Consider the following 57,671-nt stretch of genomic DNA (forward strand, 5'->3'; position numbering starts at 1 on the left):
TAAAATGTTGGTGATTATTATGGATATAGCATTTATAAATGGTGAGCTTTATATTAGGCCAATCTGGGGAGTTGTAGTTTTACTCTTCTCCGTAGTTTATGCATATGGCAACACTAAACTTATCACTATGAGACAGAAGGAGGAAAAAAGAAAAGTAATATTATACTCAATAGTAAAGGCGCTATTGAAAGCATTTGACGTATTTTTTTAAACAACATCAAGGAATAAGATGAAAAAATAGATAGTCATAAATTCAAATACTGCAGACCGAATCAAGTTCCGAGTGGTTAATATAGAGAGTCATGAAAGCGGAGTTCCTGACACCATTGACGCATATGTGACTGAACTTAGTAGTGAAGAGCTCCAAGTTCTCACCCCCCAGCTTTAGCGGATTTTAAGTTGGTAAAACGAGATGCAAACACTGATTATGATATACACGAAAGTTTAGCAGAAAGCGCGTGGGACATGTTTAACGACCCCGCAATACAACATCAAATTGCAGAAAACCATGAATGGAATATGGGGCTTATAGAAAGAACGGGCGCCACGGTTGGAGCCTTTGCTAGCATTGCTGGTAAAGTACTTGGTGTAAAAATAGTAATTACCATAAGATTTAATGATCTAACTTCAGCAAGATTTGAAGTTGTTGGCTTAGAGGGTAGTTACACTTGTAGTTCTGAATGTATTGGGCTCGAATTTAAAGTAGTCACTCGCACATCCATGATCGGCACCCAATCTCGACGTCCTTGTCGAGCTGTTCAACTGGGCGAAGCTGTGCTTCTAAAAAAACCAGTTTCACCCATGCCATTTGCCCCTAGAATAAGCCATTTGTTGCTGAAACTTTAAATGCGGAAACAGCAGTGGCGGAGCCACCAAAGAAAATCGGCAGAGCCGATGCTTTTTTCTTTTGATTTACCCTCGACTCAAGGCTCGCCAACTATTGCTTCAATTTAGTAGGGCAATCCCCATGCGGAAGCCTCGCGGGACAGGCGATTGAGCGATGCGCCGTCTGGAACGGCTCAGCGCGACCTGCTAAATTGGAGTAATAGTTGGATGAAGAGCATTGCCCTCGAGCGGCATTTTTTATGAAATACATCCTTGTATTTCACCCTACGGGCCATCTTTCATATGTTCAAAATGTTTCCCTAACATTTTGTGCTTACTTTTTGCTGCTGTTGGCAAAAAGTAAGTCGTGCAGCATGGATGCTGTGTGAAAAAAGCTATGGATGGCGGTAAGCGGCAGCGCATGCTTTAGTTGCTCGAACGTTTTATTACTATGTGAAATGCAAAAAACTGCCAATCGGCCGCCGCGCGAAGGTGCTTCCCGCTAGGGCATTAAGCGTCAATCAACCCCTTGATAAACCATCCCAACATGCATGATCCCTCCATCATCATACACCTCCCCAAACTCAGCAAACCCTAACCGTCGATAAAACTCACTGGCGTCAATCTGTGAAGACAACGTAATTTTCCCTAAAGAATATTCATCCTGAATATCCTTTAGCATAGTGACAATCAAAGACTTACCAAGCCCCAATCCCCTCACCTGTCTAGCCAAGACCACTCGTTCAATCTTCACTTCATCAAGCTGCGGGATTTTTCGATATCGGGCATAGGCGATTAATTTATCTTGGGGATCAACATCCAAATAATGTATTGCAGTTTGATCATAATCATCAAGGTCAGAATAAATACTATTTTGTTCGACAATAAACACCTGCTGACGCAGTGTCGCCAAGGCATAAAGTTCATCTTTACTCAGTTCTTCAAACGTTTTGCGATACATACAACCACTTGATATTAGGTGTGAGTTAGTCTTCCAGTGCCAGCGTATGATAACATAAATATAACAACGTACTTATTCCTCCCCTCACTTCAAAGGAAACTTCGATGGAACCCTACACATACGTATCTCTTGGCCTGTATTTTTTGGTCATGCTTGGCATTGGTTTATATTCGTTCAAGCAATCTAGTACTGACGTTGAAGGATATATGTTGGGTGGTAGAAGTTTAAGTCCTAAAGTCACAGCTTTATCTGCAGGCGCATCAGATATGAGTGGCTGGATGTTAATGGGATTGCCTGGCGCTATGTATGTGTCTGGTATTTCCAGTGCATGGATTGCTGTGGGTCTCGTCATTGGTGCTTACCTGAATTATTTATGGGTTGCGCCCCGGCTTAGGGTATATACCGAGTTGGCAAAAAACGCTCTCACTATTCCTGATTATTTTGCAAACCGCTTCAATGACACTAGTCATAGCTTAAGGTTAATTTCATCTGTTGTAATTGTCATTTTTTTCACCTTGTATACTTCATCTGGCGTAGTAGCCGGAGGCAAATTATTTGAGTCTTCATTTGGTTTAAGTTATGAAATGGGCTTGTATGTGACTGCCGGTGTTGTTGTTGCCTATACCTTACTCGGCGGATTTATGGCCGTGAGTATTACCGACTTTGTACAGGGCTGTATTATGTTTGTGTCCTTGGTATTGGTGCCAGTTGTAGTACTTTTTGATTTGGGCGGGTTCAGCGGTGCTGCATCGCAACTAGCGACATATGATGCTGATTTTTTGAATCTATTTATAGACGCCTCCACTGGGGAGGCAATGTCGGTGATAGGCATAATATCTTTATTGTCTTGGGGATTGGGCTATTTTGGTCAGCCACATATCATTGTCCGCTTTATGGCGATCCGCTCTGTAACAGACATCAAAACGGCACGAAAAATAGGTATTAGTTGGATGGTGGTATCTATTATTGGATCACTGGCAACAGGCATATTGGGTCTTGCTTATGTCACCAAAACCCAAGGTGATATGCAAGATCCAGAGACCATATTCATTTACCTATCGCAAATACTATTTCATCCATTAATAAGTGGCTTCTTATTAGGAGCCATTCTGGCTGCAATTATGAGTACCATTTCTTCACAATTATTGGTCACATCAAGCTCGTTAACCGGCGATTTCTATCAAGCCTTCTTTCGCAAAAACGCGAGCCAAAAAGAGTTAATTACCGCAGGTAGAGTGTCTGTAGCACTAGTTGCCTTAGTTTCTATCTACCTAGCTTATGACCGAGACAGCACCATATTAAATCTAGTCAGCAATGCGTGGGCTGGTTTCGGGGCTGCCTTTGGCCCAGTTGTATTGATTAGTCTATTTTGGAAAAAAATGACACGTCTATCGGCAATTTTAGGTATGTTGTCTGGTGCGATTACTGTTTTAATTTGGATTTATGCTCCGCTAACGATCAATGGACAAGCCTTAAGCGATTGGCTGTACGAAATAGTGCCTGGATTTATCGTATGTAGTTTGACTATTATCACGTTTAGCTTATTAGGTAAGCAAGATGATCAACTGGTAACGGATACTTTCGATAAAGTGCAGCACACCCTAGATCAACTGGATTAAACATTGAAGCTATCACAGCCACTATCTGCTGAGTCAAAACCAGTATTAAATAGTGCTGTGATAGTTCAAATAAGTATATAAATTCAAGTTTAATTTTGTTATTGTTCTATCCTTAGATTTTTTTAATATAAACAACCAATTTTACGTGAGAAATCCATGTCTAACTCGATCCCTACTGTGACCCATTTGAAGCAACTTGAAGCGGAAAGTATTCATATTTTCCGGGAAGTGGCGGCTGAATTCGACAATCCAGTGATGTTGTATTCTGTGGGTAAAGATTCTTCAGTGTTATTACATCTAGCACGTAAAGCCTTTGCCCCAGGCAAAATACCCTTTCCATTACTGCATGTGGATACCACGTGGAAATTTCACGAAATGATTACATTTCGTGACGAAATAGCCAAAAAACATGATCTCAACCTACTGGTGCATATCAATCCAGAAGGCGTGAAGATGAATGTAGGTCCATTCAGTCATGGTAGCTCTAAGCATACCGATATCATGAAAACTCAATCCTTAAAACAAGCATTGAATCACTATAAGTTCGATGCTGCTTTTGGTGGTGCCAGACGTGATGAAGAAAAATCTCGGGCCAAAGAGCGTGTGTATTCTTTTCGCGACGAGAATCACAGATGGGATCCTAAAAACCAACGCCCAGAATTATGGAACATTTATAACGCACAAATTAACAAAGGCGAAAGCATTCGTGTTTTTCCAATGTCCAACTGGACTGAGCTAGATATCTGGCAATATATCTACATGGAAAACATCGAAATTCCTTCATTGTATTTGGCAAAACCTCGCCCAGTTGTCAAACGCGATGGTGTCTACTTTATGGTTGATGATGACCGTATGCCAATGGAAGAAGGCGAAACTCCTGAAATGCGTTCAGTGCGTTTTAGAACCTTAGGGTGTTATCCATTAACGGGCGCAGTTGAATCAACAGCCGCGACCTTGCCTGAAGTGATTCAAGAGATGTTATTGACCAAAACTTCAGAGCGCCAAGGCAGAGTCATTGACCATGATTCTTCAGGTTCAATGGAAAAGAAAAAAATGGAAGGATATTTCTAATGACGACTAACATAGTGTGGCATCAGCATGATGTTGATAAGGCTCGCAGAGCACAAGCTAAGAAACAGAAATCTTGCGTGTTATGGCTAACTGGTTTGAGCGGTTCAGGTAAATCTACGATCGCTAATTTATTAGAAAAAAAGTTGGCAGAACATGGGAAACATACCTACTTACTTGATGGCGATAACGTGCGTCACGGTTTATGTGGTGATTTGACCTTCAGTGATAAAGACAGAGTAGAAAATATCAGACGCATTGGTGAGGTATCTAAGTTGTTTGTGGATGCAGGTATCATAGTACTGACTGCCTTTATCTCGCCTTTTAAAACTGAAAGAGATTTTTGTCGTCGTTTATTAGCCGATGGCGAATTTGTCGAAATATTTGTTGATACGCCTATAGAGGAATGTGAAAAACGTGATCCTAAAGGGCTTTATCAAAAAGCCAGACAAGGTGACATTAAAGACTTTACTGGTATCGATTCCCCCTACGAAACACCAGAAAACCCAGAAATCACTTTAGCATTTTCTGGACAAACAGCCGAACAATCTGCCGAGCAACTTTTTGATTTACTCAAACAAAAAGGAATTGTTGCTTAATGTTAAACCAACAACTTATTCAAAATATTATTGATATCAGTCATCTAGCGGGTGACAAAATCATGGATATCTATCAACAAGATTTTGCTATCTATGAAAAGTCAGATGAAAGCCCGTTAACTGAGGCTGACTTAGCCGCACACAACTGTATTGTTGAAGGCTTAAGTAAAGTATCAGATTTACCTATTCTGTCTGAAGAATCTGCAGATATTTCATGGCAAGAACGTAACACTTGGGATACCTATTGGCTAGTTGATCCACTTGATGGGACCAAAGAATTCATTAAGAAAAATGGTGAATTTACAGTCAATATCGCGCTAATTAAAGACGGTGTACCAATTTTTGGGGTGGTGTATGCTCCGGTTTTGGAACACACCTATGTCGGTGTGTTAGGCCAAGGTGCTTATAAGATAACGGCTGGTGTAAAAGCAGATATCCATCCCAAAACTTGGACTAAAGGTGAAACATGGAAGATAGTCGGAAGCCGTTCACATCAAAGCCCCGAGATACAAGCCTTACTTGATTCTTTAGAAGGCGACACTGAGTTGGTTGCCATGGGCAGTTCTCTTAAATTATGTCTAGTCGCAGAAGGGGCTGCGCATCTTTATCCGCGCTTAGGTCCTACTTGTGAGTGGGATACCGGAGCTGCACAGGCTGTTGTTGAAGCAGCTGGCGGTAAGGTCACCATAATTGAAGATGCAACAGATGCACTAAAAGCAGATGCAGTCGCGCTTAGATACAATCAAAAAGATTCCGTTTTAAATCCTTATTTCTTGGTGAGTTGCTAATTATGAATAGTGAAAATACATTATTACAGTCCGATATCTTGGGCTATCTAGATCAACATGAAAAGAAAGACATGCTACGTTTTTTAACTTGCGGCAGTGTGGATGATGGTAAAAGTACCTTAATAGGTCGTTTGTTACACGACTCAAAAATGATTTTTGAAGATCAACTTGCCGCTATCACCAAAGACAGTAAAAAAATGGGTACCACTGGTGATAAAGTTGATTTAGCGCTACTAGTTGATGGTTTACAATCTGAACGAGAGCAAGGCATTACCATAGATGTGGCTTACCGCTATTACTCCACCGATAAACGTAAATTTATCATTGCTGATACCCCAGGGCATGAGCAGTATACCCGCAACATGGTGACAGGTGCATCTAATTGCGATGTGGCGATTATCCTAATTGATGCTCGCTCAGGGGTGAAAACTCAAACCCGTCGTCATTCTTTCTTAGTGTCTTTGTTAGGCCTCAAACACGTTATCGTGGCTGTCAACAAAATGGATTTGAAAGACTACAGCGAAACTGTTTATGAAGAAATCAAAGCAGACTATCTAGAGTTTTCTAAACGGTTAGAAATACCAGATATCCAGTTTATTCCACTGTCAGCTTTAGATGGTGATAATGTGGTTAACGCTAGCGAAAACACACCATGGTACCAGGGTGATACTTTGATGACCATGTTGGAAAAAGTCGAAATTAATGACGATATCAATGCTGACGATTTTCGCTTTCCGGTGCAATACGTCAACCGCCCGAATCTAAATTTCCGTGGTTTTGCAGGCACAGTGGTGTCTGGTCAGATAAAGCCCGGCGATAGTATTACTGCCCTGCCTTCAGGTAAGCAGTCTAAAGTTAAGGCTCTGGTTAATTTTGAAGGTGAACAAGATAGGGTCTATGCACCTCTTACCACGACTATCACATTAGAAGATGAAATTGATATTTCTCGTGGCGACATGATAGTCAAAAGCGATAATTTACCGCTGCACAGCAACACTTATAGAACAAATTTAGTGTGGATGGATGAAGAGCCTATGATGCCTAATAAGCAATATGGTTTTAAGTTTGCGACAAAATTTGTACCCGGCAGTGTCACCGAAGTGGAATATCAAATTGATGTAAACTCTATGGAACACAAGAATACAGTGCGTCTAGGGTTAAATGAAATTGCCGTAGGTAAAATCAAACTCACTCAGCCTGTTGCATGTGACCCTTACACCAAAAATCGCTCTACAGGTGCTTTTATCATTATTGATAGAGTCACCAATGGCACAGTGGGTGCAGGTATGATCATCGAAGTAGCTGAAGACACTAGTGCAGGCCATTTTTCTGAATTTGAATTAGAATTTAATGACTTGGTCAGGAAACATTTTCCACATTGGAATGCGACTGATATCAGTAAACTATAGTCCTAGGGCCTGTTGACATATGAAATGACAACAGGCCCTTAACCTAATAAGAATAAGACAATATGGATATTAATCAGTATCTGGTATTAGCCATTTTTGCCGGTACTATATTGGCGCTTGTTACCACTAACGAGCGCCCATCTTTAATCTTTGCAGCTTCACTTTTAGCCTTGATTGCTAGCCAACAGCTGGTGATAGGTGATGTGATTAACAACTTCACCAATCAAGGCTTAGTGACTCTCGTTTTACTGCTATTAGTTAGTTCAGCAGTAGATAAAACATCCTTAATCAAACGTTTAGCTAGAACCTTAGTCACAGCAAGTTTTAACGCCAGTTACTGGCGGCTATTTGGTTTAACGTTTTTTTCCTCTGCACTTCTAAATAACACTGCCGTAGTGGCAAGTTTGATTGGTCCGGTGAAACAAAACCAATATCACCATGCCTCTCAACTACTGATCCCCTTGTCGTATTCAGCAATTTTAGGTGGCACCGTCACCCTAATTGGCACGTCCACTAACTTAATTGTGGATAGTTTTTTAATTGAACATGGTCACCCAGGTTTCAATTTTTGGGATTTCACACTTTACGGTTTAGTAGCAGGGTTGAGTTGCGGTTTATTGATGTTTTTGATGACCCCATTACTGCCAGAAATCGCCAATAAAAGCTCCCAATATAATAGTTATTTTATGGAAGCAGACGTAGAACAAGACTGTGAGTTAATTGGCAAAAGTGTTGAGGAAAATCATCTACGAAATTTGCCTGAATTATTTTTGATTGAAATAGCAAGAGACGGAAAACTGATCACCCCAGTTACGCCTGATGTGGTTATTCAGTCTGGCGACAAATTAATATTTTCCGGTAATATTCAACATGTTGGTAACTTAGACCATATCAAAGGCTTAAAGCTCTTTGCGGAGTCCAATGGTCTAGAGCGTAAAAACCTCACAGAAGTGATCATTTCCAATCGGGCACAAATTATCGGTCAAACCTTAAAAGCGCTAGGCTTTAGAGCACTGTTTGATGCTGCAGTAGTAGCCATAAGACGAGACGGAGAAACCTTGTCTGGCAAGCTGGGTGAAATAAAGCTTCAATCGGGTGATTTTTTATTACTGGCTACTGGCCCAGACTTTATGCAAAGGCATAACCTCACCAAAAACTTTTTTATTCTGTCTGAAAAAAAGATGGAAACAAAGTTAAGTCCCATTCAGGATTGGATTACACTTGGTGGCTTTTTATTCACCGTAGCCTTGGCAGCGACGTCAGTATTAAATTTGGCCACAGGTTTACTGTTCTTTATCGCCATACTGGTCATCGGTGGTGTAACCACCAACAACGAAATCAAGCGCAATATCCCACTTAATTTAATAGTCGTCATTGTTGGCGCACTGAGTCTTGCCACCGCCCTTGAAAAATCAGGTGTGATACAACAGATTATGCAGTTAATTGGCCCATGGGCCAGCAGCGTCAGCCCTATATGGGCGCTAGTAATGGTATATGTATTAACCCTAATACTCACCGAACTTGTTACCAACAACGCAGCCGCCGCACTGATGTTTCCCTTAGCCTATGGACTGGTTCAAACCCTAGAGGTGCCAATTATGCCTTTTGCACTGGCAGTCGCTTTTGCTGCCAGCGCTAGCTTTATATCACCCTATGGCTACCAAACCAATCTATTGGTATTTAGCGCCAGTAACTATAAATTTAAACACTTTATTAAATTTGGATTGCCAATATCCATTTGTTATTCAAGCATAGTGTTAACCTTACTCAGTTATACATATGCTCTTTAACTAGTTTTTTCCCAAGGAGCAGTAGCTAAAAACGTCCACCCCAGCAAAATATATATTAGCCTATTCGGCAATTTAAATATAAAACTCTGGGATGGCTTGGATCACTTTTTTGACGGTGCAAGTATTGGCGGCAGCAAGTAATCAAATGGTTCTGGATATGACTCATCTCCACCTGTCGATACACTCTGATCACTTATGAGCTGATGATTGCCAAAATTTGCTTGAAATTTCTGCCCTTCAAGCAGAGTGATCTCTACATTCATATCAAAAACCTTTGTTGTTAATCGAATCAAAGAGTGTATTGCAGATAATGCTGAAACCGCAAGAGTCATTCGTCATGGATTATGCGCAGATCAAGTTAAGGTGGGATAACGTAAATAATGATGGCGACTGTGTATCTAGATTCTTATTTGTGCTTCGCAAGGTTTACTACTTAGTTTACTATGCGCCCCAAGAAATTTTAGCTAACAATACTAGGCAGATATGACCGCCAACGCACTCTATACAGACCTTTCAGGCTTTTATGATTTAATGTGTGTCGATATCGACTACCAAACACAAAGCAATTGCATTCGCAGACTACATCAGCTTTTTGGTAACGACGGTAATACCCATCTTGATTTAGCCTGTGGAACGGGCCCACATGTCCGTCATTTCATAGATTATGGCTATCACGGTAATGGTCTTGATATAAATCAACCTATGTTAGATTTAGCTAAAAAGCGATGTCCCGAAGCCTCTTTTTTTATGCAAAGCATGAGTGAATTCTGTGTGGATGAACCATTAGATTTAATCACTTGTTTCTTGTATTCCATACATTACAACGATGGTATTGAAAGACTAAAAAGTTGCATCGCAAGTGTACATCGAGCATTAAAAGCGGATGGTATTTTTTGTTTTAACGTAGTCGACAAACAAAAAATCAACAATAAACTATTTGTCAAACATACCGCTAAACAAGCAGACGATTTGTTCACCTTCAGCTCTGGCTGGTATTACTCAGGTCATGGCGAAAAGCAGTCTTTGAAACTCAGTATTGAAAAAACAAATACTCAAAAAACCCAGCTATGGAATGACGAACATGGGATGGTTGCTTTTAGTTTTGATGAGTTGATAGACATATTGAAACCTTACTTCGAAGTCCATATTTTCGAACATGACTATGAAAAGCTGCTCCCCTATGACAAGCGCTCAGGGAACGCCATTTTCACCTGTTTAAAAATTTGAAGTAACCAAGCACATACTCACACTGTCCACTAGTCAGCTAATGTGCTGAATACATAAAGATTTCAAGCCACTACGCACTGTAACGGCGTGATTTCAAAGGCGCTAATAACAAGTAGAAAACCCATGCGAACCAAGATACAAAAATTACCGCTAGGATCCATGCAATTTTTTCACCGCCACTAGTGCGATCAGAAACGCCAATAGAGATAATGGGAATTATCCAAAAGAAAAAAAACACTAAACCACATAAAAAACTAAACATTTTTAATACTCCATTTATACCAACGTTGGTTAATCTAGTTGGAATAACTAGTTTGAATAATTATACAGAGCAAAGACTGTTCCAGAATTAAAGAGTAATAATTTCAATAGGATAGTGTTTATAGCTTAGTTTGATGTCAGGGCTTTTCGCCAAATAATCACAGTTTTCACCACACTATCACTAGTGTGCCACGTAATCCTACTAGTACACCAATGATGCTACCCGACGCAAGGTTTACTGCCATGACCATAGTATTGCTGTTCATCTATAAACCTCACCGGGTATTTACCCAAGTAATGATTTTACAGCCATGTTTAACAACCGTGTTTTACAACCGTGCCTATAACATCGCTATACCGGTTGATTTAGCCAGGAAACAATTGGTGTTTGCAATTAGAGCATTCATGTTTTTTACCTGCTGAATCAACTATTACTTCACCTTCTAACGCAACTAACCTAGCAATATCAGGCTTCATATCTTGCCATTCTTGTAGGTGTTTATCCATTTTGTCATTAGACTCAGATTTTTGTAAAGCGAGAATATTCGGTAACAGATCGTTCTGTGTTTCTTCTGGTAGTTTGCTCGTTGATCTTTGTTGAGAAGCCAGCATGTCAGTTTTATTGGTCTTTGGAAGTTCATCATTCTGCAATCCAAGCCAGCTTAAATCGGGCATCATGTTTGCATCATACTGCATGCATTTAAGCCAAATATAAGAGTCGATAAAGTGACTGTTTTTAATATGAAGTGACGGGTCATAATCATTACACCTTTGTCTAAAGACGTTTTCTAACCTTTGGTTAGTCTGTAAAATTTAGCGACCTAAGCATAGATAACTTTAATCATAGGGATTTTCTTAGTGTTTGCGGCTATAGGTAAAAGTAGATCATAGGAAAGAGATTTCGTTTGAAAAAACCCATATAGCTGCCACCCAGGATGGCGCAAATCGCAGCCCATACCTGTAAATTTAAAAAGCACTTAAACCGCCGTTTAAAAGCCTCCTCCACACAACGAAGTATGTAGAATCTTATTCGAATTCAATTGTGAACTTGTAGTGTGTTGCAACTAGCTAACAACGAACAGGGCTATGCTTTTAACCAGCAAAAGATGGGAATTATGACGTAAGCCTGTATTATCCAGTTTTTCAGTCATAAACTTAAAATAACAATGAGTAGTGTGAATAATGTGGTTGAATGAAAAAAATGTAATCGAATCTGCGATATACGTATATCGAAATTCATTAAAACGCGCTTGCCCCAAGCATATTGTGATTGACGGCCTATTCAACCAAACCAATCTCGATGAGGTAATCAAGGTTTTGCAACAACCCTGTGCTTGGCAAACTCAAAAACATACCTATAATGCATTATATGTCGATAACGCCCAGTGGCAAAAAGCCAACCACGAACAACGCTTTGTAAAGCGAGATGTGTGGCAACGTGATGCCATAAGCGCAAAGACCACAGTAACCAATAACCTCCATTCAAACATAGCCCATGAATTTTTATCCTATTTGCGTGGGAACGAATTTATGTCTTTATTATCACGCATTTTTAAAGTGTCACTCACCGATATGAATGTGGCTGAGCCTGAAATAAATACTAACTTTTTTCGCTTAGGCCCTAACGACTTCGTTGCCGAGCATGCTGATGATTCCCCCGGAAGAGAAGTCTGTATGTTGTTGTATTTAAACAAAGACTGGAACCCAAACGATGGTGGAGAGCTGGTATTTATAGGTAAAAATGATGGGCCTATTCATATCTCGCCGCTACACAACCGCTGTGTACTATTTGATCCCTCCTCAACAGGCTCAGAACACTGGGTGAAACCATTAATCTCTGAATATGCTGATAAGTATCGCTATAACGTGACGAGTTGGTATTGGTCTGAATAGTACTCTTTTATATTTAGTAAGTTAGATAACCATTTTAATTTCAAAACTTAGCTATCCCTCTGTTTAACTACTTTTAGAAGCAGCTAGCACTTATAGATGCCCAAAGCCCAATTAACTTCCTTTAGCAAAGTGGCAAGCTCACCTATAAAAGGTTAATTTTATAACTTACAAGAGAAAGCTTAGGTGCATAATTAGTCAGCTTAACCTTTAAAATAGTTTGTTCAGATAGTTGTTTCAATCAGTCAACACATCAAATAAGTTCGAACTTTATATAATTCAACGCTCCATTTTCACTGCTCATTTATCCGCTAACTTGTCGTATCCGAATCAAGCAACATATTAACGGACAACTCATCAGACAACCATTGCATCCAATCATCTACAAAAGGGGAGTCGAATAACAATAAATGTTTCGATTCCACATAGCGAATTTCGGCATCATCATTCAAGATAGCAGACCAGACCTGATGACCGCCCTGACCTTTGGTAAACAGTAAACCAGCGCGTCCCTGATAAGGTTTTGGTGTATAACGTTGCAATTTCATGCGAGCAGCAAACCAGAATGCAGGCCAACGCTTTCTAGCCAAAAAAGCCTCAGAAATAGGATTATGCTTTCTAGGTAACAAATGGAATAAAGTGTATATAAACCATTGCACTATTCCTTTTTTGTTTAAAGGCTTGAGTATTAACTCAATCCAACCTCTAAAGCCATGTTCCTGCCGCAGTGGATTAATTGCATTAAGATAATGTAGGAGCTCCCAGTAAAATTCTCGCCATCGCTTCTGACTGGAGGCTGGTAAGTCTTTATCTAGTCTGGTGGCCGTGCCTACGACATTATTCGGCTTATAAGGATCGAGTAGAAATAGATACTCAATCTGATCTCCTTGCGCCGTCAACTGCTGTGAAATTTCTAGCGCTATAATTGCACCGAATGAAAAACCGGCGATTCTATAAGGTCCTTGAGACTGTTTCTCTTTAATGCCTTCAATAAAATAGCGGGCCATTGCTTCTATCGAATTTTTACGAATTAAAGCTCCATCTTCTGTCCAATAAGTAATCATATAGAGAGAGCATGGCAAGCGCCACTTTCCTGCAAGTGATAAGTCCCCTCCACAAAAAAATAAAGGAGTTGAACCTGGTCTTTCCACCAAAGGAAATATGAAGTTCTTCTTGCCTTGAACTTGTTTATTCTTAAGGATGTCATCTATTCTCTTAGAGAAATCTCTAAGCAAAGGCACCTCAAGAACCAGTTGCATCGGCAGACGACAACCTACCTCAGCCTCAACTTCAAGTGTCATAGTAACCGCAGCTAATGAATCCCCCCCCATAGCAAAAAAATGAGCATCGCCAGAAATGTACTCTACCCCCAACATACGTTGCCATATTCCAGCAACTATAGATTCTGTTGAGCAATTGAGTGCAACTTGTTTCGCTGGAACTTTTGCTGTTTGACTATCTGTCTGAGCCACTTCAGTCACTTCAGACATACGGATAGCGGTACGGTCAATTTTTCCGTTTCTGTCAATTGGCAATGATGATACAAATATAAATTTCGATGGGATTATTGACTGCCGTAGTTTTCCTTCCAAATCTTGGTACAAATCTGTTGACTGGCAGGTTATATTAGGTTGTAACACTATTGCAGCCATTATTGCTTTTGTGCCTGATGGCGTTTCATACCAAGTAGCTGCTACGTCTTTTACTCTATTATCTAGATGAATAGCTTCTTCGACTTCTCGGGGCTCTACTCGCATACCGCGAATTTTCATCTGGTCGTCCAGCCGACCATAATAATGCAAAACTCCAGCGTTATCTTTTGATACCAGGTCACCGGTACGATAAAAACGCTGGCCTTGTATATGAATAAAACGCTCATGAGTTAACTTGGGTTGATTATGATAACCTCGAGCAAGGCCAATACCGCTAATCAGTAACTCACCTTTTTCATTGTTTTCTACACTCTGATTATCAGAGTCAATTATCAAGGTGCCATATCCTCGGATAGCACTACCTATGGGAACTGAAATGCCAGACCAACTAGTAGTCCGCAGCTCTCCTGTCAATAGGTATGCTGTCGCCCAGACTGTAGCTTCGGTCGGTCCATATAAATTCCACGCTTGTTCAGCATATCTAATAAGCTTTTGAGCAATATGAGGATTGAGAGCTTCACCGGTACTAATAGCGACTCTTAGACGAGGGAAATTTGGTACTTCATTCAGTAGCATAGACCAAACAGAAGGACCTGTTTGTACAATCGTCACCTCTTTGTCATGCACTAAATCAGCCATGCCTTGAGGATCCAAAAGTATACTTTTATCAGATAAAACAAGACTGCCGCCAATGATTAAAGGTAAAAATATTTCGACCACTGAAATATCAAAACAGATAGTTGTGCTGGCTAAGTAACGGTCTTGTGATGTTACAGATAATAAATCTTGAGCTTGGAGTAACAAATTAGTGACAGAACAATGCTCTATTTGAACAGCCTTTGGCTCCCCACTACTACCTGATGTAAACAAAAAATAAGCAAGATTTGATACTCTAGAAGAGGTTGGTATTTGTGTCGATGTATTTGTCAACGTTGCATCTGATAGTGGCAAAATATCCCGCACATCCTCGAATGTGTAATGACTTACATCGAACTCGCTTTCTGTCGCATAGGCTAAAACCGTAGACCACAGAGTAGTGTCGCCAACAATTCTAGTGCAGGCTACTTGTTCCAGAATGCGTAACACTCGTTTGGCTGGTTCTAAAGGATCTAGGGGCACATAAGCCGCCCCCACATTCCAAATACCTAATAGAGTACCAATAAGGTTGGAATTTCTGTGCATTAACACTGCAACAGGTGCTTCTGGCGCAATTTTTGTTTCAATCAAAAATTGACTGATGCCACATGCAAAGTCGACCAACTGCTGATAAGTGGCATCACCATCCTCGGCAATTATGGCAACTTTATTTGGATGTAAAACACTTTGGCGAACAATTAATTCACTCGTAGTAACATCAGACATTTAATTTACAACTTCAGATTTAGAACAATGACGAGAGGCCAATACAACCGAAAAATTCGGTGCTGGCTCCCAGTGGTAACCTCCTCGCACACTAGTACCTTGATTAACAGGTGTAACTCGATAACCACTAGCCAATGCTTGTAAAAAATAACCACCAAGAGACATAGCAATTCCGGCAAATGGACATTGATGGTTATCAAGCCCAAAAGGCGAATATTCGTCTGATGTAGGCCGAGAAGAAAGAAACCTCAATGGATCAAATTTAAATGGTTGCGAGAACACACTACTATTTTTGTGGATTTCCCAAAGACAAATCCGTGCACGCCAACCTTTAGGTATTAAAAACCCCTCAAATTCGATATCGTCTTTCACTTCACGCATCAATCGTTCACTTTGATCCATACGTAATGTCTCTTGAACAAACGCCTGTGTTAGCGCCCCAGACTCATCTACATCATTCGACTCTACTGATTTTGCAATACGACTCAAGTAACTTGGGGTATCAGCCGCGAATTTTGATATCCACCTGAATAGACCTTTCATATCGTAGCGGCCCATCTCTACCATATAGATAATATTACCCAAACTGGTATCGTCTAAAGTATCTTGCTTAACCATGTTATAGAAAATGCAATTAGGAACAGTCGCCTCACTATTAATAGTAACAGCTTGTGCCATCTTCAGAAGTTCATCTCGTAACGCATTGAAAGCACTAACCTGAGGTTCACCAATATTCCACACTAATCCGTGAGGTCCCAGCTGTTTAAACAAGCACATTAACCTACCATAATGCTCAATATCAGGTTTCACTCCGAAAAACACCCGCAATAACAACCCAGTAGCTATATCACTAAGTGCAGACATATAGGCGTGAGAGGTGTGACTTTCTTCCCTATTCTCTTCTGCAAAAGATTGTAAGCGTACAGCAGAAATAGCCACTAGAACGTCAGTCATATCACCGATAACCAGCGTGCTTACAGCTTCTTTTAACGCTTTGCGATACGCTTTATGTGTATTGCCTTCCATTTGACGCATGAACCCTTTAGGGAACAACGCAGAGACATCAAGGGTTACAGGACGCAGGTTGGCCGCATTTTCCTTCAGAAACCGACGGCCTAATGGTAAACCCACTATACATACCATTGGCCCTTCAACATCTGAGGCACTAAAAATGGAACCATGAATATGGGCAAGTTTTAATAGAGCATTGCGGTCATAACGTTCTGTTTCAGTTAATAAAACAGGTTTCCCAGGAGGTGGGAGGTTTGTGTTATCTTTGCTTAACCACAAGGTCAACACTTTAACTGCTTTGTTTATCAACCCCAGCATGTAGTCAACCTTCGTTCAAATTTACTGCTTTCGAAATGCAACGAAAGCTTAGACGATTTATCAAATTTTTATAAAAGTAAATCAATGGTCATTCCGTACTTCTTTCCATTTGTGTAGTTCTTCTTATACTCACTTCTCACATTCAATATCTTATTGCACAATAACTGGATTGAAGTAAAACTACACTTAGCTTAATTATGTGATCCATCACTCCTTAAAAAAACATGTCTCTGTAAATAGCCTGCTACAACTTAATCTAGACACACAAAGTATCCAATCGAAGCCTAATAAACAAGCTTAAAGTGATTGGGTATATTCTGCTCAATTGGTTTTTAAGTGAGGAATTCGTTACGTTAGGGGATTGAAGTGAGGCTTTTATCCGCAGATTTATGATGTGTGTCCATTTAGATAGCTGTATGTAAGACTAGCGTGGATTTATAATCTCAGCGACTCTCTCTTTAAAGCTTAGATCTGAATAAAACTGAGTCACCAAGTTTGAAGTATCGATCCCAGTGCGTTGCATTAACGGCCTTGTTGTAAATTGAGAAGGTTATTGTAAAAAGAATGTGAGTGAAAAAGAGTGATAAAGGATGGATAAAATCAGAGTTAACTTTAACTCTGATTCTTAAGTGTTAAGGCTCTAGTGACCTTACTCTGAGCGTTCGGTGATTTCTAATAAGTGATAACCAAATTGCGTTTTTATCGGGCCATGAACGACATTTAAAGCTTCATTAAAAACAACTTGATCAAATTCAGGCACCATCTGTCCTTGACCAAAATTGCCTAAATCTCCGCCCTGAGCACCAGAAGGGCATTGAGATTGTTTGGCAACATCCTCGAAACTCGCACCATTTATAATGTCTTGCTTCAACTCTGAACATTTCTCTTCAGTCTCGACCAAAATATGACGTGCACTCGCTTTAGGCATAGGGTGTTTTTCCTGTTAATAAGATATAAAAATATAAATCGCTGAATATAATCGGTAACCGATATTTTACGTGAATAGAGCAATATTCTCAATAGGGTGAAAGAGCCCTTAAAGTAGCGAGTTTAAAGGTACGTCAGGCAAATTTAGGCCTATAAAGCACTTTGGTAACAGGGCTGAAGTTAGGTTTCTATTTATCAACTAACTAATACGCGAACACGGGCAAGCGCATCATCGATCACTTCTTGTGGAGCTTTTTCAATGAACGTGATCCCACGACTGTCGTAATCAATCGTTTTGACTTGTTGACACAATACAACTCCTTGGGTCTTGGTACTTTTACCCAATGTCACTTCAAAACCATGGCCTCTTATAGCAGATGTGATGGGCGCGACTAGAGCAAGGTGAATTTGCTTATTGAACGGTTCGGGTGATAGCACTAACGCAGGCCGTCTATGTGCTTGTTCATGCCCCGCTGACGGGTCGAAATCAGTGAAAACAATATCGCCTCGTTTTGGAATATAATGTTTAGTCATTATATTAATTCTTTCCCAACAGGCGCAGAGTTCAACCACTGAATAGCATCTTCATCCAAAGCCATAGCGCTAGGCTCACACTTAACTAAAAGCTCATCGAGTGAATATTCAGGTTTATTCATCTTCTCTATGACCAAGCGGCCATCAACAACGTTAGCCTGCAATATCTCACCTGAATCAACCCCCAATTCTTTAATCAAAGGCGCAGGGAATACAGCCCCTTTAGAATTACCAATTTTTCGAATACAAATTTCCATCACAAACCCTTTTGTTCTAACAATGTTTAAACCATATCACAACAACCTTAGGTGTCAACATTGTTGCCACATCTGTAGCAACTTATGACAATAGTAAGCATTAGGTTAGACCAAGACTTAGTTGAAAAAGCTACAATTATGGCCAAAGCCCTTAACCGTAAAACACCAAAACAAATTGAACATTGGCCAAAATTGGTGAAATGATGGAAGATAATCCAGATCTACCATATGAATTTGTAAAACAAGCCATTATTGCAAAAGCAGAAAAAGAAGCGGGTAAATTAGAGGTTTACGAATTTGGCTAATAGCATCCAAGTATTACAGACCTCTATAGATTTAAAAAAGCGACTATTACGATCCGTGAATTAATGGGAAACCCTAAACTAGGAGAGCAAAAGAAAGGTAATCTTTCTTTCATGAGAGTCTACAAATTCAAAATGGCAAAACAACTAACGCTACTAGGCTACAGTTATGAAGATGGAGCATTAGTTCTTGAGTTAATCACTTTTGGCGCTCACGAAAATTTTAACAGAGATGTCAAAACGCTATTTTGAGTTACAACACCACTTTTACCGGTTTGTCAGGTGCAACGCATGGTTAGCATTTGGTTGACCAAAGATACATGCTCGACTTCTTGTTTAGTATCTTCAATTCAAAACACTCAGAACAACTTCGTTGAGCAATTCCATAACAGACGTGAAATGGTAACAAATGCTCTTCTCTGGGATGACAATAACGGGCAGAAGGCGCTTTAGCCGATTGAGAGAACCTCGCCCTCTTTTCCTTTTCACTGAAACCTGAATTAGAACATGTCTCCAAAAGCCAAGCCTCAAACGCTTCATTCTTTACTTTAGACTCGTTGGCATCTGATTCAAAAAAAGCCTTCATGTTATGAAATGAAAATCCCAAACCAATTACAAGTAAATCTTTATAATCCAAATTTTGAAGCACCTGCCCTATACTTAAGTGCTAATCGGGATCAAGACTGTTAACAAGGGACAGCTGAACGCATGGAATATCCGCATTTGGGTACATTATTTTTAATGGCACAAAAAGGCCATGATCGAAACCCCGTTGCTCATTGAGATTAGCGTCAATTCCTGCGCTTTCGAGCAGGTTATAAATCTGCTCCGCTAGCTGAGGATCCCCAACACAAGGGTATTCAATTTCGTACGATTCTTGTGGAAATCCGTAATAATCGTAAATTAAACTTGGCTTATCGCCGGAAGTAATAGTCGGTAAGGTTTCCTCCCAATGTGCACTAACCACAATGATAGCCGATGGCTTAATTATTTTAGTAGCAATGTCTTGTAGACAATTCACCATCTCTTTGTGACCTTCATCGCCAAGCAGTGTCATTGGCCCACCACCATGAGATATGAATAGTATATTTGGACTATGTTTCACTGAGACATACCTTTTGAGTTAATATTAACTCCAAGCTAAGTGGAAAATACAATTTGGTTAAATGTGCGAGACACGAGCGCGAGCCAACTGTAGTTTTTCCGCTTAGGCGCCTTATTATATTTAATGTACGCTAAAAAGTGTAGGTTACGCCTAGATTAGTGCTTTTCCAACTAGACGAATCATCAATGCCAATGCTCAGTTCAGGCAATACCTGATAATCAATAAACAAAGTAAATGCTTCTGTTATTTGATAATTCAAACCAGTACCGTAGGTAAAGCCATTTTCAGAGTGTTTAATAATATGTGGACAACGCCTCGGCACATAATACTAGTTTTGCTTTCTCCGGCAGAGTTAAATTCTCCAACATTTATATTAGAGCCAGCCATATTCTTCAAAGATGAGATGTTATCAACAGATACAGCATAGCGATTAACTGAGTACGTTTATCAACCTGAAACACCTAAAAGAACTAGTGTAACTATGCCTAATTTTTTAACATATTAATATTTCCTTTTTTTGTTTTTAATATCCGACTTACTTCGAATGAGTCATAACGCCCAAAGCGCCGGAAAACACGAATGCTTTAGCGCAGCTAGTGAGTGGTTTTCGGATGATTTGGTTTTTATGTTTTGACAACTTAAATAACATCAATTTTTTTGAAGACTTTATGAACTGAATAACCAATAAGTGTTAAAGGGATTGCCACTATCCAGAGTAATAATGAAGCCAATACGATTGGAGATTGATCACCTGCCGCACCAATAATCAGGCCGAGACCTACACCAAACAAAAGCATTAATATTGGCATCAACACCAAATAGACTTTAATTTCGGCTTTTGACTCGTTGAGATAATATTTTGCAATCATACTCTGCATTTCTTTAACTCCTTTAAAAACATAATAAATATCACTAACACGCAAAAGCCCGTACTTAAACACGAGCTTTTACCGTATATATATTTAACCCTATTTTAGACATAGAGGGGAAGTTATTACAACACATAGGATTTTTCAAAAAATAGAAACTATCCATAGGGGAAATACGTTAATTACCCGTAATTTTGCATCTATACAGGTATGAGCATATTACTGAATATAAATACAAGTGGAATAATAATTAGAATTGAGCCGAGAAAATAACTTGGACACTAATGATAAGCGATGAATTAAACTAAAATTAACCATAATAATCTCCCACCTGGGCATTTTCTACTGTTATGGTGCACTCCCCCTTAGATGTACTTACTTGAAGGAATTAAAATAAAATGGATATCAAGGGAACCTGTATCTCATCAACGATAGATGAACACGGCCCAATATATGTTTACCAAAATAGGACCTGCCGGATCCTTAGCTTTGATGGAAAAATTTATCAAAGTAGCATGAAACTCAATGACATTAATGGATTACATCTCGGTTACACCCAAGCCATGATGGCAGCTTTACTTTTTATCCCACGGGTAAACACAGCAACCATCATGGGACTTGGTGCCGGCTCAATGGTTAAGAAGCTGCTCAGTAGTTTCTCTGAGTTGAATATGCACGCAATTGAATACCGCGAAGCTGTTGCTAAAGTTTCCAAAGAATATTTTTACTTACCCGACACTGAGCGCCTCTTCATTCATATAGACGATGCAGCTAACTATATAAAAAAAACCAAGATAAAAAGCGACATTATCTTTTCAGACCTATACAACTCACAAGGAATGGAGCCCAAACAGGTCGAATCATCCTACTTGCGTGATTGTAAAAATGCACTCAACAAACAGGGTATCCTCGTACTCAATATCTGGAATTCGGTAATGAACTCATCAGCAGAGCTAAATGAATTACTCCAACTCGAATTTGAAAACCAAGTACTGAGTTTCAAAGTCGAAAGTGGAAATATCATAATACTCGCATTTAAAGGCGCCATGCCCTTGATAAATAAAGCCGAACTAATGACTAAAAGTGAATGGTTGCAAGATAAAATGAACATTCCAATGAAATGTTATGCCAAATTAATCGAGGAGGCCCAAAATTTATGAGCACTCAACATTCCAGACTCTGAGTTTAATAGCAGTTCGAAATATTTAGGAGAATATGATCGACGTCAAATACGTTAGATTTTACAGAAACTTGTGAGTACGGTTAAAAATATGGCTAAAGAGTGCGGCTAAAAATTAGGGCGCTGCGTCAAAAAAAGCCATGAGGACACCGCGCGGGATGGAAATAAGAGCAGCGCATACTTGTCAAATAAAGAAAACTAAACCGCCGTTTTACTAGACCCCTCCACTGCCCCATTTATCTCAGCCATTTCCTCAACAGTCAAATCCCGCCACTGGCCAACCTTCAACCCCGCCAACCGCACAGACATAATTCGAGTACGTTTAAGCTTCACCACTTCATACCCCAAATATTCACACATCCGGCGAATTTGCCGATTTAACCCTTGAGTCAAAACAATGCGAAACACCATTTTGCTTTGCATGGTCACCTGGCAAGGTTTGGTCACTGTATCTAAGATAGGAATACCGTTGGCCATTTTTTGAATGAAATGCTCTGTTAAAGGCCGGTTAACCGTCACCACATATTCTTTATCATGGGCATTTTCAGCCCGTAGAATTTTGTTGACGATATCGCCGTCACTGGTCAAAAATATCAAACCTTCAGAGGGTTTATCTAAGCGGCCTATAGGGAAAATTCTTTGTTTATGACCGATAGCATCCACAATATTACCTTTGATATGTAACTCAGTGGTACAAGTAATCCCCTCAGGCTTGTGATACGCAATATACACGCGGTCAGCTTTATTGGTGGCACTGGCTTGAATAAGTTGACCATCCACTGTCACCACATCACTTGGCGCCACTTTAGTGCCTAATTCGGGGATACTGTCGTTTATTCTGACTCTTTGTTGTTCAATTAATTTATCAGCTTCACGCCTAGAGCTAAAACCTGAATCGCTGATAAATTTATTCAGTCGTATTAATGTGGGTGTATTTTCCATATATCAACCCACAAACAAAGGTTCAACTCGCTTAAGTAAAGTGATGTCACTTTTACTTAAGGAGCCTGCTCTAATCCAATCTTTGAGCAATGACAACATATCTAGACTCTCTCCGGACTGTAACTTCTGAGCCATCAATTGCATTTGAATGGATTGCCGTTTTTTAGCATCTTTTGGAGGTGAGTCCTGTTGTGCCACTATTTCCATTTTAATGGTTAAATCATGTCGATCAGTATTCTCACTCAGCTCACGAAAACATTGTTGCCACTGCTTGCTTAACGTCGCCACCCCTTCTGGTATTTCGCTATCCGTTTGCCACATTTTTAATGCACTAAACAAATCTTGATATGCTTGGCCTTTAGCAGATTTAACCAACTCTGTTAATTTTAGCTGTTGCTGCTCAACAAGGGTTTGGACACGCTGTTCCAACACCCGACGTTCAGGCATCGGCAAAGTGGCTATCGTATCAATAACAGTGTGTTTATCCTGTAAAGCACTTTGCACACCGGCCTTATCACCCGCACTACCGAGCAATGTTTCAAGCTGGGTAACTTGCCCTTTGACTAACGCTACTTGCTCTTTAAGTTGTGATTTTTCTTGTTGATTCGCCTCAGCTTTTTTGGCGAATATACTGTCATTCACCTTTCTAAAAGCAGGCCATAATTCAGCTTCGGCCTTTTTGCCTGCATGTTCGATGGTTTTCCAAGTCTGTTGCAGTTTCTTCGCTTGCTCTATGGCTTCATTCACCGGCTCAAGCTCTAACAGCTTCTCAGCTTTGATTAACAATGCCTGCTTTTGCTCAGCGTTGTCTTGATAGAAAGCCGACACTTTATTTCTGAGTGGGTTTAGTAGCTGTTGATAATTATCGTACAAGGCGTTGCGCTGCTTAAAGTCGACCTCACCGATGTTCTTCCATTTTTGCTGCACACTTCTTAAGCTTTTAGTCAGTTCGGCAACGCCGCCATCGTTCTCACCTAAGGCTTTAATCTCCGCCAAAACTTGTTGTTTAGCCAACATGTTTTGCTCACGTTGCTGTTGCTGTTTATCATAAAACTCACGGCATGGCGCAAAGGCTTTTTCAATCGCGCTTTCAAAGGCTTCATTTAACGCTTGGTCAGACTCGGTATCTGTTTTGCCTAAGCTATTCCATTGATAACGAAAAGATTTAATAGCTGAAGACTGAGCATCAATATCTAAGGGATGCTCGATTAAAGCCTGCACTTCATTTAGAAGCGCTGGTTTGCGAGGAGCGGCAATGTAATCTTGCCAGTCTTTTAAGTTTTCAATTTGCTCTTTAACCGAACTGAAGGTCCGCTCAAGTTGCCCTTGTTGTTTCTCAGGTAAAACATTGAACCAGTTTTGTACCTTTTGATACAACACCATTGCCACTTTAAACTTACCTTGGTTAATTAGGCTTTCAATGGCTCTTAATTTATTTCTACAACGAGAAACTTCGCCATCCAATTGGTTTTTTAAGGCTTTTATTGCCTGTTGCCACAGTTTAAAACGTTCATTCCACTGCTGGGTCAAGCTAACAGGAATATGTGCCTGATAGCTAGCAACTGTATTCCGCCATTCTTGTCTTTGTTCTCTCAGGTATTCTTCTGCGGCTTCAATTTGGCTGGCATCATCTGGTAATGACAAAGCTGCAAACGTTTCTAACAAGTCCATCCCCAACTTAATAGCTTGTTGAAACTGCGGAAGGTGCGTTAAGGTATTTAAGCTAGACAATAATTGATTGTTTAGTTGTTCTAAACATCTGTGAGCCACTTGATTAGAAGCTGGTATCTGACTCGTTAGTTCTTGTAGCTTCTCAATGTATGCATTCACTTTTTGAACAAAGGTTTCCACTTCAGATGGACTAATTTCACTGATCCGTGTTGTCAGTTGTTTAGACAGTTCAGCTAAGCTTTGCTCAACTTCAACCAACAGTGTATGCATGCGTTGACTTAATTCCAACTCATCTTGCTGTGCTTGCCACTGGGGTATTAACAATGCAACAGTGCGTTCAACCCGGGTGGTGATGTCTGCATGTTTTTGTTCAATTTCAGCACGTTTTAACTCTGACAAACAATCAAAGCGTTCAGCTATTTGGGTGTACTGCTGAGTTAGCCCCGTTTGCTGCCGTTGAATGAGTAATAAATCGTTGCGATCTTTTAAAGCAAGCATACGAGACAATACCATTTTCACTTGCTGTTCAACTTCAAGCGGCGCTTGCTCTGCCGTCAACCAACCTTGAAGTGTTTCATTGGCGAATTCTTTTAAGACAATGGAAGATGTCTTTTTCTGTATTTTAATGAGTAACTTACGGGACTGTACACCATCGGTTAGGGTGTGCAATATTGCAGTTTGCAGGCCTTCATTTTGAGTATTAAACAATAACTTTTCTTGCAGTTGCGGCTTTTCTGCTTTTTGCAGTAACTTCATAGCAAGTTCAGTGTCTTGTTGTATCCATTGCTGCCCAAGTAACTTTTCGATTAAACCTATGTCACGGGTTTCAAGAATAAAATTGCGTTTTTCTTGCTCTGTTAACGCTTCGTTTTGCCCATCTAACAAGATGTTTTCAACAAACTGTTGGGATTTTTTCTGGACTCTATCGTTTGTGGCAATCTCTGACATTTTGTACCAAAGCACAAAACTATCAAGCTTATTTAAGGCAGCCAGACTGACACCCACATCGGAGTCATTAAAAGCCAGTTCGTGCAACACTGTTTTATGCTGTGGATCTTGTTTATTCAGATTTTCTATTGCTTGAAGGCGTACCTGAGGATCAGGATTTTGATGTTTGGAACGAAAAAGGTGCTTAAAGATCATCCTGTTTAAACCGCGCTATTGTTTGAATGTTATTAGAATTTTGTTTGAGTTCTTGCTGTAGAGATTCGCGACTTCGATGCACAATTTCACCATCAGGGCCAATTGTCATGTGTTGATCGGACTTAAGGACTTTAGCCTGATAATACATCACAGCTTGCATAGAAGTGTCCCGTTGCTGTTCAGTCAATGGCGAACCATCCAACCATTTACCTGTTTCTACTGCTTGCAGCAATTTTTCATAAACAGGCTCAGTCATCGAAGTTAATAACGCAGTATTATCCATTGTTTAATCAGACCTTTTTAATATTATTAACCGAACACGATTAACTATGTACCAAACAAAGCCAAGAACCGAAAGGCCTATAGCAATATTATATTGCAACCCATCGGGTGTAGCCCCTCCCCAATACATAAAACCAAAACCCGACACAAATAACAACATCGCTATCATGGATTGCATTTGGATATTCTGACTTTTCAGATACTTATTTAGGTTTTGCTTGCGTGCGATGTCTTCAGCGTTGGCAGTACCTAGCTTAAAATCACAATGCTGACAGGTTTGTGCTTTATCCGATATTTTTTTACTACAAGAAGGGCAATCTATTAATGCCATACCTTTTTCTCCAAACTTACATAAACAGAATTCGAGTTAAAACAGAAAAGCGCGACAACTAGCCGCGCTTCAAATAACCTTAAAAAACTATTTATGCTCTTTATTAAACTTGACCCAATACTCAGCAACCGATTCTTTCATTTCTTTGCGCAATAAGAAAATACCAAACAAGTTAGGTAAGGTCATCACCACTATAGCCACCGCAGAGAGTGTCCACACAAGTGTGGTATCCGAGACTGCAGCCCATACAAACCCTGCCACATACACCACTCGGTAAGGCATGACTGAACGCGGCCCTAACAAATATGTCATGGCTCTATCACCATAATAGGACCATGCAATAGCAGTAGAAAACGCAAACAATAACAATCCCACTGACACAATATATTTACCAGATTCACCTAAGAAACCTTTAGTGAAAGCCAAAGCAGTTAAACTAGCAGAGTGAATTAACGACTCACCTGTTACGTTGATATTATCTTTGAGCAGGTTGCCATCAACTACCTTTAATGTACCCGTATAATTGTCTTCTGGATCACCTAGGGAGAAAACCACATTATCCGCAAATGAACGGGCATTAAAAATCGTAAAACCTTGACTCACAGCCTTACCATTAACAACTTGTATCTCACCATTGAATTCAGTGACACCATGGCCTTCTATACCATTGATATAAGCATAAAGAGTTTGTTTATCTGCTGGATCAGATTCCTCATAATTGCCCGCCAATATGTACATATCGGTACGATCGAAGGTGTTAAGGTGTTTATCTTTCCAAACACCAGAAGAAAGGATAACCAACCCCGTTATCGTACAAATAATAATAGTATCGATAAACGGCTCAAGAATAGACACCATGCCCTCGGCTACTGGCTCATCAGTTTTTGCAGCAGCGTGAGCTATGGGTGCAGAACCCTGTCCAGCTTCATTGGAAAATAGACCTCGGTTGACACCTCGGTTAAAGGCATAAGCGATAGTTGCACCTAAAAATCCCCCCGTAGCAGCTGAGCCAGTAAACACATCTGAAAACACAGAAACAAAAGCGGGTCCAACGTTTTCCAAGTTAGCAAAAATGACGGTAAAGGCACCAATAATATAAATTAAGGCCATAATTGGCACTATCTTTGAAGTAACAGCAGCAATACGCGTGATACCGCCTAAAATAACCAGAGCCAAAAGTATGCCTAGCACACTGCCAACTATTAATGGATCAAAACCAAAGGTGGCTTCAATACTAGTAGCAATACTATTACTTTGCGGAAGGTTACCGGTACCAAAAGAACTGATAACAGTGGCAATAGCAAAGGCTACGGCTAACCATTTCATGTTCAAACGTTTGTCCATGTAATACATGGGGCCACCAGCCATAGTGCCGTCTGGCGTTTTGTCACGATATTTGTGTGACAGGGTCACTTCAACAAACTTAGTTGTCATGCCGAAAAATGCCGTTGCCCACATCCAAAACAAAGCTGCAGGGCCACCTAAAAACAACGCAAATGCAACACCACCAATATTACCCGTACCAACTGTCCCCGAAAGAGCAGTCGTTAGCGCTCTAAAATGTGTGGTATCGCCAGGGGCGTCAGCCTTATCATATTTACCTGTGACTACTTTCCAAGCGTGTTTGAAATAACGCACTTGGGGAAATTTTAAGTAGATAGTAAAAAACAGACCTGTACCCAATAACACGTAAGGGAACCACCAAGCGCCCCCCAACATGCCATCCATCGATTTAAGTAAATTATGAAAAGCTTCCAACGGTTTTCCCCTTAATTATTATTGTATTTTTATTACTATTATTATTTTATAAAATATTTTTCTAGCGAAGAATATCAACTACTGAGCGCATGGCAATCAATACATCTTCACCAAGTTGCTTGCAGCGAGCCGGTGACCAACCATAAGCCGTGTCGGGTAAATCAATATTGTCTTTAAATGGCATTTCTAAGGTATAAGATAAACAATTGAATTCATGCCCAATAGCATTAGCCGCAACCGTTAAGTTAGCCTTTCCCGGCTCATCTTTGTCATAGCCGTGCACATCTTGAAATTCCGGAGTAGCAATCAATAAGGCTGCTTTAAACGACTCTTCAAGGTTTTTTAAACGCTCATCATAATTTGGATTACCCTCACAACCCGCTACAAAGTTATAGGGTAAGGCTTCATCACCGTGCACATCTAAAAACATGTCGACACCCACAGATTGCATTTTTTGTTTAACCAAAAATACTTCTGGGCTATTTTCCATGCTAGGAGATTGCCATTCACGGTTTAAGTTGACACCTTTGGCGTTGGTACGTAAATGACCGCGGACTGAACCATCGGGATTCATATTAGGCACAATATAGAACACGGCGCTGTCTAACAGAAAACGTGATAATCCATCATCTTGGTCCAACAAACGCTCTAAAAAACCTTCAATAAGCCACTCGGCCATGGTTTCGCCGGGGTGTTGACGGGCTGTCACCCAAATCACTTTTTTGCCTTTTTCCGGTTGACCCACCACCAGCAAAGACATATCTCGTCCATCTAGAGTTTCTCCTAAACATTCTTGGCGACAATCAGGTGATTGTTGCGCCCAGCTCAGCAGGTCCAAATGCCGCTCGTAACTATATGGAGCAAAATAGGCGTAATAGATATGTTCAAATTCTGGCGTATGCGCAATGGTTAATGTATCACCATCAAATTCACAATCGACCCGAAACCACTCTTGTCTGTCATAAGACGCCACGGCCTGATAATTCTGCCATCCCCCGGGATAAGCCGACTTTTTAAGATCGTTTATGGTTATCTGATGAGAAATAAAAGCTTGGGTTTCAAGCTTAAAATGAAACCACTGATAAAACTCTGATTGGTTATCGGTACGAATACTTAGTTGAATATTTAATGGATCTTCTGCGCGGATAACTTGGATATTACCGCTATCAAAATTGCTGCTGATTCTCACATTTTGGTCCCATGGAAATTTGACAACAGTAATTTATCACAGTCATTGTAAAAAAGGACGACAGATAGACGTTTATCCCGAAAAAATCTGCTTTAGTTTTAATCCCAATGCAGTTGAGTAACCGTAAGACTTAGCCAGTATTTTTTGCTGATCGTCCAAAATATAGTAAGTGGGATAACCTTGAATTTTAAATTGCTGTTTTAGTCCTTCATGTCCTAATAAAATCTGACTTGTTATATTGTGTTGATTAGCAAAATTTTGGACTGCTTCTATGTTTGAATAATCTAGTGCAACTCTTACAATATTGAGTTTTTCTGGGTCGAGATACTCTAGGTTGCCGATACTTAGGGAGCAGACTTGACACCAAGGCGCAAAAAATAAATCAGCGTAGGTTTGTCAGGCTTGATTAAATGACTAGTTTGCCCATCAAGTGCCACCAGTAGCTGAGTGTCGACTACGACACTACTATCCACATCGAGCATATTACGTGATTGCCAAGCATTCACTGCAAAAATAATGGCACATATAACAGCTAAATCTCTGAGCCAAATATGCCAGTTTATCCGTTTATGTTTGTGGTTAATTCTATTCAAAAATGCGATCTCTTGTTCCCTTCTAACAAAAACCCGCCGAAGCGGGGTTTTATTGCATTTATTTTCAATTCATTGTCACATGACAATCATTTGGTAGGCAAAGACTCAGGCAAGGTTGGGTAAACCAAGCCAGACATATGTTGCAATACCTTCATCACCTGACAACTATAACCAAATTCATTGTCATACCACACATATAAAGTGGCTCTATTGCCAGCGACTATTGTTGCTTGAGAATCGACAACCGAAGGTGCACGAGTGCCCACTAAGTCCGTCGAGACAATTTCCTTTGATGCGGTGAAATTAATTTGATGTTGCAACGGCGAAAATAAAGCAATATCTCGTAAATATTCATTGATAGCCGCTTTATCGGTTGCTTCACCAAGATGTAAGTTCAATATCGCCAGAGATACATTGGGTGTGGGCACACGGATAGAGCTACCGGTTAATTTACCCTCTAATTGAGGATACGCCTTAGCAACGGCTGTAGCGGCACCTGTTTCTGTAATGACCATATTTAAAGGAGCACTGCGTCCACGGCGATCACCTTTATGAAAATTATCAATCAGGTTTTGATCATTAGTATACGAATGCACAGTCTCAACATGCCCACTTTCAATCACATATTTTTCATCTAATGCTTTTAGCACTGGAGTGATGGCGTTAGTGGTACAACTGGCTGCAGACAAGATGGTATCTGACGACAATATGTCTTTGTCATTTACTCCGTATACAATATTTTTGATCGCGCCTTTTCCTGGTGCCGTTAACAATACTTTTTTGACACCCTTGGATTGTAAATGCTGGCCTAGCCCTTCTTCGTCACGCCACATACCGGTGTTGTCGACTACTATAGCCTGATCTATCCCATATTTGTTGTAATCTACCTCAGTAGGGCTGTTAGCATAGATAACTTGAATATAAGAGCCGTTAGCTTTAATCGCATTTTTTTCTATATCGATAGTAATACTGCCATTAAAAGGTCCATGTACTGAATCACGACGCAATAAACTCGCACGTTTTTCTAAGTCACCTTCTTTGCCACCGCGAACAACAATCGCTTTTAATCGTAACTTATTGTTAGTGCCTTGCCTTTCAATAAGTAACCTCGCTAACAATCGGCCTATTCTACCAAACCCATACAACACCACATCTTGGGGATTTTGATCATCTTTAACATTCACAATATCTTTCAACTGGTCAGACAAATAGTCTTCAATCGCTACATCTGCGTAGGCCGGATCATAATGATAACCGTACGCTAATTTGCCCAAATCAATATGAGCAGGTGCAAGTTCCATTTTATTTAACGCTTCAAGCATTGGCCAACTTTCTCGAAGACGCAACTTTTGCTTTTCTTTAAGTCTTACCGTGCGGTGAGCCTTAATAATATCGATTGCGCTAGCACCTAATAAAGGACGGCCATAAACTGATATTTCAATCGCTCTGTTTCGATACAACTTACCGAGAATAGGTTGCATTTGCTCAGCGAATTCTTGCCTTTCCTGCCAACTACCTAATAGTTCCTGCTCTAACTGTTGATTCATAATTAATGTCCAATTCCCGAGAATCATATCAAATTTGCGGGCATTCTAATCAAGGAAACCAAAAGAACCAAATTGTTGAAAAATTACAGTTTAATTAATAAAAGGGCACAAAACAGCTGTTTTTAGGTAATTAATTACCAATTGTAAATAATAATGAGAGGAAAAGTGCATTGGTTTTGAAGAATCGTAAAAATAGCCTCAAAAACTCTATTTATTGAATAGAATCATGAAATTAACTTTCACAAAAAAATAAGTAATTAACTATAATTTATCGTCTTTTATGTGATTTTTACATGTACTGCCGATTTTTATCACTTTATACCTGAGGAAATCTTAGATGAGCTTGACCTTTATTATAATCAAGTGTGAAAACTGCTACCTAATTGTGACGAGGTCGAACAAACAAGTGTTGGTTATATCAGAGTCTGGGATCACTACAGCCAGACACCACATCCCCATAGATTTCCGAATGAGGGTATGTTTCACGAAGAGTTTATAAGCAGAGGGTGCCATGAGGCCCTCGCCAAATAAACAACTAATAACCACCCCAAGGTTCCGACAAATTTAATTGTCTGATGTTTTGGCCCATTTCCTTGGATCCATTCACCAAGGTTTCATCGTTCCACGGACCTCTAGCAGAAAACATGATTGTTTGTTGGGAACGGCCCACTACATATTCACCATGTTCTTGCAAATTACTCATCTTCCAAATCAGTCCTCAACGGTGCACTTACATACACAAATACTGCTAAATGCCTGCATATGCACTTCTCGAATGAGTACATTAGGTTGTTCAGACCACCTCGCATACCTGGTATCCAGCATGATTTGCCAAGCTGTATTAGCACCTAAATTGGGTAAATGAAAGCGTACGTCGTGCTCGCTGGCATTAAATACTAATAACCAATGTTCGTGGTGTGATTGGCCTTCGCTATGGGGTCCGCAAAGCTCTACAGCAAAGGATTGATTCTCATGATTTTGCCAATCGTCTTCTAGTTTGCGTTCGCCGTCTGGTCGATACCAATTGATTTTTTCAACATTGTGGCCCAACGAATAGTTGTCATCTTTTAAATTAAGGTGGTTGAGAATTTCACTACTCTTACGCAGAGCGATTGCTTGCTGACAAAAGGTTAAAAAATCTTGTTTAGCTTGATTTAATGTCCAATCAAGCCAGCTGATTTCATTGTCTTGGCAATAGGCGTTGTTGTTACCTTGTTGGGTACGACTGAGTTCGTCTCCGCCAAGCATATGCGGAACGCCTTGGGACAACATCAAGGTGGTAAACAGGTTACGTTTTTGCCGTTCGCGCATGGCGAGTATTTTAGCATCTGTGGTTGGGCCTTCGATACCGTAGTTAGCCGACAAATTATGCCCGTGGCCATCTCGGTTTTGTTCGCCATTCGCTTCGTTATGCCTATCGGCGTAACTCACCAGATCGTGCAAGGTAAAACCGTCGTGATAACTGATGTTGTTGACTGAAGTGAGAATAGAACGATCCTCTTTAGGAAACACATCACGAGAGCCTAATAAACGCGTAGCAAAATCGCTGACAAGACCTTTATCGCCTCGCCAATATGCTCGCACTGTATCACGATATTTATCATTGCACTCTAGCCAATTGGATGGAAATTGTCCTAGTCGATAACCACCATGACCTATGTCCCATGGTTCAGCAATTAGCTTGGTATTGAGCAACATGGGATCTTGACGAATAGTACGGAAAAAACCAGAAGAGGTAGAAAACTCATAAGGGTCGCGACCTAAACTAGCTGCTAAGTCAAAACGAAATCCATCCACACCCATTTCTGTGGTCCAATAACGTAGTGCATCCATGACCATTTTGAGTACATAAGGAAAAGCCGTATTCACACTATTTCCGCAGCCTGAATTATTCACATATTTATTGTAATCAACAGCCCCATATTCGTTCTGATCAAATAAATAACATGAGGAATTATCAAACCCTTTAAATGACAAGAGCTGGCCGTCAATGCCTCCCTCTGCAGTGTGGTTATAAACCACGTCCAAAATCACTTCAATACCCGCGTCATGCAGAGTGTTGATCATAGTTTTAAATTCAGCTATACCATCATCTACTACATATCTAGGTTCGGGACAAAAATAATTAATCGGATTGTAACCCCAATAATTTGTCAGGCCTTTATTGGTGATATAGGGTTCTGGCATAAATGCCGCCACTGGCATTAACTGGATAGCGGTAATGCCTAATGATTTTAAATGATCCACAATCGCAGGCTGGCACACGCCCAAAAATTTACCTTTATATTGGTCAGGTACATCAGGATGCAGCTGAGTTAATCCTTTAACGTGAGCTTCGTAAATAACAGTTTGATCAAGTGGCGTCTGGGGTTTTGAACTTTGTTGTAGGTTAGCCTTAGCGTTTTGCACTATGCCCTTGGGGATCATAAACTGGCTATCACCTTTATACTGCGTTTTATTCCACACAGCGGGCCTATTCAATGCTTTTGCGTAGGGGTCGATGAGTAACTTCTGATGATCGAATTTCAGCCCCATATGGGCATGATTTTCGCCAATCACTCGGTATCCATACAATTGCCCAGCCTGAATATCATCAAGCTGGCAGTGCCAAATTTTGCCCGTTTTTGCAGGCATAACAATTGCCGCCAACTGTTCTTCTGTGTTTTTATCAAACAAACAGAGCTCAACCCCATCGGCACTAGGGCAATGCACCGCAAAATTACATCCCCCCTGCCCCATGGTGGCACCCAAAGGATGAGGTTGCCCATCTGAAACATAAAAGTTGGACATTACTCGCCCTTAAATATAATAAATAAACATGCTAAAGGAGGCAGATTAACATTAACAGAATAAGGCTGGTCGTTCCAAGGCTCTGAGACTGCCTGCATATTTTTTTTAGTTTTGTAAGCGCCCCCCCAATATTTTTTAGCATCTGAGTTTAAAATCAGCTGATACGCGCCTTCATCTTGCACCCCCAACTTAAAGTTTTCGTATGGCACAGGCGTGAAATTAATCAGCACGTAAATCTTCTGTTTTGCATCAGTGGACTTGCGCAATACAGACAAAATACTTTGATCCGCATTACCATGGTCAATCCACTCGAAGCCTTCATGGCTATGATCTAATTCATATAGCGCTGGATATTTGCTATACGCCTTATTTAAGTCACGATACAAGTTTTGAATACCTTGATGCTTTTCAAACTCAAGTAAATGCCAATTAACCGAGCTATCATGATTCCATTCTGCGGCTTGGCCAATCTCATTACCCATAAAGTTAAGCTTTTTACCCGGGTGCGCATACATAAATCCAGCATAAGCACGTAGGTTAGCCGCTTGTTGCCACTCGTCTCCTGGCATCTTGCGCAGCAATGAGCCTTTACCATGCACCACCTCATCATGAGAAATAGGTAACACAAAATTCTCATCAAATGCATACACCATGGAGAATGTAATTTCATTGTGATGATAACGTCGATATGACGGGTCTTTAGCAATATAATGCAACGAGTCATGCATCCAACCCATATTCCATTTAAAACCAAAGCCCAAACCACCTTCAGACACGGGGCGCGATACCTTAGGAAACGAGGTAGACTCCTCGGCGATAGTCATTGCATGGGGAAATTTTTCGTATACTTCTGTATTCATCCATTGCAGAAAACTAATGGCTTCGTAATTGTGATTGCCGCCATCAACATTGGGGATCCATTCACCCTCGTCTCGAGAATAATCCAAATACAACATGGATGCCACAGCATCAACACGTAGTCCATCAATATGGTATTTATCTACCCAAAACAACGCATTGGCCACCAAAAACTGACGCACAGTATCCTTACCAAAGTCGTAAATGCACGAATTCCAATCAGGATGCCAACCTTTGCGTGGATCCTCATACTCGTAAACATGGGTGCCATCAAATCTTGCTAAGCCGTGGCCGTCTTCAGGAAAATGGGCAGGTACCCAATCGATGATCACGCCAATGTTATTTTGGTGGCATTGGTCAACAAAATACTTGAAATCATCAGGCGTACCAAACCGACTACTAGGTGCAAACAATCCCACCGGCTGATAGCCCCAAGAGCCATCAAAAGGGAACTCAGAAACAGGTAACATCTCAATGTGGGTATAACCCATGTCTTTAATATAGGGTATTAATTGCTCTGCTAGTTCTCGATAACTCAGGTAGGTTTCTCCAGAATCAGTCGCTGGTCGTTTCCATGATGCCAAGTGCAATTCATAAATACTCATCGGTTGATGGTATTTGTCATTTTTAGCCTTTTTAAGCCATGCTTTATCTTTCCATTGATATTGTGCATGGTCATACACTACAGAGGTATGAGAAGGATATTGCTCAGCATAAAAGCCAACAGGATCTGCTTTGTGGGGTAACTCATTACCTGCAGCATCTTTAATTTGGTATTTGTATTTAGCCCCGGCCTCTATGCCCGGCACAACTAATACCCAATAACCAAAGTCGGTTTTTTGCATGGGTAAACACGAGCCATCCCAATAATTAAACTCTCCAATCAGTGAAACGGCACTCGCATTAGGTGCAAACACAGCAAAGCGGGTTGCTTGAATGGGCGCATCTAATCCCACATCTAAATTAACAAGTTGTGCCCCTAGTTGCTGATAGACATTTTGCGCACTGTGATCGATAAAATGTACTGCGTGATAAGCTTGTTCTTGAAACTGATAAGGGTCAACAACCTGATATTGCCCTTGTTTATTGGCTACTTCGAAGGCGTAAAACTGCGGTGCTTGTTTAACGTTAAACTCACCTCGAAATAAATGACTACCAGCAACTTTTTTTAAAGAACCGAGCGACTTACCCGATGCTAAGTCAACGACTTTGACTTTTTCAGCGTTGGGTAGCCAAGTTGTGACAGTAAAAATAGAGTTTGATGGCTCAAATTGAGCGCCCAAATGGGCAAATGGAAAAGTACACTTAGCTTGTTTTAGTGCTTGTTCGAGTTGCATTGTTTCGCCTTAGTATGAGTGACTCACACAATATATGAGCCACTTTCTATTTCACTTCGAGGCGTGTCGTCGTGCCCCTGTTAAATTAGCCGCAAGATCATTTAATGAACTGTCATTAAAAATGTCCTGCAAATTTCGTGATAACTTGCGTCGCCAATTGGGATATTCGTTAAACGTACCAGGGATATTAACTGGTTTATCCATTTCTAACCAATCTTCTAATTGTAAACTGAGCAGCGCACTAGAACCTCCAGCCATATGTAACTGCATTCCAAAATTTAACGCTTTGCTCATAGCCACATTATGCACATCACGACCCACTTCGTCATTAACCGAATCATGCCCATGCAAAGTATCGAGAATAGCCTGCTTATTTTCATGTCTACTTGTATACAGAGTACTTAAAATTTCTTCAGTGGGATACAACCCTAATTCTTTACCTAAGGCCAAATCATCGCAATGCCAATAACCTGTTAAGGTAGGCATATCGTGAGTGGTGAGTGTTGACATAGACTGTTCAGGGTAGTGCGCAGGTGAGAAAAAACCATCGTCTTCAGCCTGTTCAAAAAAGAACACACGATAAGAATACACACCATTGTCCGCTAATTTAGCCCTTATCTCATCTGGTACAGTACCTAAGTCTTCACCAATCACTAAACTTTGGTGCCTATGACTTTCTAATGCCAAAATAGCCAAAAGGTCATCCACCGGATAATACACATAACCACCGTCTTTGGCATCATCGGCCTTTACCACCCACCATAATCTCAATAACGCCATTACGTGATCAATTCGCAGGGCACCAGTGGCCCGCATATTAGCATCAAATAATTCAATAATAGGTTGATATTGTTGTTCGTAGAGTTTTTCTGGATCCATGGGAGGCAATCCCCAAGTTTGTCCTAACGGACCCAAGATATCCGGTGGTGCGCCAACACTTGCCTCAGTGCAGTACAATTCTTTATTGCCCCAAATTTCTGCACTGCCTTCACTTACTCCTACCGCCAAATCACGGTACAAGCCAATTAACATGTTATTTTCAGTTGCGACTTGATTCACCTGCTCAAGCTGCAGCGCAGCATGCCACTGTAGCCATAAAAAGAACTTCACACGTTTGGCATTTTTTTTGGTGAAGGTTTTTACCGCTGGGTTGTGAAAATCTGATAATTCATTTGGAAAAACAGGCCAGCCCCAAGAAGGTTTTTGTTGTGTAGCCAGGCTTTCTTGCAAGGCATCGTATACGGCCAAAGTCTGTAAGCTATCGCCACCTTCAGCGACAAAGGCTTTAAATACTTTGTTCAATTTAGTGTTTTTAGACAGATATTGGCTATTTTGATACTCAAATACCGATTCTAATGCTTGCAATTTTAACTCAGTAACTGACTCGTAATCGACTAAATCAGTGGCTCTAACCTGTTGTAATTTATGTTGAAAACCGGCGTCATTCACTATGGTCTGAGTAGTGGATTGATGGTAACCGTCCAGAGCAGTCACATCAATATAAATAAAGTTTAACCAACGTCGAGAAGAGGGTCCGTATGGACTGCAAGCACTGGCATTAGCCGGATAAAGCGCATGTATGGGATTAAGTCCCACAAATTGAGCACCTTGTTTGGCCAACTTTTCAACTAAAAAAGATAAATCAGAAAAATCCCCTACTCCCCAATTTTTATCACTACGCAAGCAATAAAGCTGGACACTTAGTCCCCAGACCTTTTGACCTTGTGTCAATGCTTCAGGTTTATAGCAACAAGTCGGCGCAGTAATAAGTCGCATACTGCCCAGCTCATCGTCGTCTATCACTAATGATAAAGAATGGTATCCCAAGGGTAATTTTATCGGAATATCGATGAGATATTCTTGAAATTCAATATCTTCGATATGCGCCACATTTGCCAATTGACCATCTATGGGTACAAACCTATGCTGTAAGATTTCGCCTAGCTCAGTTTCAATCTTAGCTACGTATTCATCTGTCACTAGCTCAATAGGAAGGCGCACTACAATTTGTAAATGTTCTTCAGCACGTAAAACTTGCACAGGGTTCAATACAGATAACCAGGTCTTATTACTTTTTTCCTGAACTTGTTTTAGCAACAAATCCGGCACATCAACTTGATAACCCATTGCTGACAACAACTTAGTTTTTGTTGCAGTCGCTATAGTTGTGGGGCGACCCCAAGCATCGTTATAGTTAGATTCAATTCCACGATATTCCACCAACTGTTCAAGTAACGAAGTCGTCATTAAAATTTAATTCCTATGCAATTTAACTAGGGCCCATTGACCTTTCATATTTACCCCAATATTAGAGGAAATGGCTAACAATAGTGTGTTGCTATTTGTATTCAACCATTATCAGCGAAAACCTATCTTTAGTGATAATGAATACGTTTGCAATGACCATTTTGTAATTTAATAACATATTAACGTGAATATTTTGCCTTATTCAGCTATTTAGTTCATAATTTTGTAATTAAATTTCAGAAGGGTGTTATCATCTTTCTTAATAACCTTATTTGAACAATAAGTTTAAAAAAGCTCAGGAGATTAAAGATGACAATAAAAGTAGGTATCAATGGCTTTGGCCGAATCGGTCGATTTGTACTCCGTGCTGCATTTGAACGAAACGATATTGAAATAGTCGGTATTAACGACTTATTAGATGCTGACTATATGGCGTATATGCTTAAGTATGATTCTACACATGGTAAGTTTAACGGAACTGTTGAAGTAAAAGACGGCCAATTAGTCGTGAATGGTAAAACTATCCGAGTGACTTCGCAACGCAATCCAGCAGATTTGGCTTGGGGTGCGATCGGTGCAGATGTAGTGGTTGATGCTACTGGTTTATTTTTGACTGACGAAACAGCACGTAAACATATTGAAGCCGGCGCTAAAAAAGTCGTACTTTCTGCCCCTTCTAAAGATGCAACGCCTATGTTTGTTATGGGGGTTAACCATACTGAGTATGCGGGGCAAGATATCGTATCCAATGCATCATGTACCACTAACTGCTTAGCCCCTTTAGCCAAAGTGCTGAACGATAATTTTGGTATTGTTGATGGCTTGATGACAACAGTACATGCCACTACCGCAACACAAAAAACAGTTGATGGCCCTTCGGCTAAAGACTGGCGTGGTGGTCGTGGTGCTTCTCAAAATATTATCCCTTCATCTACTGGTGCAGCTAAAGCAGTAGGTAAAGTTATCCCTGAGCTTAATGGCAAGTTAACTGGAATGGCGTTTCGCGTGCCAACGGCTGATGTTTCAGTTGTAGATTTAACCGTAAATTTAGCAAAACCAGCCACATATGCAGAAATTTGTGCCGCCATGAAAGCCGCTTCTGAAGGTGAAATGAAAGGTGTTTTGGGTTACACCGAAGATGCGGTTGTTTCACAGGATTTTATTGGTGATGTTCGCACTTCCATTTTTGATGCGACTGCCGGTATCGCATTAACGGATACATTTGTGAAATTGGTTGCTTGGTACGACAATGAAATTGGTTACTCAAATAAAGTATTAGATTTGGTGGCTCATATCAGCAAATAGAGATTTTGACCCATTAACAGTCAATAAAGATTTAATTTGGCCACTCAACTATGTTAAAAAGGCGTCTATCTAAGTCGCCTTTTTTGATCCCCTACGGAGAATTCACATGTTACTCACTGATTCAACTACTATCATAACGCGACAAAACATTCAGATTCTACATATTGATAATGGGTTTGCCAGTGCTGAAATATCTTTATTTGGTGGGCATATTTTGAGTTTCAAACCAAAACATGATGACTCAGAACGCTTGTGGGTTAGCCCAAACGCTTTATTTGACGGTAAAAAAGCGATCCGTGGTGGTATACCTATTTGCTGGCCTTGGTTTGGCGATCATCAATCCAATTCGAAGGTAGCAGCTCACGGTTATGTGCGAACACAAACATGGCAAATCCTCAGTTCTGAAGAAACAGATACTGGAACATCCATCACCCTAAAACCACAAACTAGCGCAGGCGATGGATTTGAAGGCGACGCACAACTTACTTTAGCGGTGCATGTTGGACAACAGTTGAAGATACAAATGCGCACCACCAACCTTGGTGATGCCCCTTTAACCTATAATTGTGCTTTACATAGTTATTTTGCTATTTCTGATATCAAGCAATGTGAATTGTTAGGTTTGTCTAAACAATACTCAGATAAGACTCGCGGTTATCAAATGTTCGATACGCCCCAGCCATATCAATTTAGCGAAGAAACAGACAGAGTACATCTGGAGCAACCAAAAGCCCTGACTATTACAGATGGCAAGAATAAAACGTATGTAAGGTCAACAGGCCATGACAGCATAGTGGTATGGAACCCATGGCAAAAAAAGTCTATTAGTATGGGAGATATGGCAGATGATGGTTACCTCACGATGTTATGTGTGGAAACGGCTATCACCCATGGACAAGAAGTAAAAGTTGACGACACTCATATTTTAGAACAAATAATCAGCTAACTTAGAGAGTATGGTTCATTCATGTGTACTAGTGCTTATAAGGCTAGCGGATATTTCTAACTGTGTATGTTTTCGATTAGACATTACCCACACCTGATTAATCTAGTAGTACCTGCAGTTTAATTGTATGAACTTTCCAAAATGTCTTTCACATAAATAATTCAACCTATCGCAGATGACCATCCAATCAGATAATTTTCACTTACCGATGCGAAACATTGACTACGTAAAACATAAAAAGGGAGCCGAAGCTCCCTTAATCTAATACATATTAGATAACTTATTCATTACCTTCAGCGGGTGCTTCTGGGGCAGCTGGTTTTTCAGTCAAATCTTTGATACTTAAACGTATACGGTTCTGACGGTCAATTTCAACAACCTTAACGTCTAGCACTTGGCCTTCTTCTAAGAAGTCAGATACCTTGTTAACACGTTCATGAGCGATTTGTGAAATATGCACTAGGCCTTCTTTGCCAGGTAAGATTTCAACAAATGCACCAAAATCAACGATACGAGTGACTTTACCAGAGTAAGTTTTACCCGACTCAACTTCAGCAGTCACTTGCTCAATCTTAGCAATAGCAATTTGCGCTTTAGCTAGTTCTGTAGCAAAAATCTTAACAGTACCGTCATCTTCGATTTCGATATTACATTCAGATGCTTCAGTAATAGCACGGATCATCGCGCCGCCTTTACCAATTACGTCACGGATTTTGTCTTTATCAACTTTCATCTTGTAGATGCGCGGAGCGAACTCAGACATCTCTTCACGGTGACCAGAAATCGCTTGGTCCATCACGCCTAGAATATGCAAACGCGCTTCTTTAGCTTGTTTCAAAGCAACCTGCATGATTTCTTGGGTGATACCTTCGATTTTGATATCCATTTGTAGTGCAGTGATACCATTAGTAGTACCAGCCACTTTAAAGTCCATGTCACCTAAGTGATCTTCATCACCCAATATGTCAGATAGAACAACAAAATTTTCGTCATCTTTCACTAAGCCCATTGCGATACCCGCAACAGAAGCTTTAATCGGTACACCTGCATCCATCAATGCTAAAGACGTACCACAAACAGACGCCATTGAAGACGAACCATTTGATTCAGTGATTTCAGAAACAACACGTACCACATACGGGAAATCTTGCTCAGACGGCATAACCGCTTGAATACCACGTTTAGCTAGACGACCATGGCCGATTTCGCGACGCTTAGGAGAACCAACAAAACCAGTCTCACCCACACAGTATGGAGGAAAGTTGTAATGCAACATGAAGCGGCTGTCTGTTTTACCATTAAGACCGTCAATCATCTGTGCGTCACGCTCTGTACCTAGAGTAGCAGCTACGATTGCTTGAGTTTCACCACGAGTGAACAAAGCAGAACCGTGAGTTCGTGGCAACAAACCAGTGGCAACGTTAAGAGCACGGATCATCGCAGGATCACGACCGTCTATACGAGGCTGACCAGCAAGAATACGTGAACGTACTACGTCACTTTCAAGGGTATGCATCATTTCAGATACTTCTTTGGCGTTTTGTTCTGCATCGCCAGCAACGATAGTTTCAACTGTTTGACTAGTCAAAGCGTTGATTGCGTCTTTACGCTCCATCTTGTCAGAAATCTGGTAGGCTTCTGTCATGCCAGCTTCAGCTAATTCTTTTACTTTAGTTTTAAGCGCAGTGTTTTCTGGAGCGCCTTGCCAATTCCACGAAGGAGTATTCACCTCAGCAGCAAATTCAGCTACTGCACCGATAACCGTTTGTAATTGCTCGTGACCATACATAACAGCACCAAGCATCACTTCTTCAGATAAAATATCGGCTTCAGATTCAACCATCAATACTGCGTTTTTAGTACCAGCAACTACTAGGTCTAGTTGGCTAGCTTCAAGTTCAGAAGTACGAGTATTTAATACATATTGCTCGTCAGTGTAACCCACGCGCGCAGCACCAATAGGACCATTAAAAGGCATACCAGAAATAGCTAGAGCGGCAGAAGCACCAATAAGAGAAATAATATCAGTTGGGATTTCAGGGTTAGCTGAAACAACGGTGATGATAATTTGAACTTCGTTCATAAACCCATTTGGGAATAAAGGACGAATTGGACGGTCAATCAAACGAGAAGTCAGTGTTTCGTATTCAGAAGGACGGCCTTCACGTTTGAAAAAACCACCTGGAATTTTACCAGCTGCATAAGTTTTTTCTTGATAGTTAACCGTCAATGGGAAGAAGTCTTGACCAGGCTTGGTATCTTTTTTACCAACAACAGAAACCAATACGCAAGTATCATCCATACTTGCCATTACAGCTGCGGTGGCTTGACGAGCGATTACGCCCGTTTCGAGAGTAACAGTATGCTGACCATACTGAAAAGTTTTAGTAATAGGAGTCATTTTTTTCCTTTAAATAATTTTCAAATTGTCCCACTTAGGACAATACTCTTTTTGCTTTCTATATATATCGCTTTCAAATGCGGCGCATAGTATATACCGAAATTAGTTTGAAATATAGATTTGGTCGGTAATTTTGAGGGATTCAAACAAGGCAGTAAATTGTTTATTGGGTTTGCATCAGAAATGGTTATCGCAGCACTCGGCAGCTAGAATAAATTCTTTTAAAAACCATGGTAAACGTTATGGAATGAGAATTCTGAAGTGGACTGGTTATGATGGCTCCTCTAAGTGAAAATAGTTAGCTGTATAGGGCAGTAATAACGTTTCATATTCCAGAGGACTTGTTTACTGAGAGAGGAGACAGTCAGGGCTTTTTAAGCAATCGTCGCTTTGTGCCATTACCTGGCGTTGGTGAACCACTTACTTAACGATTACAAATAGCAGATAGCGGATGATGAGGATTTACAAGCTATTACACGTCATTCCCGCGAAGGCGGGAACCCCCAAATAGCCCCAGTAAGCTCAATCCATTCTCGGTTCCATTTCTTGAGCCTTTTCTCTCGACGTATTGCGCTATCCATATCTTCAAGTTGCTCAAAATAGACTCGTTTATTCAAGTTGTATTTTGAGCTAAAGCCCTTAACTTGTTTGTTTTTATGTAGATAAATACGCTGCACTAAATGACTTGTTACTCCGATGTATCCCGTGCTGTTGTTATCATTAGTGAGAATGTATATGCAGGGCCGTTTCATAGTTGAATTTCTTTTCAATCCTTTAATAAATATATGCAAAAATTGCCATGTTGAAAAGGACGATTCTTTTAGATTAGCCAGTTGGTTTGGAGGTTCCCGCCTTCGCGGGAATGATGGAGAATAGACGGGAAGATGTCATCATCTGCTTCCTCAGTATAGGCGATCGTCACCGCTACTTAATCGTCTGACCGGTGATCGCTCGGAGGAGTCATACAGTCAATTTCATCGACCATCTGCAACCTGCTATGAGTGCCGATTCGTAGAGTGTTATGCTCACGGCACTTTTGAGTTTTTTTGCAATTATTTAGGTATTTACACATACACGTTAGTCGGTTAGGAGTGAGTTTTATGCCCTAGCGGGCACCCGCGTCTATGGGGTTTTTGACTCGAATCCTTTCAAGCAAGTTACTTTTTCTTCTGCAGCTAAGAAAAAGTAACCAAAAAGAAGCCGCTCGAGGGTAGAGCAAAAGATTAAAGCATCATCTTCACTTACAACGTCTTTGTGGTGGCTCCATCACTGTTTTCGTGCCTTTAACCGGCATGTAAAGAACCAGGGCTTTCGGTTTGCGAAGACAAAGATCGAAAAATTATACACATATGTGCATTTTTTGATGTGGTCAGTCGTGGTACTGGAAAACATTTAGGCGGTGCCAACACAGTAAAACGCATTAAGACCAATCCCTTTAGTTTAAAAGAAGCTGCTATCGGTGCTGTTGTCACGCTGTTAAGTGGTGGAAACTTGTTAGTAGGTGGTGTTGCCGCCGCTGGGGCCGCGGCGTTAAAAGCCCATGGCATGACTCGTATGCTCCCCGTTTTAGAAAAACGTAAAGATTATTGTGAGCCACTTGATTGGGTATGAACAAATTGACTCTCGGCTTTATCACAGTATTGGCAATTTCGGTTTCTTTGGTTTCAAATTGTTCGCAAGTAGACATTAAAACCGGGAATCGCGGAGGCAGCATTTGTCGCATTCATGTATTGATCCGCTCTGACACCGATGTGCGACTTCCTGAAGATCAACAACTCAATTCCGTGAGCGGTCAATTTGACCAAATCCCCTACTCTTTTATTAAAAAGCCTCAAGCTGATATTAGAAAGAAAATAGGCGGGCAAGTACGCGCCTTGCCAAATCGCGCCATTATGCGCTTTGGCACAGCTGCACTAGATGATGGAATTGTTGCCAACGAAGATCCTAACGCGTCTTATATGTCCCTGCCTTTAGATTCTTACCACAAAGATTTTGTACCAGGAGTGACCTGGATAGTCATGCCCATCAATTGCGCGCTAGCGGCTGATGAGAAACACACCAGTTTCAGCTTATTTCTTGAAAGCTCGAAGTCACCCTCCGATATGATCCTCAACCAATTTATCGACCCAAACAAGATGTTAGAACTAAAAATCCCAACAGTAATGTTTCGCGGTATGCAAGAAGAACTTAATATTGCCTTGGAAAGTGATGAAAATGCTAGCTCAATTGGCAAAGCACCCGATACCTACAAGATAATTTCTAGGTAACACAAGGTAGGTGTATTGAGTTTTCAAATCGAATGCTACGCGAGGAAACTATCAGGACTAACTTTAGATATTAAGGTTTGAACTTCCGGTGTTACCACGTAGTTTTATGCCCAGTAGAGGCGAAACAATTAATTCACCGAACAATACATGAATCAACACGCCTGAAAGATAATCCCCTTATATGCACTTCAATCATTTAAATCAACTTGCCCCCTTCTCAACTCTGGTTAAACTGGTTGCTCTTATAAAATGTTAAGGGATGTTATGAAGTTTATTCTTGGGTTAATGGTTTGCTTTACGTTAATGGCTTGCCAGTCAACAGTAGTCGACGCTAAAAACACAGCTAGCGTAGCAGAATCAGTAGGGTTTTCATCAAAACGCCTAGATAAAATCGCGCCTGTTATGCAGGAATATATTGACCAAGGAAAATTAGCCGGCACTTTAACCTTAGTCGCGCGCAATGGAAAAATAGCTTATTTACATGCCCAAGGCATGCAAGATAGAGAAGCGGGTACTCCTATGAGTGAAGACACTATCTTTAGAATTTACTCTATGAGCAAACCAGTATATTCCAATTAACAAATGAGTCTTAAGTAAGTAAATTTTTAGGCTCGTTTATTCTGTTCAAAGATCTGGTTAAATAATTCATTACGTTCTTTTTGAAGTAATTCAGCACAAGCATTATCTGTCATTTCCATAGCTTGCTCATCTAGTATTTCAAAATGAAAGTCTGCTTTCAAATATGTTTTGGCATTGGGTAAAGATTTTAGTTTTTCATAGGGCGTCATCATACTTTTGTAAGGGTAAGTTTTACGTTGTTTCCCTTTATCATCAGTGGTGACTTCAGGAAAGAAACAAGGTCTATGATAATTGATATACGGGTAAAGATATTTTAAATTAAACGTATTGATTAACGGTGCCCATTTCTGTGGAATATGTGTGTAACCAAACTGTTTTCTTACAATTGATGCATTTTTACTTTCTGCTAAGGCATTATCGTTTGAGTGTCTTGAGCGTGATTTAGTGAGCTCTATTTCAAGTTTGGTGAGTAATTTACACACGTGTTTGTTGATGTATTCAGAGCCATTATCTGAATGAAACCCTTTGATAATAAAAGGAAATGCGGCCATCATTTGCGTTAGTACTGGAATGAGGTAACGCTCACTAATACGTTCAACTGAGCAAACAACCTCAAACTGTGTCACCTCATCAACTGCATTAATATGATACACGCCTTTTTGTTTATCTAGGTCTCCTTGGTGCACGGTATCAATACGAATATAGCCAGGCTCGCCGTTGGGTTGAGGTTTACGCCGTTCGCCAATAGGCACTTGTCTTGATTGTGTTTTTGTGAAGTGTCTGCGTTGTTTTTGGTAGCCTTGAGAGTGCCTCAAGTTATATAAATGTGAAACAGAGATAGTGGCAAGCATTTGGTATTCTGATTGCTCAAACGTATTGTAGGCACGCTCCAACAGCTTTTTAGTGGCATGACCACAGATATCATCATGCCTTGCGTCCATTTCAGCCAGTAGCTTAATATCCTTTGTACTGTAAATGGTTGAAAAGCCGTTAGTTCGGCAAGGTTGCCAGTTAATTCTGCCGACGTCCTTGTATTGTTTTATCAATCGAGTGAGTTGCTGCCGCGAGTAGCCTGTCACCTTTTTAAGGTATTGATTGACGATCCCTTTGTCGGTTTTTTTTAACGTGATATAGCGAAATTTTATCAATGTTTTTTGAATGAATTGATATCGCTGATTTTTATCACCTAAAACGGTAAAGGCGACGGCTTGGTTACCTTGAATAAAGCGTTCAAGCTCTTCAATAGTGGTGAGGTTTTCTATATTCATGATCGCTTGCATCTTATGATCATGAACAGAATTTAAGTCTTTAGACGCATTTCATTTTGGAAACACGCAATTAGTTAAGACTCATTTCATATTGGACAAGGCTAAACCTGTCACGGCAGTAGCCGCTATGACATTATGGGAACAAGGCAAGTTTCACATGTTTGACCCCATTTCTAAATACCTACCTGAATTCAAGGACATGAAGGTCTATGTCAGTGGGTCTGGTGCCGATATGGTGTTAGAAGATGCTAAGTCCCCCATTCGCATCATCGACTTATTTATGCACACTTCTGGCTTGAGTTATGGCTTTAGCGGTAGCGAAGTTGATAAATTATATCAACAACTATTGTCGAAACCAGACGAACTGACGCCAGACAACTTTTTAGCTAAAATCGCGGCATTGCCTCTTAATCATCAACCAGGTACAGCCTGGAACTATGGATTTTCAACCGACATTATTGGCTCCTTAGTCGAAAAGATCAGCGGTAAAAAGCTTGGCGAGTATATGCAGGACACTATCTTCACTCCTCTAGGAATGAAAGACACGGGGTTTTATGTGCCTGCTGATAAAGTCCATCGATTGACTCAAATCTATACTGCAGACAGAAAAACTGGGCAAACAGTGGTGATGCAAAATGAGCCTTTAGGTGATTACAAAAGCGATCCGAAAATCCACAGCGGTGGCGGTGGTTTGGTCTCGACCATTCAAGACTACTTCACCTTCGCACAAATGATGCTTAATGATGGTGAAATCAATGGCGTGAGGATCTTAGGCAGAAAAACAGTTGAATATATGACTAGCAACCATTTGCCTAATCACTTGCTCCCCTATGCCGACGACGCCCAAGGTGAGGGATTTGGACTTGCCATGTCGGTCACTGTCAACCCCGAGATGTCAGGTTTTATGAGCTCTAAAGGTAACTTTGGTTGGGGTGGTATGGCGTCAACCTATTTTAGAGTCGATCCACAAGAGAAAATTATATTGATATCCATGGCGCAATTTGTACCCATTGGTTTTCATCGTTATCACGATGATTTTAGAAATCTTGTCTATCAAGCTTTGGTCGATTAAAACAATGATGATGCTAAGCCCACTTAAGTGGGCTTTTTTATAGTTACAAAAGGGTTTTGCGCGAATGACGTACTTGAGCTGTAAGATGTTACAAAGTGGTGTGTTGATAAATAGCGATTGCAAAGTTAACACCCATTTTCAGAGCATTATTACTGACATTTGCAACCAAAATCAGTTCAATACCTTAGCATTTTCACACCTAATTTGCTGGGACTAAAATGAATGAGTTTGGTAGTCACGAATGAACACTAACGCAGCGGAAGCTGGCACTGGACGGCAAAAGTAATAGCCTTGTAGAACGTCGCAACCGTTGTCAGTAAGATACTTAGCTTGGCCTTTTGTTTCGACTCCTTCAGCAACAAAGCGTAATCCTAGGTCGTGACTTAGTGATATTGCTGCCTTACAAATTTTGGCGTTATCAATATCCTCCTCTAAATTGTCAATAAAAGACCTATCAAGCTTAAGGGTTTGTATCGGCAGATTCTTTATATACGAAAGTGACGAATATCCAGTCCCAAAATCATCAATGGCAAGTTCAAATCCGAGGGACCTGATTTCCTTTAATGTCTTGATAGATTGTTGCGGATTAACCATGGCAATGGATTCTGTGATCTCAAGCTCGACCATCTCCGGGACAATCTTGTATTTATCAACCAACAACCGCAAGTCATGCACAAACCGTTTGTCTTCAATTTGTTTGGCGGATATATTAATAGCCATTTTAATAGGTATTTCAGAGACACTAGACCAATTAATTAGTTGTTGGAATGCAGTTTCAATGACCCAGCCTCCTAATTCATAAATTAATCCTCTTTCTTCGGCGATGGCAATAAACTTCTCCGGCGACACAAATCCTAGAATTGCGTGTCTCCAGCGTATTAAGGCTTCAACACCAAATTTTAACGTGTCGCCTAAATGAATTTGAGGTTGATAGTACAGTTCAAGCTCATTGTTATCTAAGGCTTGGCGCAAGTCTTTCTCAAGCATGTTTTTCTCTTCAACAAGCTTATTTAATTCTTTGGTAAAAAAACGGTAGTTGCGTCTACCATTCTCTTTAGCATGATACATAGCGGCGTCTGCATTTTTTACCAGTTCTTCAGCCGATTGTCCGTCGTTCGGATAGACGGCAATACCCACACTGGGGCTTGATCTGAGTTCTTGCCCTTCACAGAAATAGGGAAGACTTAATACATCAACAATGGCCTTCGCAATTAACGCCACAAAAGCAACATCTTGCATATCGTTTAAAATGATTAAAAATTCATCACCACCAATTCTAGCTATATAGTCGTTTTTTCTTTTGCACGTGCCACTTAAGCGGGAAGCCACTTGCTGCAGTAATACATCTCCAACTTTGTGTCCGTGGGTATCATTAATTTGTTTAAAACGGTCCATGTCGATAAACACAACCGACATAAGGCTTTTATTTCGTTCTGCACTTATGATGGTTTGCTGCAAAATACTGTTAATACTAAAACGATTATAAAGCTGGGTTAAAGAGTCATGGTGAGCAAGGTTATAGATTCGTAATTCGTTTTCTTTTTGTAGAGTCACATTTTCACAATTGTACTGAAAATGAGTAATGTTTTGCGCTTTATCCAATATTGGCGATATGCTAATTTTAAGTTTATAAACTTGTTTTGTGACGCTTGTTCCTTGGATTTCACCTTGCCAAAGCGCTTTATTTTGCATGACATACTTGATGCCTTCCATGGGTTTTTTGTCTAAAATCAGCCCAAGGCTGCGAATATCTTTGCCCACCACTTGTCTTTTGGAATAGCCACTAATCACCGTAAAGGATTGATTGACATATTCAACAACGCCTCGTATATCTGTCATCAACACAATGATAGGACTTTGTTCTACCGCAATGGTGAGTTTTTCTAAATCGGATACCGCTTTAACCAATTTCTGATTCGATAAGTAAACTTCTTTACTTTTTGCTTCAAGAATAGATTCAGCGGCAATACGAGCAGTTTTCTCGCGCTGTAAACGCCGATCTAAAAATTCAATTTTTTTATGGCTTTCATAGAATGTCATGTTTTAGTTAAATGAAAGCGCACGTGACTATTGCCCGATATATGCTCTGGCTTAATAGTGATAGCTTCTTTGTAATATTTAACAACCCCATGCATGAGACCATGAGCTAGTGTGGAGAATCCTCTTGGTGATTGGTATTCCATGATTAAACAAGATGGATCCGTATCATCAAAACTAAATTTAGGCAGGCCTGCATCTGGATAGAGTTTTTGAACTTCAACGTGTATATGAATTGTCGAGGGTCTTCATGAACTCAAACATGCTCTTAGATTCATCAAAAAACGACGGGAACAATATCGCGAATCGAATAGCTAGATGTTCACCGAATGCAAAAACCAGATCATCAGCAGACGTATTGGTTTTCTCAGCTAACTTTGTGACCATCTGTATTAGCTCATCATGATCGTATGTTCCAACTGTTGTGTAAGCACCACCCGAAGCCAGATCACACTCGACGATTATTTCGTCCAGTAATTCGGGCGAAAAATGAGATTCTACCATTTCATTAAACTCTGTAAAAACAATACCCTTCATTTATCTATATCCATGTTTAGGCTAATAAACCGTATATTTATGGACGGTCAAACCTTTTGTACTCTAAATTCAATGTAATGGTTCATTATTTAACCTAAGATTTTTATAGTATATAATTTTTAAAATCACAGTTTGACATAGTTTGGTTTCGGACTTTACTTCCCCGTCTCAATTTTCTGAGTGTTGCTTCTTGTTCGTTCCCTATGGGCACATATAGAGAATTAAAAAACGCTATGTTATTTTCTAAACCTGAACACTGCAAAGCATGCTACAAAGGAAGAGACTAGTGTCAACAAAGGATCAAAAAATTGAAGACTTACAACGGGAGATTGCATTAACCCGTGTAGATTTTTCAACTCGGCTGCAAAGGTTAGAACAAAAAATATCTGCGCTGACGGACGGCAATAATATTGGTGTAAAACAACAGCTAGAGCATACACCAACAGAGACACCCTCGCCCTCTCAGCCAAGGCAAGCTTCAGAGTCACAAAATCAACTTGCAGCTTTTGATCAAGCTGCGAATAGCGCCAAAACCAAATCAGTCACTAATTCTTCCAACATCCCTTCACTTTTAAAAGAAGCCAGCAGTCTCGTGTTTAGCCTCTTATCACCTTTGACTAAATTTGTTTCTCCATTACTGAGTCTATACCAACATTATCAAGCCAAAGGGCAAGGGCCGATATTTGTATTTATGCTAATTGGCATTGCACTTTTAGTGGGTGGTTTTGGTTATTTAGCTCAGTTACTTGTAGGCGAACTTGGGGCGGGAAGTAAGTCTTTGTTGCTGTTTGTGTTTGCTATTGGCATTACCTTAGGTGGTGTATATTTAGCTAAACGTCAACAGTACCCTGACATTAGCTCTGCTATTATCAGTTTAGGGCTATTATTGAATTTTGTGACTCTTTATGTGGCGGGAAGTTTTTATCAGCTTTTGCCAGGTTGGGTGGTGTTACTCAGTTATTTTGCTATTGCCTGCACAGGTTTTATTTTAGCTAACAAATTCGATGCAAAGATTGTCAGCGCTTTGGCCATCATAGGCGGAGGTGCCATTCCACTTATTTCACAATTGGATCAACTTGGCACCACTTACTACCTGATTGGGTTGGGTTTTATGGTATTAGCCAGCCTATATCAAGCCTTAAATAAAAACTGGCAATGGTTGGGTTTTGTCAGCGTATTTGTTGCTTATAGTTGTATAGAATTCCTATTACTGACAACCACCAAAACATTCTTTTTAGGGGGTTTTAGCCAAGGTTTTTATTGTGTATTTTTACTGTATCTATGCACTTTACTGACCCAAAAAAGTGCATATTCAAAAGATGTCATTGTCCTCACCGTTATTACCGTGTTCGCTAATATTGGCATCCTTTACCAAGCTAATTTTGACAGTGTTTGGATATTGCCTGCACTTGCTGTCCTTAATGCTGTACTCAGTGTTTTTTTATTACTCAAAGCCAGAACACAAAAATCCTATACTATCAATTTGTATACCATGCTTGCCAGCACATGGGTGTTAGTTGCAATAGTCAGTAGTCTTGCACCTGATTATTGGGGTTTTGCTATTGGGCTGGAAGGATTATTTATTTTATATTTTGCCCTCAAAGAAAACTACTTTTCAGTACGAATTGAAGCATATGGCCTTCTAGCTTTTGCAATATTACATGCAGTTTTTCTGGTGTTGCCCTACTTCCCTAACCCTGCACTATTATCTTTAAAAGGCATTTTAGTGGTGGCAAGCATTGGGGCGTTAATATTCTGCTCAAGAAAACTGTTTAGTCGTTTTCCCTGCGATATTGATTGGGAAGTGAAGCTTAATGATCTTCTCAGACCGGCTGAATCAATTTGGCTAAGTCTATTCGTTCTTTCACTACTATGGGTCCAACTTGGCGTTTGGTCGTCTATTGCGATATTGCCATTACAAGGGATATTGTTAACCAAAAGCTATCGTCGTTTGTGTCATACCTCTGAGATCATGGCTTATGTCGCTGCTGCAGCTATCTTCTCTATTTGTTTACTGGGCATAAATGAAGTGCAATCTCTGTCATTTAGAGAGTTACCAAACTATGCCAAAGTCGCCCTCTTATTAGCGTTTGTGGAATGTTGGTTATTTGCTGAATATTACCGACGAATAGGCCGCACCAGTGTTTTGGCTAAATTGGCAGAACAATTAAGACTGGGCTTTTACCTAATCATTCCCCTAGCATTTTTACCCTCCGTCATGCAGCATTACACAGATTTTTCAGCATTAGCTGTTTGGTGCTCTGCAATTATTGCTTATATACTAGGGCGTAGCGTTAAACACCCTTTTATGCGCACAGAATCCTTGATACTTTTTGCGAGTGCCGCACTTTATAACCTAGGCTTCTATATTGATTTTTATCACAGCCAACTTTTACTAACGGGTCTGTCCACCTTATTTGGTCTTAGTGTGTTGAGTTACTTTTTAGGCATCACGTACAAGGGACATGTACCCTTATTAGACAAAAAGATTGCGTCATTAAGCCTTTATTTTATTTCCGCGTGTATCGCTTTCTATATGGGACAATGGGCTAACGTATATATAGCTGGAGCATTAACCAGCGGCTATATATTTGTTTTAGTATTGTGCTCACACTCCCATCCAACTCTGCATAGGAACCGCACTACCCTCGGTTATCTTTGCTACTTTAGCTTACTCTGTTCTTGGATTGGCATCTCCACAACAGCTAGTTATAACCTTATAAGCAGCAGCTTGTGGGTTTTACTAAGCTTAGTCATATCACTGACTTTTTTAATCAAGTCTGAAGCGCTCAATAAACTGAATTTAAAATTATTCACCGACAGACAAACCGGCTACACCTTACAACACATAGTATTTGCAATTAGCGGCGCGTTTTTACTGAATGAGTGGGAATTGGCATTACTTATTAGCCCATGGCTAATATTGCAAGGTAGTTATTTATTTTTCACTCATAAAAACAGTAAATTTGTGGCAAAACTGGCCTTAGGGTTTATTTTTGTAGGATTGCTTAAATTAGGGTTTATTGATGCGGCAAACGCTCTGTTATGGCAAAAAGTTGCCCTGATGATTGGTATCGGTTTATTTATGCTTTGCGCCGCGTTTATCTATCAAAAGCGACTTTCAAAAACGATTACAGATAGCCAATAACCCAAAGGTGACCCATGGACAACTATACGTTTGAGGGCAATCAAGCAATAAAATGTTGCTTAGAAAAAATTGATTTTTGATAACCTGAACTCAATTCTCAAACAATACTGTAGTCATGGTTGCGCTAATGCCTAGAATTGACAGCGTAATAATGGATATGCAAAAAAGTGGTGAGCTTGCTTTGATTAGGCAACAACAAATACACAGTCTTTAAGCAATTTGAGGGGGGCACTAATCTGGGGGCGCTTTGTATCACAAAGCTAACGAGGCTAAATAAGCGGTGCACGATGTTTTTAATTACCCCCTTCTATCATTCCTTATTTTGTGCTTTTTCTGATATTTTTTGTTGCTCTTTTGTGATAATTGAAATAAATGAAGCATAACCAGTGAGTACAGTTTGATAACATTCCTCGAGTTTTTCTATCTCTGGGGCTTTAGCTAGTTGCTCCATAGATGAAAACAATTGATGTAAATCTACAGCTCCCAAGTCACCTGCAGAGCCTTTTAACGAGTGAGAAAGCTTGATAACGGTTTCGAAATTTTTCTCTTTGATACCTTGCCCCAAATCCTTGATTTTGTTGGGAGAGGTATCCATAAATATCTGACAGATTTTGGACAGTAATTCTTCATTATTCATAAGCCGTGTCAGTGCGGCTCGTTTATCCCACTGCAAAATGTCAGGAGTGACAACCGTTACAGTAGCATCTTGCAATGCAGTGCCCGTATCATTAATTGAGAGCTTTTTAGGATTCTGCAAGTGCAAGGGTGCCTGATAAACCGTTAATATCCACTCAATAATTTTTGAGACAAGTAAATCAAGATTAATGGGTTTAGTGGTGTAATCATTCATCCCCGCGTCTAAACATTTTTCTCGTTCACCCAACATCGCATTGGCCGTCATGGCAATAATCGGGATACTGTTATATTGTTCGCCAAGTAGACCCTGACGGATCTGACGACTGGTATCATAGCCGTTTAAAACAGGCATTTGGCAGTCCATTAAAATACAATGAAAAAGGCGGTTTTGTTCAACAGATTTTTGCAATATATCTAAGGCTTCCTGACCATCCATGGCCTGCTCTATCTCAATGGGCAGACTCGATAACATGCCCTTAGCTACTTCGAGATTAATTTTGTTATCATCTACCACTAAGATCCGAGCACCGGTTGTTTTTAATACATTTTCAGCTCGAATCTTAAAATCATCTTCCGTATCCATCTGATTTAACGTGTTGTTTGTGTTATTGGTTTCCTCCGTCGTAGCAAAGGTTTTTTGCAACAAGTCAGGTAACAAAAAAGGTTTATTTAGTCGCAATGCAATTATGTTTTTCAGAGGTAGTTCTGTGTCGCTGCTTATCTTCAGTACAAACATTTTAGGTATTTGTGTTGCATCATCACCCCACTGTGACCATTTTTGATCTAGATGTATTATTTTAGGATCCTGCTGGTCAATGATAATAAAATCAGGCGTCACATCAGGACAGTAATTATTATCATGAAGTAGCCATGCTTCATAAGGTTTGGGATCTAATATTTCACCTGAGCATGATTCAATCATTCGTTGAATGTTTTCATAAGACTCGACATGAGGAACTACAATCAAGCAGAATTTATCCTTCAGACTTGGCTCTAAAAACACTCGTTTACAGCCAACTTGTGGCACTGTAATGGAAAAACTAAATTTGCTGCCTACATCTTTCACTGAAGTGAAATCAATATCGCCATTTAATAAACCAACAAGTTGTCGACAAATAGCCAGTCCCAAGCCAGTCCCACCATACTTAGACGCCACTGCTGTATATTCTTGTGCAAAAGCCGTAAAAAGTTTGCTTTTGTTATTATCGGAAATCCCTACTCCAGAATCACTTACAGAACAGTGTAAAATCAGTTGCCCATCATCACAAAATTGACTTGATGCTGAGACTTTAACATAACCATTTTCGGTAAATTTAATGGCATTACTGATCAAGTTACTCAGAATTTGTGAAAAACGGTGCTCATCGCTGACAAGAGATTCGCAATGTAAATCTGCCACATCAACAATAAATTCAAGCCTTTTTTCTTGGGCTTTAATGGCCATGTTACAACTCAAATTTTGGATAAGTTTGATTGGATTAAAGGCTTTAAAATCCACATCTAACTTACCCGCTTCAATTTTAGATAAGTCTAATACGTCATTAATCAGAGCGGACAAGTTATTCACACTCACTTCAGTCATTTCTAGGTAACGTTTTTGGTTATCTGTTAAAGTTTCATTTTTGACCAACTTTAAGGTGCCAATAATACCGTTCAAAGGGGTGCGCATTTCATGACTAATATTTGAAATAAAGGCACTTTTGAAATGGCTGGTTTTTTCTAGTTCTTTTGTCCTGCTGGCGACTTTTTCTTCTAACTCTGCATTTGCCTGTTTAATCTTCATTTCCGTTATATGTTCTTTGGTAACATCTCGGGCAATAATAGCCACACCATTAACATCAGATGTAAAGTCAGTAATGGCTGAAAAAGACAAAGACAAATACACCGATTTTTGATCTTTAGTGATGGTCACATCTGCATTTTTCTGTGTGTTACTTTCGGATAAGCCTTCGATAATATCCAACAGTTGAACATCTTCAAACAGAGCAAGCTCGGTCACTGTTTTACCCTTGGCATACTCTTCACTATAATTAAATAATGATTCGGCTGCCCTGTTCCAACTGGTCACCACAGCCTCTTTAGTTATACCAATTATCGCGTCTTGAGAGCCCCCTACTATAGCCGCTGATTGGGCTTTGGCTTCAGATAATTGCTGATCTCTTTTCATACTTCGGTTAAACACACTGAGCACAAATAACAATATGGCTGTTACAACCGCTAAAAAAACATAAACATTTGTTCTGCTTTCCATTTCTAAATGGTTTACATGACTTTGAGGGGTGAGTAACCTCGCTAATAAATATCCTTGATCTAAATCTCCTGAAACCACTATTTTTTGCATCAAAGAATAATAATAATGTTGTGGTTCTTCAATTGCTAATATCCTGCTTAAATCATCAGAAAGTTTATTTAAGGTTTGAAAGCTTTTGTTCCAATTTTTTGTAGGGGCGAGATCTCTGCTGAATGTATGTTTTTCATAGGGAGTAATTAAAAAATACCCATCACGATCAGTTAGCATCAACTTATTGGGAGGTATCACCATACTTTCTAATGAATTCAGCAGTTGTTCGGCATGAATATTGACAATCAAAAAGCCGAATCTGTGCCCGAACTCATCAAAAATGGGTAAAGACAAGCGCAACATGGGTCGGTAAGGAAATTCTATTTTTCCAAACTCTCGATTAAGTGAAATACTCGACATATAGACTTCTCTATCGGACAATTGTGCACTTGAGGCAAAATAATCACGGTCACTCTTGCTCTGTAAATTCATCTCCTCAATGACCTTTATTTCACCTCCAATTCTATCAGCTCTTACCAACTCCATCCCTTG

The 57,671-nt window shown here is 40.2% G+C and carries 47 protein-coding genes and 2 pseudogenes (1 of these 49 only partly in view); 19 read left to right on the forward strand and 30 right to left on the reverse strand.

Annotated elements, in window-relative coordinates:
- The first annotated feature begins 465 nt into the window (after positions 1–465).
- The gene (locus tag CXF95_RS02305; RefSeq protein WP_157828045.1) at positions 466–846 is read left to right on the forward strand and encodes a hypothetical protein; all 381 of its coding nucleotides are present in this window, start codon (positions 466–468) and stop codon (positions 844–846) included.
- Between the two features lie 496 nt (positions 847–1,342).
- Here CXF95_RS02305 and CXF95_RS02310 read toward each other — a convergent pair whose 3' ends face one another.
- Positions 1,343–1,786 (reverse strand): GNAT family N-acetyltransferase, encoded by a 444-nt coding sequence (locus CXF95_RS02310; protein WP_101197211.1) that lies wholly within the window; start codon positions 1,784–1,786, stop codon positions 1,343–1,345.
- Positions 1,787–1,890: 104 nt separating this feature from the next.
- Here CXF95_RS02310 and putP point away from each other — a divergent pair, with 104 nt between their 5' ends.
- From putP to CXF95_RS02350, 7 genes are all read left to right on the forward strand, one after another.
- A complete protein-coding gene (putP, locus tag CXF95_RS02315) occupies positions 1,891–3,405 on the forward strand; it encodes a sodium/proline symporter PutP (protein WP_101197212.1) in 1,515 nt (504 codons plus the stop codon).
- 156 nt (positions 3,406–3,561) lie between these two features.
- Positions 3,562–4,476, forward strand: a complete 915-nt coding sequence (gene cysD / locus CXF95_RS02320; RefSeq protein ID WP_101197213.1) for a sulfate adenylyltransferase subunit CysD — start codon at positions 3,562–3,564, stop codon at positions 4,474–4,476.
- Entirely contained in the window at positions 4,476–5,072 is a 597-nt protein-coding gene (gene cysC / locus CXF95_RS02325) for an adenylyl-sulfate kinase (RefSeq protein WP_101197214.1), read from the forward strand. The genes cysD and cysC overlap by 1 nt, the downstream gene beginning before the upstream one ends.
- Entirely contained in the window at positions 5,072–5,860 is a 789-nt protein-coding gene (gene cysQ / locus CXF95_RS02330) for a 3'(2'),5'-bisphosphate nucleotidase CysQ (RefSeq protein WP_101197215.1), read from the forward strand. Before cysC ends, cysQ begins: the two co-directional genes overlap by 1 nt.
- Positions 5,861–5,862: 2 nt before the next feature.
- A complete protein-coding gene (gene cysN, locus CXF95_RS02335; protein ID WP_101197216.1) occupies positions 5,863–7,269 on the forward strand; it encodes a sulfate adenylyltransferase subunit CysN in 1,407 nt (468 codons plus the stop codon).
- 62 nt (positions 7,270–7,331) lie between these two features.
- The gene (locus tag CXF95_RS02340; protein ID WP_101197217.1) at positions 7,332–9,059 is read left to right on the forward strand and encodes an SLC13 family permease; all 1,728 of its coding nucleotides are present in this window, start codon (positions 7,332–7,334) and stop codon (positions 9,057–9,059) included.
- 483 nt (positions 9,060–9,542) lie between these two features.
- On the forward strand, positions 9,543–10,286 hold the full coding sequence (locus tag CXF95_RS02350) for a class I SAM-dependent methyltransferase (RefSeq protein WP_101197218.1): 744 nt from the start codon (positions 9,543–9,545) through the stop codon (positions 10,284–10,286).
- A gap of 70 nt (positions 10,287–10,356) precedes the next feature.
- Here the strand turns inward: CXF95_RS02350 and CXF95_RS02355 are convergent, their stop codons facing one another.
- Together CXF95_RS02355 and CXF95_RS02360 are read right to left on the reverse strand one after the other, a co-directional pair.
- Positions 10,357–10,548 carry a PLDc N-terminal domain-containing protein gene (locus tag CXF95_RS02355; protein WP_101197219.1) on the reverse strand — a complete coding sequence of 64 codons (192 nt, stop codon included), beginning with the start codon at positions 10,546–10,548 and terminating at the stop codon, positions 10,357–10,359.
- 365 nt (positions 10,549–10,913) lie between these two features.
- Positions 10,914–11,243 (reverse strand): hypothetical protein, encoded by a 330-nt coding sequence (locus CXF95_RS02360; protein WP_101197220.1) that lies wholly within the window; start codon positions 11,241–11,243, stop codon positions 10,914–10,916.
- A 486-nt stretch (positions 11,244–11,729) separates the two neighbouring features.
- Here CXF95_RS02360 and CXF95_RS02365 point away from each other — a divergent pair, with 486 nt between their 5' ends.
- Positions 11,730–12,440, forward strand: coding sequence for a 2OG-Fe(II) oxygenase (locus CXF95_RS02365; protein ID WP_101197221.1), 711 nt, complete (start codon positions 11,730–11,732; stop codon positions 12,438–12,440).
- 308 nt (positions 12,441–12,748) lie between these two features.
- On the opposite strand, the gene CXF95_RS02370 is transcribed toward CXF95_RS02365, so the two are convergent.
- From CXF95_RS02370 to CXF95_RS02395, 5 genes are all read right to left on the reverse strand, one after another.
- Positions 12,749–15,451, reverse strand: a complete 2,703-nt coding sequence (locus CXF95_RS02370; RefSeq protein WP_101197222.1) for an amino acid adenylation domain-containing protein — start codon at positions 15,449–15,451, stop codon at positions 12,749–12,751.
- Positions 15,452–16,780, reverse strand: coding sequence for a cytochrome P450 (locus CXF95_RS02375; protein WP_101197223.1), 1,329 nt, complete (start codon positions 16,778–16,780; stop codon positions 15,452–15,454).
- 649 nt (positions 16,781–17,429) lie between these two features.
- A complete protein-coding gene (locus tag CXF95_RS02385) occupies positions 17,430–17,708 on the reverse strand; it encodes a peptidylprolyl isomerase (RefSeq protein WP_101197224.1) in 279 nt (92 codons plus the stop codon).
- Positions 17,709–17,902: 194 nt separating this feature from the next.
- Positions 17,903–18,241 (reverse strand): type II toxin-antitoxin system PemK/MazF family toxin, encoded by a 339-nt coding sequence (locus CXF95_RS02390; protein WP_101197225.1) that lies wholly within the window; start codon positions 18,239–18,241, stop codon positions 17,903–17,905.
- Positions 18,241–18,498, reverse strand: a complete 258-nt coding sequence (locus tag CXF95_RS02395) for an AbrB family transcriptional regulator (RefSeq protein ID WP_101197226.1) — start codon at positions 18,496–18,498, stop codon at positions 18,241–18,243. The genes CXF95_RS02390 and CXF95_RS02395 overlap by 1 nt, the downstream gene beginning before the upstream one ends.
- 84 nt (positions 18,499–18,582) lie before the next feature.
- Here CXF95_RS02395 and CXF95_RS02400 point away from each other — a divergent pair.
- Together CXF95_RS02400 and CXF95_RS02405 are read left to right on the forward strand one after the other, a co-directional pair.
- Positions 18,583–18,803 (forward strand): annotated as a pseudogene (locus tag CXF95_RS02400) (hypothetical protein).
- Positions 18,804–18,854: 51 nt separating this feature from the next.
- Positions 18,855–19,052 (forward strand): type II toxin-antitoxin system RelE/ParE family toxin, encoded by a 198-nt coding sequence (locus tag CXF95_RS02405; RefSeq protein WP_255418882.1) that lies wholly within the window; start codon positions 18,855–18,857, stop codon positions 19,050–19,052.
- 415 nt (positions 19,053–19,467) lie between these two features.
- On the opposite strand, the gene CXF95_RS31315 is transcribed toward CXF95_RS02405, so the two are convergent.
- The 3 genes from CXF95_RS31315 to CXF95_RS02415 form a co-directional block, all read right to left on the reverse strand.
- Positions 19,468–19,905 (reverse strand): class III extradiol ring-cleavage dioxygenase, encoded by a 438-nt coding sequence (locus CXF95_RS31315; protein WP_369809269.1) that lies wholly within the window; start codon positions 19,903–19,905, stop codon positions 19,468–19,470.
- 130 nt (positions 19,906–20,035) lie between these two features.
- Positions 20,036–20,227 (reverse strand): autotransporter outer membrane beta-barrel domain-containing protein, encoded by a 192-nt coding sequence (locus tag CXF95_RS29450; protein WP_157828047.1) that lies wholly within the window; start codon positions 20,225–20,227, stop codon positions 20,036–20,038.
- Positions 20,228–20,543: 316 nt separating this feature from the next.
- Positions 20,544–20,783: a hypothetical protein gene (locus tag CXF95_RS02415; RefSeq protein WP_101197228.1), complete on the reverse strand. Its 240-nt coding sequence runs from the start codon at positions 20,781–20,783 to the stop codon at positions 20,544–20,546.
- A 389-nt stretch (positions 20,784–21,172) separates the two neighbouring features.
- Here CXF95_RS02415 and CXF95_RS02420 point away from each other — a divergent pair, with 389 nt between their 5' ends.
- Positions 21,173–21,934, forward strand: coding sequence for a spermidine synthase (locus tag CXF95_RS02420; RefSeq protein ID WP_101197229.1), 762 nt, complete (start codon positions 21,173–21,175; stop codon positions 21,932–21,934).
- A 221-nt stretch (positions 21,935–22,155) separates the two neighbouring features.
- Here the strand turns inward: CXF95_RS02420 and rluF are convergent.
- From rluF to malQ, 12 genes and pseudogenes are all read right to left on the reverse strand, one after another.
- Positions 22,156–22,896: pseudogene (gene rluF, locus CXF95_RS02425) on the reverse strand (23S rRNA pseudouridine(2604) synthase RluF); the annotation flags it as partial.
- Positions 22,897–22,899: 3 nt separating this feature from the next.
- A complete protein-coding gene (locus CXF95_RS02430) occupies positions 22,900–25,710 on the reverse strand; it encodes a DUF349 domain-containing protein (protein ID WP_101197231.1) in 2,811 nt (936 codons plus the stop codon).
- On the reverse strand, positions 25,700–25,993 hold the full coding sequence (locus CXF95_RS02435; protein WP_101197232.1) for a YeaC family protein: 294 nt from the start codon (positions 25,991–25,993) through the stop codon (positions 25,700–25,702). The genes CXF95_RS02430 and CXF95_RS02435 overlap by 11 nt, the downstream gene beginning before the upstream one ends.
- A gap of 3 nt (positions 25,994–25,996) precedes the next feature.
- Positions 25,997–26,323 carry a hypothetical protein gene (locus CXF95_RS02440; protein WP_101197233.1) on the reverse strand — a complete coding sequence of 109 codons (327 nt, stop codon included), beginning with the start codon at positions 26,321–26,323 and terminating at the stop codon, positions 25,997–25,999.
- Positions 26,324–26,410: 87 nt separating this feature from the next.
- Positions 26,411–28,081 (reverse strand): sodium:alanine symporter family protein, encoded by a 1,671-nt coding sequence (locus tag CXF95_RS02445; protein WP_101197234.1) that lies wholly within the window; start codon positions 28,079–28,081, stop codon positions 26,411–26,413.
- A gap of 61 nt (positions 28,082–28,142) precedes the next feature.
- On the reverse strand, positions 28,143–29,270 hold the full coding sequence (locus CXF95_RS02450; RefSeq protein WP_101197235.1) for a M14-type cytosolic carboxypeptidase: 1,128 nt from the start codon (positions 29,268–29,270) through the stop codon (positions 28,143–28,145).
- Positions 29,271–29,614: 344 nt separating this feature from the next.
- Positions 29,615–29,863: a hypothetical protein gene (locus tag CXF95_RS30290; protein ID WP_232787602.1), complete on the reverse strand. Its 249-nt coding sequence runs from the start codon at positions 29,861–29,863 to the stop codon at positions 29,615–29,617.
- An 86-nt stretch (positions 29,864–29,949) separates the two neighbouring features.
- The gene (locus CXF95_RS02460) at positions 29,950–31,410 is read right to left on the reverse strand and encodes a glyceraldehyde-3-phosphate dehydrogenase (protein WP_101197236.1); all 1,461 of its coding nucleotides are present in this window, start codon (positions 31,408–31,410) and stop codon (positions 29,950–29,952) included.
- Positions 31,411–31,945: 535 nt separating this feature from the next.
- Complete coding sequence (locus CXF95_RS30295; protein WP_232787603.1) at positions 31,946–32,113, reverse strand: hypothetical protein; 168 nt, start codon at positions 32,111–32,113, stop codon at positions 31,946–31,948.
- An 8-nt stretch (positions 32,114–32,121) separates the two neighbouring features.
- Entirely contained in the window at positions 32,122–34,200 is a 2,079-nt protein-coding gene (gene glgX / locus CXF95_RS02470) for a glycogen debranching protein GlgX (RefSeq protein ID WP_101197237.1), read from the reverse strand.
- Entirely contained in the window at positions 34,200–36,395 is a 2,196-nt protein-coding gene (gene glgB, locus CXF95_RS02475) for a 1,4-alpha-glucan branching protein GlgB (RefSeq protein ID WP_101197238.1), read from the reverse strand. The genes glgX and glgB overlap by 1 nt, the downstream gene beginning before the upstream one ends.
- 51 nt (positions 36,396–36,446) lie before the next feature.
- Positions 36,447–38,642, reverse strand: a complete 2,196-nt coding sequence (malQ, locus tag CXF95_RS02480; protein WP_101197239.1) for a 4-alpha-glucanotransferase — start codon at positions 38,640–38,642, stop codon at positions 36,447–36,449.
- Positions 38,643–38,951: 309 nt separating this feature from the next.
- On the opposite strand from malQ, the gene gap reads away from it, so the two are divergent.
- A complete protein-coding gene (gene gap / locus CXF95_RS02485; RefSeq protein ID WP_101197240.1) occupies positions 38,952–39,947 on the forward strand; it encodes a type I glyceraldehyde-3-phosphate dehydrogenase in 996 nt (331 codons plus the stop codon).
- 106 nt (positions 39,948–40,053) lie between these two features.
- Complete coding sequence (locus tag CXF95_RS02490; protein WP_101197241.1) at positions 40,054–40,893, forward strand: D-hexose-6-phosphate mutarotase; 840 nt, start codon at positions 40,054–40,056, stop codon at positions 40,891–40,893.
- A gap of 280 nt (positions 40,894–41,173) precedes the next feature.
- On the opposite strand, the gene pnp is transcribed toward CXF95_RS02490, so the two are convergent.
- Both pnp and CXF95_RS02500 read right to left on the reverse strand, forming a co-directional pair.
- Positions 41,174–43,294, reverse strand: coding sequence for a polyribonucleotide nucleotidyltransferase (gene pnp, locus CXF95_RS02495; protein WP_101197242.1), 2,121 nt, complete (start codon positions 43,292–43,294; stop codon positions 41,174–41,176).
- A 479-nt stretch (positions 43,295–43,773) separates the two neighbouring features.
- The gene (locus CXF95_RS02500; RefSeq protein WP_101197243.1) at positions 43,774–44,046 is read right to left on the reverse strand and encodes a GIY-YIG nuclease family protein; all 273 of its coding nucleotides are present in this window, start codon (positions 44,044–44,046) and stop codon (positions 43,774–43,776) included.
- A 613-nt stretch (positions 44,047–44,659) separates the two neighbouring features.
- Between CXF95_RS02500 and CXF95_RS02505 the strand changes: the two genes are divergently transcribed.
- The 3 genes from CXF95_RS02505 to CXF95_RS02515 all read left to right on the forward strand — a co-directional run bounded on the left by CXF95_RS02505 (position 44,660) and on the right by CXF95_RS02515 (position 46,140).
- Entirely contained in the window at positions 44,660–44,905 is a 246-nt protein-coding gene (locus tag CXF95_RS02505) for a hypothetical protein (RefSeq protein ID WP_101197244.1), read from the forward strand.
- Entirely contained in the window at positions 44,902–45,561 is a 660-nt protein-coding gene (locus tag CXF95_RS02510; protein ID WP_101197245.1) for a hypothetical protein, read from the forward strand. Before CXF95_RS02505 ends, CXF95_RS02510 begins: the two co-directional genes overlap by 4 nt.
- A 264-nt stretch (positions 45,562–45,825) precedes the next feature.
- A complete protein-coding gene (locus tag CXF95_RS02515; RefSeq protein ID WP_232787604.1) occupies positions 45,826–46,140 on the forward strand; it encodes a serine hydrolase domain-containing protein in 315 nt (104 codons plus the stop codon).
- A 26-nt stretch (positions 46,141–46,166) separates the two neighbouring features.
- Here the strand turns inward: CXF95_RS02515 and CXF95_RS02520 are convergent, their stop codons facing one another.
- Positions 46,167–47,420, reverse strand: a complete 1,254-nt coding sequence (locus CXF95_RS02520; protein WP_101196919.1) for a DDE-type integrase/transposase/recombinase — start codon at positions 47,418–47,420, stop codon at positions 46,167–46,169.
- A gap of 79 nt (positions 47,421–47,499) precedes the next feature.
- On the opposite strand from CXF95_RS02520, the gene CXF95_RS02525 reads away from it, so the two are divergent.
- Positions 47,500–48,480 carry a serine hydrolase gene (locus CXF95_RS02525; RefSeq protein ID WP_232787605.1) on the forward strand — a complete coding sequence of 327 codons (981 nt, stop codon included), beginning with the start codon at positions 47,500–47,502 and terminating at the stop codon, positions 48,478–48,480.
- A gap of 213 nt (positions 48,481–48,693) precedes the next feature.
- Here CXF95_RS02525 and CXF95_RS02530 read toward each other — a convergent pair whose 3' ends face one another.
- From CXF95_RS02530 to CXF95_RS02540, 3 genes are read right to left on the reverse strand one after another with little or no spacing between them, the layout of a single operon-like run.
- Positions 48,694–50,520 (reverse strand): EAL domain-containing protein, encoded by a 1,827-nt coding sequence (locus CXF95_RS02530; RefSeq protein WP_101197246.1) that lies wholly within the window; start codon positions 50,518–50,520, stop codon positions 48,694–48,696.
- Positions 50,517–50,753, reverse strand: a complete 237-nt coding sequence (locus CXF95_RS31320; protein WP_101197247.1) for a heme NO-binding domain-containing protein — start codon at positions 50,751–50,753, stop codon at positions 50,517–50,519. The genes CXF95_RS02530 and CXF95_RS31320 overlap by 4 nt, the downstream gene beginning before the upstream one ends.
- The gene (locus CXF95_RS02540; RefSeq protein WP_101197248.1) at positions 50,737–51,054 is read right to left on the reverse strand and encodes a heme NO-binding domain-containing protein; all 318 of its coding nucleotides are present in this window, start codon (positions 51,052–51,054) and stop codon (positions 50,737–50,739) included. Before CXF95_RS02540 ends, CXF95_RS31320 begins: the two co-directional genes overlap by 17 nt.
- 286 nt (positions 51,055–51,340) lie before the next feature.
- Here CXF95_RS02540 and CXF95_RS02545 point away from each other — a divergent pair, with 286 nt between their 5' ends.
- A complete protein-coding gene (locus CXF95_RS02545; protein ID WP_232787606.1) occupies positions 51,341–54,202 on the forward strand; it encodes a DUF2339 domain-containing protein in 2,862 nt (953 codons plus the stop codon).
- Positions 54,203–54,512: 310 nt separating this feature from the next.
- Here the strand turns inward: CXF95_RS02545 and CXF95_RS02550 are convergent, their stop codons facing one another.
- A protein-coding gene (locus CXF95_RS02550; RefSeq protein WP_232787607.1) for an ATP-binding protein crosses the window boundary here: on the reverse strand, positions 54,513–57,671 show its 3' portion. 270 nt of this gene lie beyond the right edge of the window; 3,159 of the gene's 3,429 nt are visible here — the last part of the coding sequence; its start codon lies beyond the right edge, outside the window — the gene reads right to left on this strand; the stop codon is at positions 54,513–54,515.

This window comes from Paraglaciecola sp. MB-3u-78 (assembly GCF_002835935.1).
Taxonomy (GTDB): domain Bacteria; phylum Pseudomonadota; class Gammaproteobacteria; order Enterobacterales; family Alteromonadaceae; genus Paraglaciecola.

Excerpts from the sequence above, each read along its gene's own strand:
- CXF95_RS30295 (WP_232787603.1), bottom strand. The coding sequence starts at position 32,113 with ATGAGTAATTTGCAAGAACATGGTGAATATGTAGTGGGCCGTTCCCAA.
- CXF95_RS02460 (WP_101197236.1), bottom strand. The coding sequence starts at position 31,410 with ATGAATCAACAGTTAGAGCAGGAACTATTAGGTAGTTGGCAGGAAAGG.
- CXF95_RS02515 (WP_232787604.1), top strand. The coding sequence starts at position 45,826 with ATGAAGTTTATTCTTGGGTTAATGGTTTGCTTTACGTTAATGGCTTGC.
- CXF95_RS02370 (WP_101197222.1), bottom strand. The coding sequence starts at position 15,451 with ATGTCTGATGTTACTACGAGTGAATTAATTGTTCGCCAAAGTGTTTTA.
- CXF95_RS02390 (WP_101197225.1), bottom strand. The coding sequence starts at position 18,241 with ATGACTAAACATTATATTCCAAAACGAGGCGATATTGTTTTCACTGAT.
- cysN (WP_101197216.1), top strand. The coding sequence starts at position 5,863 with ATGAATAGTGAAAATACATTATTACAGTCCGATATCTTGGGCTATCTA.
- glgB (WP_101197238.1), bottom strand. The coding sequence starts at position 36,395 with ATGCAACTCGAACAAGCACTAAAACAAGCTAAGTGTACTTTTCCATTT.
- CXF95_RS02340 (WP_101197217.1), top strand. The coding sequence starts at position 7,332 with ATGGATATTAATCAGTATCTGGTATTAGCCATTTTTGCCGGTACTATA.
- gap (WP_101197240.1), top strand. The coding sequence starts at position 38,952 with ATGACAATAAAAGTAGGTATCAATGGCTTTGGCCGAATCGGTCGATTT.
- CXF95_RS02395 (WP_101197226.1), bottom strand. The coding sequence starts at position 18,498 with ATGGAAATTTGTATTCGAAAAATTGGTAATTCTAAAGGGGCTGTATTC.
- CXF95_RS02520 (WP_101196919.1), bottom strand. The coding sequence starts at position 47,420 with ATGCAAGCGATCATGAATATAGAAAACCTCACCACTATTGAAGAGCTT.
- malQ (WP_101197239.1), bottom strand. The coding sequence starts at position 38,642 with ATGACGACTTCGTTACTTGAACAGTTGGTGGAATATCGTGGAATTGAA.
- CXF95_RS02305 (WP_157828045.1), top strand. The coding sequence starts at position 466 with ATGTTTAACGACCCCGCAATACAACATCAAATTGCAGAAAACCATGAA.
- CXF95_RS02530 (WP_101197246.1), bottom strand. The coding sequence starts at position 50,520 with ATGACATTCTATGAAAGCCATAAAAAAATTGAATTTTTAGATCGGCGT.
- CXF95_RS02430 (WP_101197231.1), bottom strand. The coding sequence starts at position 25,710 with ATGATCTTTAAGCACCTTTTTCGTTCCAAACATCAAAATCCTGATCCT.
- cysC (WP_101197214.1), top strand. The coding sequence starts at position 4,476 with ATGACGACTAACATAGTGTGGCATCAGCATGATGTTGATAAGGCTCGC.
- CXF95_RS02365 (WP_101197221.1), top strand. The coding sequence starts at position 11,730 with ATGTGGTTGAATGAAAAAAATGTAATCGAATCTGCGATATACGTATAT.
- CXF95_RS02435 (WP_101197232.1), bottom strand. The coding sequence starts at position 25,993 with ATGGATAATACTGCGTTATTAACTTCGATGACTGAGCCTGTTTATGAA.
- CXF95_RS02350 (WP_101197218.1), top strand. The coding sequence starts at position 9,543 with ATGACCGCCAACGCACTCTATACAGACCTTTCAGGCTTTTATGATTTA.
- cysQ (WP_101197215.1), top strand. The coding sequence starts at position 5,072 with ATGTTAAACCAACAACTTATTCAAAATATTATTGATATCAGTCATCTA.
- CXF95_RS02385 (WP_101197224.1), bottom strand. The coding sequence starts at position 17,708 with ATGCCTAAAGCGAGTGCACGTCATATTTTGGTCGAGACTGAAGAGAAA.
- CXF95_RS02540 (WP_101197248.1), bottom strand. The coding sequence starts at position 51,054 with ATGAAGGGTATTGTTTTTACAGAGTTTAATGAAATGGTAGAATCTCAT.
- CXF95_RS02375 (WP_101197223.1), bottom strand. The coding sequence starts at position 16,780 with ATGCTGGGGTTGATAAACAAAGCAGTTAAAGTGTTGACCTTGTGGTTA.
- CXF95_RS02415 (WP_101197228.1), bottom strand. The coding sequence starts at position 20,783 with ATGCAGAGTATGATTGCAAAATATTATCTCAACGAGTCAAAAGCCGAA.
- CXF95_RS02355 (WP_101197219.1), bottom strand. The coding sequence starts at position 10,548 with ATGTTTAGTTTTTTATGTGGTTTAGTGTTTTTTTTCTTTTGGATAATT.
- CXF95_RS02510 (WP_101197245.1), top strand. The coding sequence starts at position 44,902 with ATGAACAAATTGACTCTCGGCTTTATCACAGTATTGGCAATTTCGGTT.
- CXF95_RS02360 (WP_101197220.1), bottom strand. The coding sequence starts at position 11,243 with ATGCAGTATGATGCAAACATGATGCCCGATTTAAGCTGGCTTGGATTG.
- CXF95_RS02310 (WP_101197211.1), bottom strand. The coding sequence starts at position 1,786 with ATGTATCGCAAAACGTTTGAAGAACTGAGTAAAGATGAACTTTATGCC.
- CXF95_RS02500 (WP_101197243.1), bottom strand. The coding sequence starts at position 44,046 with ATGAAACGGCCCTGCATATACATTCTCACTAATGATAACAACAGCACG.
- glgX (WP_101197237.1), bottom strand. The coding sequence starts at position 34,200 with ATGTCCAACTTTTATGTTTCAGATGGGCAACCTCATCCTTTGGGTGCC.
- cysD (WP_101197213.1), top strand. The coding sequence starts at position 3,562 with ATGTCTAACTCGATCCCTACTGTGACCCATTTGAAGCAACTTGAAGCG.
- pnp (WP_101197242.1), bottom strand. The coding sequence starts at position 43,294 with ATGACTCCTATTACTAAAACTTTTCAGTATGGTCAGCATACTGTTACT.
- putP (WP_101197212.1), top strand. The coding sequence starts at position 1,891 with ATGGAACCCTACACATACGTATCTCTTGGCCTGTATTTTTTGGTCATG.
- CXF95_RS02420 (WP_101197229.1), top strand. The coding sequence starts at position 21,173 with ATGGATATCAAGGGAACCTGTATCTCATCAACGATAGATGAACACGGC.
- CXF95_RS02490 (WP_101197241.1), top strand. The coding sequence starts at position 40,054 with ATGTTACTCACTGATTCAACTACTATCATAACGCGACAAAACATTCAG.
- CXF95_RS02440 (WP_101197233.1), bottom strand. The coding sequence starts at position 26,323 with ATGGCATTAATAGATTGCCCTTCTTGTAGTAAAAAAATATCGGATAAA.